This is a genomic window from Halopseudomonas sp., from assembly GCF_038130085.1.
Classification (GTDB): Bacteria; Pseudomonadota; Gammaproteobacteria; order Pseudomonadales; family Pseudomonadaceae; genus Halopseudomonas.
This window is the reverse complement of record NZ_JAYPMU010000005.1, coordinates 1-54583: the sequence shown is the minus strand read 5'-3', so window position 1 is coordinate 54583 and position 54583 is coordinate 1. Positions and strand designations below refer to the sequence as shown.

General features: G+C 61.2%; 56 protein-coding genes and 1 tRNA gene (1 of these 57 cut by a window edge). 24 read left to right on the top strand and 33 right to left on the bottom strand.

Features of this window, described 5'->3' with window-relative positions; genetic code table 11:
• A protein-coding gene (locus AAFM31_RS05530; protein ID WP_341706905.1) for a PAS domain-containing methyl-accepting chemotaxis protein crosses the window boundary here: on the bottom strand, positions 1–1288 show its 5' portion. Its footprint begins 272 nt before the window's first position; only the first 1288 of its 1560 coding nucleotides appear in the window; the start codon lies at positions 1286–1288; its stop codon lies off the left edge, out of view.
• A 296-nt stretch (positions 1289–1584) separates the two neighbouring features.
• On the opposite strand from AAFM31_RS05530, the gene acnA reads away from it, so the two are divergent.
• Positions 1585–4314, top strand: a complete 2730-nt coding sequence (gene acnA, locus AAFM31_RS05525) for an aconitate hydratase AcnA (RefSeq protein ID WP_341706904.1) — start codon at positions 1585–1587, stop codon at positions 4312–4314.
• A gap of 59 nt (positions 4315–4373) precedes the next feature.
• Here acnA and AAFM31_RS05520 read toward each other — a convergent pair.
• Together AAFM31_RS05520 and mobA are read right to left on the bottom strand one after the other, a co-directional pair.
• Positions 4374–4450: transfer RNA gene (locus AAFM31_RS05520), tRNA-Pro, on the bottom strand.
• A gap of 76 nt (positions 4451–4526) precedes the next feature.
• Positions 4527–5108 carry a molybdenum cofactor guanylyltransferase MobA gene (gene mobA / locus AAFM31_RS05515; protein ID WP_341706903.1) on the bottom strand — a complete coding sequence of 194 codons (582 nt, stop codon included), beginning with the start codon at positions 5106–5108 and terminating at the stop codon, positions 4527–4529.
• Between the two features lie 112 nt (positions 5109–5220).
• Here mobA and moaB point away from each other — a divergent pair, with 112 nt between their 5' ends.
• From moaB to efeO, 6 genes are all read left to right on the top strand, one after another.
• Entirely contained in the window at positions 5221–5760 is a 540-nt protein-coding gene (gene moaB, locus AAFM31_RS05510) for a molybdenum cofactor biosynthesis protein B (RefSeq protein ID WP_341706902.1), read from the top strand.
• A complete protein-coding gene (gene glp / locus AAFM31_RS05505) occupies positions 5757–6965 on the top strand; it encodes a gephyrin-like molybdotransferase Glp (RefSeq protein ID WP_341706901.1) in 1209 nt (402 codons plus the stop codon). Before moaB ends, glp begins: the two co-directional genes overlap by 4 nt.
• 236 nt (positions 6966–7201) lie before the next feature.
• The gene (gene efeU, locus AAFM31_RS05500) at positions 7202–8044 is read left to right on the top strand and encodes an iron uptake transporter permease EfeU (RefSeq protein WP_341706900.1); all 843 of its coding nucleotides are present in this window, start codon (positions 7202–7204) and stop codon (positions 8042–8044) included.
• Positions 8045–8087: 43 nt separating this feature from the next.
• A complete protein-coding gene (locus AAFM31_RS05495) occupies positions 8088–9215 on the top strand; it encodes a cupredoxin domain-containing protein (RefSeq protein WP_341706899.1) in 1128 nt (375 codons plus the stop codon).
• A 21-nt stretch (positions 9216–9236) separates the two neighbouring features.
• On the top strand, positions 9237–10553 hold the full coding sequence (gene efeB / locus AAFM31_RS05490; RefSeq protein WP_341706898.1) for an iron uptake transporter deferrochelatase/peroxidase subunit: 1317 nt from the start codon (positions 9237–9239) through the stop codon (positions 10551–10553).
• Positions 10554–10585: 32 nt separating this feature from the next.
• The gene (efeO, locus tag AAFM31_RS05485) at positions 10586–11419 is read left to right on the top strand and encodes an iron uptake system protein EfeO (RefSeq protein WP_341706897.1); all 834 of its coding nucleotides are present in this window, start codon (positions 10586–10588) and stop codon (positions 11417–11419) included.
• Between the two features lie 22 nt (positions 11420–11441).
• Here the strand turns inward: efeO and glpK are convergent, their stop codons facing one another.
• Both glpK and ybaK read right to left on the bottom strand, forming a co-directional pair.
• The gene (gene glpK / locus AAFM31_RS05480; protein ID WP_341706896.1) at positions 11442–12914 is read right to left on the bottom strand and encodes a glycerol kinase GlpK; all 1473 of its coding nucleotides are present in this window, start codon (positions 12912–12914) and stop codon (positions 11442–11444) included.
• A gap of 35 nt (positions 12915–12949) precedes the next feature.
• Positions 12950–13420, bottom strand: coding sequence for a Cys-tRNA(Pro) deacylase (ybaK, locus tag AAFM31_RS05475; RefSeq protein ID WP_341706895.1), 471 nt, complete (start codon positions 13418–13420; stop codon positions 12950–12952).
• 206 nt (positions 13421–13626) lie between these two features.
• On the opposite strand from ybaK, the gene glpD reads away from it, so the two are divergent.
• A complete protein-coding gene (gene glpD, locus AAFM31_RS05470; protein ID WP_341706894.1) occupies positions 13627–15177 on the top strand; it encodes a glycerol-3-phosphate dehydrogenase in 1551 nt (516 codons plus the stop codon).
• 20 nt (positions 15178–15197) lie between these two features.
• Here glpD and AAFM31_RS05465 read toward each other — a convergent pair whose 3' ends face one another.
• Complete coding sequence (locus AAFM31_RS05465) at positions 15198–16232, bottom strand: NADP-dependent oxidoreductase (protein ID WP_341706893.1); 1035 nt, start codon at positions 16230–16232, stop codon at positions 15198–15200.
• A gap of 126 nt (positions 16233–16358) precedes the next feature.
• Positions 16359–16910 carry a hypothetical protein gene (locus AAFM31_RS05460; protein ID WP_341706892.1) on the bottom strand — a complete coding sequence of 184 codons (552 nt, stop codon included), beginning with the start codon at positions 16908–16910 and terminating at the stop codon, positions 16359–16361.
• Positions 16911–17065: 155 nt separating this feature from the next.
• On the opposite strand from AAFM31_RS05460, the gene AAFM31_RS05455 reads away from it, so the two are divergent.
• Positions 17066–18868 carry a hybrid sensor histidine kinase/response regulator gene (locus tag AAFM31_RS05455; RefSeq protein WP_341706891.1) on the top strand — a complete coding sequence of 601 codons (1803 nt, stop codon included), beginning with the start codon at positions 17066–17068 and terminating at the stop codon, positions 18866–18868.
• Positions 18869–18880: 12 nt separating this feature from the next.
• On the opposite strand, the gene AAFM31_RS05450 is transcribed toward AAFM31_RS05455, so the two are convergent.
• The 13 genes from AAFM31_RS05450 to ccoN all read right to left on the bottom strand — a co-directional run bounded on the left by AAFM31_RS05450 (position 18881) and on the right by ccoN (position 30573).
• Positions 18881–19519: a response regulator transcription factor gene (locus AAFM31_RS05450; RefSeq protein WP_341706890.1), complete on the bottom strand. Its 639-nt coding sequence runs from the start codon at positions 19517–19519 to the stop codon at positions 18881–18883.
• A 120-nt stretch (positions 19520–19639) separates the two neighbouring features.
• On the bottom strand, positions 19640–20467 hold the full coding sequence (locus AAFM31_RS05445; RefSeq protein WP_341706889.1) for an ion transporter: 828 nt from the start codon (positions 20465–20467) through the stop codon (positions 19640–19642).
• A 49-nt stretch (positions 20468–20516) separates the two neighbouring features.
• Entirely contained in the window at positions 20517–21065 is a 549-nt protein-coding gene (locus AAFM31_RS05440) for an adenine phosphoribosyltransferase (RefSeq protein ID WP_341706888.1), read from the bottom strand.
• A 17-nt stretch (positions 21066–21082) separates the two neighbouring features.
• Positions 21083–21814 (bottom strand): fumarate/nitrate reduction transcriptional regulator Fnr, encoded by a 732-nt coding sequence (fnr, locus tag AAFM31_RS05435; protein WP_341706887.1) that lies wholly within the window; start codon positions 21812–21814, stop codon positions 21083–21085.
• A gap of 85 nt (positions 21815–21899) precedes the next feature.
• The gene (locus AAFM31_RS05430; RefSeq protein WP_341706886.1) at positions 21900–22628 is read right to left on the bottom strand and encodes a sulfite exporter TauE/SafE family protein; all 729 of its coding nucleotides are present in this window, start codon (positions 22626–22628) and stop codon (positions 21900–21902) included.
• The gene (gene ccoS / locus AAFM31_RS05425) at positions 22625–22837 is read right to left on the bottom strand and encodes a cbb3-type cytochrome oxidase assembly protein CcoS (protein ID WP_341706885.1); all 213 of its coding nucleotides are present in this window, start codon (positions 22835–22837) and stop codon (positions 22625–22627) included. The genes AAFM31_RS05430 and ccoS overlap by 4 nt, the downstream gene beginning before the upstream one ends.
• On the bottom strand, positions 22834–25287 hold the full coding sequence (locus AAFM31_RS05420; RefSeq protein WP_341706884.1) for a heavy metal translocating P-type ATPase: 2454 nt from the start codon (positions 25285–25287) through the stop codon (positions 22834–22836). The genes ccoS and AAFM31_RS05420 overlap by 4 nt, the downstream gene beginning before the upstream one ends.
• A 3-nt stretch (positions 25288–25290) precedes the next feature.
• Positions 25291–25809: a FixH family protein gene (locus tag AAFM31_RS05415; RefSeq protein WP_341706883.1), complete on the bottom strand. Its 519-nt coding sequence runs from the start codon at positions 25807–25809 to the stop codon at positions 25291–25293.
• A gap of 17 nt (positions 25810–25826) precedes the next feature.
• The gene (gene ccoG, locus AAFM31_RS05410; RefSeq protein WP_341706882.1) at positions 25827–27236 is read right to left on the bottom strand and encodes a cytochrome c oxidase accessory protein CcoG; all 1410 of its coding nucleotides are present in this window, start codon (positions 27234–27236) and stop codon (positions 25827–25829) included.
• Positions 27237–27439: 203 nt separating this feature from the next.
• Entirely contained in the window at positions 27440–28330 is an 891-nt protein-coding gene (gene ccoP, locus AAFM31_RS05405) for a cytochrome-c oxidase, cbb3-type subunit III (RefSeq protein WP_228247382.1), read from the bottom strand.
• Positions 28330–28518: a cbb3-type cytochrome c oxidase subunit 3 gene (locus tag AAFM31_RS05400; protein WP_228247383.1), complete on the bottom strand. Its 189-nt coding sequence runs from the start codon at positions 28516–28518 to the stop codon at positions 28330–28332. The genes ccoP and AAFM31_RS05400 overlap by 1 nt, the downstream gene beginning before the upstream one ends.
• 6 nt (positions 28519–28524) lie before the next feature.
• A complete protein-coding gene (gene ccoO / locus AAFM31_RS05395) occupies positions 28525–29133 on the bottom strand; it encodes a cytochrome-c oxidase, cbb3-type subunit II (protein WP_341706881.1) in 609 nt (202 codons plus the stop codon).
• A gap of 12 nt (positions 29134–29145) precedes the next feature.
• Entirely contained in the window at positions 29146–30573 is a 1428-nt protein-coding gene (gene ccoN, locus AAFM31_RS05390; protein WP_341706880.1) for a cytochrome-c oxidase, cbb3-type subunit I, read from the bottom strand.
• A 344-nt stretch (positions 30574–30917) separates the two neighbouring features.
• On the opposite strand from ccoN, the gene AAFM31_RS05385 reads away from it, so the two are divergent.
• Positions 30918–31535: an alpha/beta fold hydrolase gene (locus tag AAFM31_RS05385; RefSeq protein WP_341706879.1), complete on the top strand. Its 618-nt coding sequence runs from the start codon at positions 30918–30920 to the stop codon at positions 31533–31535.
• Positions 31536–31571: 36 nt separating this feature from the next.
• Here AAFM31_RS05385 and AAFM31_RS05380 read toward each other — a convergent pair whose 3' ends face one another.
• The 3 genes from AAFM31_RS05380 to AAFM31_RS05370 all read right to left on the bottom strand — a co-directional run bounded on the left by AAFM31_RS05380 (position 31572) and on the right by AAFM31_RS05370 (position 35342).
• Positions 31572–33278 (bottom strand): methyl-accepting chemotaxis protein, encoded by a 1707-nt coding sequence (locus AAFM31_RS05380; RefSeq protein WP_341706878.1) that lies wholly within the window; start codon positions 33276–33278, stop codon positions 31572–31574.
• A 169-nt stretch (positions 33279–33447) separates the two neighbouring features.
• Positions 33448–34728, bottom strand: a complete 1281-nt coding sequence (locus AAFM31_RS05375; RefSeq protein ID WP_341706877.1) for a TRAP transporter large permease — start codon at positions 34726–34728, stop codon at positions 33448–33450.
• A 20-nt stretch (positions 34729–34748) separates the two neighbouring features.
• Positions 34749–35342 (bottom strand): TRAP transporter small permease, encoded by a 594-nt coding sequence (locus tag AAFM31_RS05370; protein ID WP_341706876.1) that lies wholly within the window; start codon positions 35340–35342, stop codon positions 34749–34751.
• 236 nt (positions 35343–35578) lie between these two features.
• Between AAFM31_RS05370 and dctP the strand changes: the two genes are divergently transcribed.
• The 3 genes from dctP to dcd all read left to right on the top strand — a co-directional run bounded on the left by dctP (position 35579) and on the right by dcd (position 38602).
• The gene (gene dctP / locus AAFM31_RS05365; RefSeq protein WP_341706875.1) at positions 35579–36730 is read left to right on the top strand and encodes a TRAP transporter substrate-binding protein DctP; all 1152 of its coding nucleotides are present in this window, start codon (positions 35579–35581) and stop codon (positions 36728–36730) included.
• 136 nt (positions 36731–36866) lie between these two features.
• On the top strand, positions 36867–37958 hold the full coding sequence (gene apbC, locus AAFM31_RS05360; RefSeq protein WP_341706874.1) for an iron-sulfur cluster carrier protein ApbC: 1092 nt from the start codon (positions 36867–36869) through the stop codon (positions 37956–37958).
• Between the two features lie 77 nt (positions 37959–38035).
• Positions 38036–38602 (top strand): dCTP deaminase, encoded by a 567-nt coding sequence (gene dcd / locus AAFM31_RS05355; protein ID WP_341706873.1) that lies wholly within the window; start codon positions 38036–38038, stop codon positions 38600–38602.
• Between the two features lie 170 nt (positions 38603–38772).
• On the opposite strand, the gene AAFM31_RS05350 is transcribed toward dcd, so the two are convergent.
• From AAFM31_RS05350 to AAFM31_RS05335, 4 genes are all read right to left on the bottom strand, one after another.
• The gene (locus tag AAFM31_RS05350) at positions 38773–39489 is read right to left on the bottom strand and encodes a TorF family putative porin (RefSeq protein ID WP_341706872.1); all 717 of its coding nucleotides are present in this window, start codon (positions 39487–39489) and stop codon (positions 38773–38775) included.
• A 231-nt stretch (positions 39490–39720) separates the two neighbouring features.
• Positions 39721–40161, bottom strand: coding sequence for a GNAT family N-acetyltransferase (locus AAFM31_RS05345; RefSeq protein ID WP_341706871.1), 441 nt, complete (start codon positions 40159–40161; stop codon positions 39721–39723).
• Entirely contained in the window at positions 40158–40334 is a 177-nt protein-coding gene (locus tag AAFM31_RS05340; protein ID WP_341706870.1) for a DUF1328 domain-containing protein, read from the bottom strand. The genes AAFM31_RS05345 and AAFM31_RS05340 overlap by 4 nt, the downstream gene beginning before the upstream one ends.
• A gap of 152 nt (positions 40335–40486) precedes the next feature.
• On the bottom strand, positions 40487–40894 hold the full coding sequence (locus AAFM31_RS05335; RefSeq protein WP_341706869.1) for a BON domain-containing protein: 408 nt from the start codon (positions 40892–40894) through the stop codon (positions 40487–40489).
• Between the two features lie 244 nt (positions 40895–41138).
• On the opposite strand from AAFM31_RS05335, the gene algB reads away from it, so the two are divergent.
• Both algB and AAFM31_RS05325 read left to right on the top strand, forming a co-directional pair.
• On the top strand, positions 41139–42485 hold the full coding sequence (gene algB / locus AAFM31_RS05330; RefSeq protein WP_341706868.1) for a sigma-54-dependent response regulator transcription factor AlgB: 1347 nt from the start codon (positions 41139–41141) through the stop codon (positions 42483–42485).
• Entirely contained in the window at positions 42482–44257 is a 1776-nt protein-coding gene (locus AAFM31_RS05325; RefSeq protein WP_341706867.1) for an ATP-binding protein, read from the top strand. Before algB ends, AAFM31_RS05325 begins: the two co-directional genes overlap by 4 nt.
• Positions 44258–44263: 6 nt before the next feature.
• Here AAFM31_RS05325 and AAFM31_RS05320 read toward each other — a convergent pair whose 3' ends face one another.
• Complete coding sequence (locus tag AAFM31_RS05320) at positions 44264–44482, bottom strand: hypothetical protein (protein ID WP_341706866.1); 219 nt, start codon at positions 44480–44482, stop codon at positions 44264–44266.
• Positions 44483–44587: 105 nt separating this feature from the next.
• Between AAFM31_RS05320 and AAFM31_RS05315 the strand changes: the two genes are divergently transcribed.
• A complete protein-coding gene (locus tag AAFM31_RS05315; protein ID WP_341706865.1) occupies positions 44588–44977 on the top strand; it encodes an ORF6N domain-containing protein in 390 nt (129 codons plus the stop codon).
• Here the strand turns inward: AAFM31_RS05315 and AAFM31_RS05310 are convergent.
• The 5 genes from AAFM31_RS05310 to AAFM31_RS05290 all read right to left on the bottom strand — a co-directional run bounded on the left by AAFM31_RS05310 (position 44919) and on the right by AAFM31_RS05290 (position 48530).
• Positions 44919–45506 carry a LysE family translocator gene (locus AAFM31_RS05310; RefSeq protein ID WP_341706864.1) on the bottom strand — a complete coding sequence of 196 codons (588 nt, stop codon included), beginning with the start codon at positions 45504–45506 and terminating at the stop codon, positions 44919–44921. The two genes, AAFM31_RS05315 and AAFM31_RS05310, sit on opposite strands and share 59 nt — an antisense overlap.
• 47 nt (positions 45507–45553) lie before the next feature.
• On the bottom strand, positions 45554–46396 hold the full coding sequence (locus AAFM31_RS05305) for an AraC family transcriptional regulator (RefSeq protein ID WP_341707011.1): 843 nt from the start codon (positions 46394–46396) through the stop codon (positions 45554–45556).
• 109 nt (positions 46397–46505) lie between these two features.
• Entirely contained in the window at positions 46506–47084 is a 579-nt protein-coding gene (locus AAFM31_RS05300; RefSeq protein ID WP_341706863.1) for a TIGR00730 family Rossman fold protein, read from the bottom strand.
• Between the two features lie 107 nt (positions 47085–47191).
• The gene (locus AAFM31_RS05295; protein WP_341706862.1) at positions 47192–47920 is read right to left on the bottom strand and encodes a hypothetical protein; all 729 of its coding nucleotides are present in this window, start codon (positions 47918–47920) and stop codon (positions 47192–47194) included.
• Complete coding sequence (locus tag AAFM31_RS05290) at positions 47913–48530, bottom strand: hypothetical protein (protein ID WP_341706861.1); 618 nt, start codon at positions 48528–48530, stop codon at positions 47913–47915. Before AAFM31_RS05290 ends, AAFM31_RS05295 begins: the two co-directional genes overlap by 8 nt.
• A 305-nt stretch (positions 48531–48835) precedes the next feature.
• Here AAFM31_RS05290 and AAFM31_RS05285 point away from each other — a divergent pair, with 305 nt between their 5' ends.
• From AAFM31_RS05285 to AAFM31_RS05250, 8 genes are all read left to right on the top strand, one after another.
• Positions 48836–48970, top strand: a complete 135-nt coding sequence (locus tag AAFM31_RS05285; protein ID WP_341706860.1) for a VOC family protein — start codon at positions 48836–48838, stop codon at positions 48968–48970.
• Positions 48971–48988: 18 nt separating this feature from the next.
• The gene (locus tag AAFM31_RS05280; RefSeq protein WP_341706859.1) at positions 48989–49396 is read left to right on the top strand and encodes a GFA family protein; all 408 of its coding nucleotides are present in this window, start codon (positions 48989–48991) and stop codon (positions 49394–49396) included.
• Between the two features lie 5 nt (positions 49397–49401).
• Positions 49402–49647, top strand: a complete 246-nt coding sequence (locus AAFM31_RS05275; protein ID WP_341706858.1) for a hypothetical protein — start codon at positions 49402–49404, stop codon at positions 49645–49647.
• An 18-nt stretch (positions 49648–49665) separates the two neighbouring features.
• Positions 49666–50298, top strand: coding sequence for an FMN-binding negative transcriptional regulator (locus AAFM31_RS05270; protein WP_341706857.1), 633 nt, complete (start codon positions 49666–49668; stop codon positions 50296–50298).
• Positions 50299–50512: 214 nt separating this feature from the next.
• Positions 50513–52483, top strand: coding sequence for a methyl-accepting chemotaxis protein (locus AAFM31_RS05265; protein ID WP_341706856.1), 1971 nt, complete (start codon positions 50513–50515; stop codon positions 52481–52483).
• A 93-nt stretch (positions 52484–52576) separates the two neighbouring features.
• Positions 52577–53140, top strand: coding sequence for a hypothetical protein (locus tag AAFM31_RS05260; protein WP_341706855.1), 564 nt, complete (start codon positions 52577–52579; stop codon positions 53138–53140).
• 21 nt (positions 53141–53161) lie between these two features.
• Complete coding sequence (locus AAFM31_RS05255) at positions 53162–53647, top strand: hypothetical protein (protein ID WP_341706854.1); 486 nt, start codon at positions 53162–53164, stop codon at positions 53645–53647.
• A 127-nt stretch (positions 53648–53774) separates the two neighbouring features.
• The coding region (locus AAFM31_RS05250; protein ID WP_341706853.1) for a restriction endonuclease at positions 53775–54583 on the top strand (809 nt) is incomplete at its 3' end.

The window sequence follows — 54583 nt, the reverse complement described above, 5'->3', positions numbered from 1 at the left end:
CGGCCTGTTCGTTACCTGCTTGCATGGTATCGACCGTGGTCTGGGCGGCCTGCTGCAGGTTGGCGATCAGCTTGTGGATCTGTTCGGTTGACTCGGCGGTGCGGCTCGCCAGCGCGCGAACCTCGTCGGCAACCACCGCAAAGCCGCGGCCTTGCTCACCGGCGCGGGCGGCTTCGATGGCGGCGTTCAGGGCCAGCAAGTTGGTTTGCTCGGCGATGCCCTTGATCACGTCGACGACGGTGCCGATTTCGCGAGCATCAGATGCCAATTTGTTGGTGACGGTGCTGGCCGAGTCGACCGCACCGGACAGGTTCTCGATGGCAACGCGCGCGTTGCTGGCTAGCTTTTTGCCATGCACCGCAAGGTCGGCCGCATCGCGAGTCGCATCGGCGGTGCTTTGCACGTTGCCGGAGACCTGTAGGGTGGCAGCTGCCATCTGATTGATTGCGGTGGCGACCTGATCGGTTTCGAGGCGTTGTTTGGCCAGCCCTTCGCTGCTCAGGTGGGCAATGTTACTGGCGTCTTGGGCCTGATGCTTTAGCACCTCTGAGCTGTCAGTGATGCGAGTCAGGCAGGTTTGCAGGCTGGAGTGCTGACTGTGAATAGCCATTTCCAGCTGACCGAGAGCGCCGCGCAGCGGTGTATATAGCTGGGCGAGTACCGGGTCGGTGATGCTGTCGCCAGCAGTATGAATGATGCGGTGCAAACGGCTATCGATGGCCGCTTTGAAGGCCAGGCCCGCTGGCAGGCCAATCACTGCTGCTGCTACGGCGCCCGGCCAGCCGAACAGCGCACCAGCAGCGCCGCCGATCGCCATGGCGACGGCGGCTGGCGCCATGTACAGCATGCTGCCCGCGATATCGGATTTGACGACCTTGCCACCGCCGTTGACGCGCTTGTACAGCTCGCTGGCCCGCTCAATTTGGCCTTGGGTGGGTTTAACGCGAACGGACTCGTAACCGGTGATCTGGCCGTGCTCCCAGATCGGAGTGACATAGGCGTTGACCCAGTAATGGTCGCCATTTTTGCATCGGTTTTTGACGATGCCCATCCAGGCCTTGCCATCTTTCAGGTAGCTCCACATGTGCGCAAATATCGCTGGCGGCACGTCCGGATGGCGTACGAGATTGTGGGAGGTGCCTACCAGTTCTTCCCGGGAGAAGCCGCTGATGTCGACGAAGACATCGTTGCAGTAGGTGATCACGCCCTTTAGGTTGGTCGTGGAAATCAGTCGCTGATCCGCCGGAAAGGTGCGTTCACGCTGTGTTACGGGTTGATTGTTGCGCATCGGCGGATGTCCTTGAGCTGTTTTGCACAGACCGTTGTCTAAACTGGTGTATCGGCAGCGACTGCGATGGCTGAAGCCCTGCTCCGACTCTTTTGTGACGTTATTACCGGCGTCGTTTTTTGATCAGGGGTTGATGAATACCGTTGATCAGCGGCTTGCAACCAGGGCCGATTGCGATCCCGGCATCGCCCGGGGATCGCGCCATTGCTTCTGGCCCGCGAGAGGCCGCGCTGATTCGTGCGGCAGAGTATAGCAATCCATGCTGGCCGAGTGCTGGCGATAAGGAGGTATATCGCATGACCCTAGCCAATAGTCTAAGAACCCTTGACACGCTGGATGTCTCTGGCGAGCGCTATCAGTACCACTCGCTCAAGCGCGCGGCCGCCGAATTGAAAGGCATTGAACAACTTCCCAAGTCGCTCAAGGTGCTGCTGGAGAACCTGCTGCGTAACGAGGATGGCGAGACGGTCACGCTGGATGATATTCGGGCCATGAGCCAGTGGCTGGAACAGCGGCACTCGGACCGGGAAATTCAGTACCGTCCGGCGCGCGTGCTGATGCAGGACTTTACCGGGGTGCCTGCAGTTGTTGATCTGGCCGCCATGCGCGATGCGGTGGCGAGGGCTGGTGGGGACCCAGAGCAAATCAACCCGCTGTCGCCGGTTGATCTGGTGATCGACCACTCGGTGATGGTGGATCGGTTTGCCAGCGATTCGGCGTTTCACGATAACGTCGAGATTGAAATGCAGCGCAACGGCGAGCGCTACGCCTTTTTGCGCTGGGGACAGAAAGCCTTCCACAATTTTCGGGTGGTGCCGCCCGGCACCGGTATTTGCCATCAGGTTAACCTGGAATATCTGGCCCAGACGGTATGGGCCGCAGAGGTCGATGGTCAGCAGTGGGCCTGGCCGGACACCCTGGTTGGCACTGACTCGCACACCACGATGATCAACGGCCTGGGCGTATTGGGTTGGGGTGTCGGCGGTATCGAGGCCGAGGCGGCGATGCTCGGCCAGCCAGTGTCGATGCTCATCCCGGAAGTGATCGGTTTCAAACTGACTGGCAAGCTGCGCGAGGGAATTACCGCAACGGATCTGGTGCTGACGGTCACTCAGATGCTGCGCGGCAAGGGCGTTGTTGGCAAGTTTGTTGAGTTTTACGGCGACGGCCTCGCTGACCTGCAGCTGGCCGACCGTGCAACCATTGCCAACATGGCGCCGGAGTACGGTGCGACCTGTGGCTTCTTCCCTGTGGATGACGAAACCCTGCGTTATCTGCGCTTAAGCGGTCGCCCAGATGCGGTCGTAAAGCGCGTAGAGGCATACTGCAAGGCGCAGGGACTCTGGCGTGAGCCGGGCGATGAACCGGCCTTTACCGATAGCCTGCATTTGGATATGAGTACGGTTGAGGCGAGCCTGGCTGGCCCGCGTCGGCCTCAAGACCGGGTGGCATTGCCCGATGTGCCCGCAGCCTTTGACGAGCTGCTGGCGTTGCAAGTGACCCCGGCCGACAGTGAGCAGGCGCGACTGGAGAGCGAAGGCGGTTCGGGTACCGCCGTCGGTGGCCCGAACGCGCATGCTACGGTGATGCTGAACGGAGAGCAGCACAGCCTGGATCATGGCGCCGTAGTCATTGCGGCGATTACCTCTTGCACCAATACCTCCAATCCCAGTGTGATGATGGCCGCTGGTCTGGTGGCGAAAAAGGCAGTGGAGCGTGGGTTGCGGCGCAAGCCCTGGGTGAAGTCGTCGCTGGCTCCGGGCTCCAAGGTTGTGACTGATTATCTGGACAAGGCAGGGCTTACCGATTGCCTCGATGCGCTCGGCTTCAATCTGGTCGGCTACGGTTGCACCACCTGCATCGGTAACTCTGGTCCGCTGCCGGATGAGGTGGCCAAGGCTGTCAGTGAGCACGACCTGACCGTTTCCGCGGTGCTGTCCGGTAATCGTAACTTTGAGGGGCGGGTGCATCCGCAAGTGAAAGCCAACTGGTTGGCGTCGCCGCCGCTGGTGGTTGCCTACGCGCTGGCCGGCAGCATGCGAATCAATCTGCGCGAGGAGCCGCTGGGGCTGGACAAAGACAATCGCCCGGTGTTCCTCAAGGATATCTGGCCAAGCAATGCCGAGATCGCCGAGGCCGTTGCGCTGGTTGAGGACGAGATGTTCCGCAGCCGTTATGCCGATGTGTTTACCGGGGATGAGCACTGGCGCTCGATCAGCGTTAGTGAAGGCAAGACCTACGCCTGGGATGACGCCTCCACCTACGTGAAGAATCCGCCGTACTTTGACGCCATTGATCAACCGTTGAAGCCGTTGCAGCCAGTTAAGGGCGCACGGGTGCTGGCGGTATTCGGTGATTCCATTACCACTGACCACATCTCGCCTGCGGGCAATATCAAAGCCAGCTCACCGGCAGGCGAGTACCTGCAGTCGCTGGGAGTGCAGCCGGCTGACTTCAACTCGTACGGCTCTCGCCGCGGTAATCATGAGGTCATGATGCGTGGCACCTTCGCCAACATCCGGATCCGCAATCGGATGCTCGGTGGTGAAGAGGGCGGCGAGACGGTTCATGTACCGTCCGGCGAGCGCATGTCGATCTACGATGCAGCGATGCGTTACCAGAAAGAGGGCACACCGCTGGTGGTGCTTGCCGGCAAGGAGTACGGCACCGGGTCAAGCCGCGACTGGGCGGCGAAGGGGACCAACCTGCTCGGCGTGAAAGCGGTGTTGGCGGAGAGTTTTGAGCGGATTCATCGCTCCAATCTGGTCGGTATGGGCGTGCTGCCGTTGCAGTTTGTCGATGGGCAAGGCGTTGCTGATCTGAGTTTGACCGGTCATGAGCAGATCGAGATCACTGGCATCAGCGATGATCTCAAGCCGGGGCAGCGGTTGACGGTAGAGGCAATCACGGAAGAAGGCAGCTGCGTGCGCTTCGAGGTGCTGTGCCGGATCGACACCGTCAATGAGATTGCCTACTTCAAGGCGGGTGGCATTCTGCATCACGTGTTGCGCGAGATGCTTGAGTGACTTGATTAAACCGCTGAAAAAGAAAAACCCCTGACTCAAAGAGTCAGGGGTTTTGCTGTTGGTCGGAGCGACTGGAATCGAACCAGCGACCTTCTCGTCCCGAACGAGACGCGCTACCAGGCTGCGCTACGCTCCGTTGTGGCCGGCATTTTACCGAAAGTTTTTCATCGCACAAGAGGAAAACGAAAAAAAATCGACTGTTTTTCACAGGGTTAGTGCAACGCCTGCCAGATATTAGGGGTGTTGGCACTGGTCAGGCGCGGGTCATCGGCGGGCAGTTCAAGGCAGACACCGTGCATCGCGCGCAGCCAGCGCAGCGGACTGCGCATTCCGCTCAGCCAGGCCTCTTCCAGCGCCGGTAGCAGGCTGCAGGGGATCAGGCAGGGTAGTGGCTGTGGTTGCTCGCCAGTGCAGAAAAATAGCGGCCGGCCGGGATGGGCCTCGGCTTGTGTCAGCAATGTGAGCAGCAGCGGTTTATCGATCAGCGGCATATCGCATGGCAGCACCAGCAGCAGCTCGCCACGCGCCTGGCGCAGCCCGCTCAAGATGCCCGCCAGCGGCCCCGGGTAGTCGGTAGACGCGTCGCAGACCAGCTGATCGGCCCACTGCTCATACTGATCGGTGTTGCGGTTGCAACTGATCAGCAGTTCGTCGGCTACAGTGCGCAGCAAGGCGCTTAGATGCGCGCTAACGGGGGCGCCCTGATAGGGCAACAAACCCTTGTCTGCGCCGCCTACGCGGCGGCCTTGGCCACCGGCCAGAAGCAGGGCGCTGATGCGGGGGGATGCGGACATGGATGGTGCTCCGGTTGCGGTGGTCTGTGTTATAACACCCGGCCTGTAGCGGACGAAAGCAGCGTCCCAGTTGATCGCCGTCCGGCTTTACCCGAATGCAAGGAACTCATCCATGAGCAGCTCCCCTGATACTCCCTTTGCCGCGCTTGGCATCGCCGTACTGACTGTCAGCGATACCCGCACCCTGGACACCGATACCTCCGGTCAGTTGCTGGCTGACAGCCTCACCACTGCCGGCCACCGCCTGGCCGATCGTCAGCTGCTGCCTGATGACCGCTACCAGATGCGCGCACTGGTTTCGGCCTGGATTGCCGATCCGGCAGTCGAGGTGGTGCTGATCACCGGTGGCACCGGTTTCACCGGCCGTGACAGTACGCCAGAGGCCATTGCGCCGCTGCTCGACAAGCAGGTCGACGGCTTTGGTGAACTGTTCCGTCAGGTGTCCTATGAGGATATTGGCACTTCCACGCTGCAGTCCCGAGCGCTGGCGGGCTTGGCTAACCGCACGCTGGTGGTCTGCATGCCCGGTTCTTCGAACGCCTGCCGCACGGCCTGGACACGGATTCTCGAAGCGCAGTTGGACAGCCGCACCCGTCCGTGCAATTTCGTGCAGCATCTGGGCAACCCGGACCAGGACGGCCGCCGCGCATGAGTTTGATGCCGGTTAGCGAGGCGTTGCAGCGGTTGCTCGCCAGTGCAGCGGGGCATGCTGCCCAGCCCGGTCGGACGCTGGCGCTGACCGAGGCGCTGGGGCAGGTTCTGGCGGAGCCAGTTCGTTCCGCCATGGATGTGCCGCCATGGGATAACAGCGCGATGGATGGCTATGCGTTGGCCAGTGCGGATCTGCCTCAAGCTCTGGCCGAGGGCCTGCAGGTTTCCCAGCGCATCACTGCAGGTGTTGCACCGGCGCCCTTGTTGCCGGGTAGTTGTGCGCGGATATTTACCGGCGCGCCGATGCCTGCGGGTGCCGATATGGTGCAGATGCAGGAGAACGTCGAGCTGTTGCCGGATGGGCGCGTGCGGCTATTGCAGGCGGCAGCAGCAGGAGACAACGTGCGGCGCCGCGCGCAAGACATTGCTGTTGGCGATGTGCTGCTGGCTGCCGGTACTCGGTTGCGGGCGCAAGATCTGGGCGTAGTTGCCTCGGTTGGTATCAATCAGGCAGCGGTGCGCACACCGCTGCGAGTGGCGGTGGTATCGACCGGCGACGAATTAGTCGAGCCGGGGCAACCCTTGAATCCGGGGCAGATCTACAACAGCAATCGCTTTACCTTGATCGGTTTGCTGCAGGGGTTGGGGCAGACCGTGGTCGATGCCGGCATTCTGCCGGACGATTTGACCGCGACGCGTGAGCGCCTGCAGCAGCTGGCCGAGCAGGCCGACGTGATCATTACCTCAGGCGGGGTGTCGGTCGGCGAGGCGGACTGCCTCGGTCAGGCGTTGCGTGAGGCGGGTGAGGTCGAGCTGTGGAAGCTGGCGATCAAGCCGGGCAAGCCCTTCACGCTGGGCCACTATGCCGGTGTGCCGGTATTGGGATTACCCGGCAACCCGGCTGCGACACTGGTAACGTTTTTGCTGCTGGTGCGCCCGTACTTGCTGGCACGGCTGGGGGCGGTGGATGTGGCCGCACCGGTCTACCGACTGCCGGCCGGATTTGCCTGGCTCCGCGCGGGTGGTCGGGAGGAATATCTGCGGGCACATGTCGACAACGGCGTGGTCATGTTGTCGGGCAACCAGAGTTCGGGCGTTCTCAGCACCGCCAGCCGCGCCAGCGGCTTGCTGCGGGTGCCGGCAGGGCGCACGTTCGAGGCCGGCGAGCAGGTCGAGTTTCTGCCGTTCTCCGGCCTGCTGGGCTAAGCGGGAAGGCCGAGGTCCCCCGCGGCCTTGTGCCTGCATGATGGTCTATCGGTCGAGCGTGAGCTCGGCCCTCCCGTTGAGTGATCTGCTCACGGCCGCTTTGAGAGCGACCCCCTTGATGCGTTAGATGAAAATCAGCGTTTCCAAAATGGATACGCTGAAGTGGTGTTTTACATATTTTGTTACATGTATGATTTGGTCGTATTAAATGTCATTCTCAATTGCGACTGATTTTCATGCTTGTACCTTTCCTGATCATGTTGCGCGAAGGCCTTGAGGCCGCGCTGATTGTTGGCATCATCGCCAGCTACCTCCGCCAAACCGGTCGTGTCGCCTGGATGCCAGTCATCTGGACCGGTATTTTTCTGGCCGTAACACTTGCTCTGCTGGGCGGTGCCGCTCTGCAGTTTGTCAGTGCTGAATTTCCTCAGCGTCAGCAAGAGATGTTCGAAGCCGCGGTTGGTCTGATCGCCGTGGGTGTGTTGACCAGGATGGTGTTCTGGATGCGTCGTGCCTCCCAGTCACTGCGCAGCGAACTTACCGGCGCACTGGATCAGGCGTTCCAGACCGGGCAGGGGCAAACCTGGGCGTTGATCGGCATGGTCTTTCTCGCGGTTGCCCGCGAAGGCCTGGAGTCGGTGTTCTTTCTGCTTGCGGTATTCCAGCAGGGCCGGGGCACCGGCGCGCCGCTGGGGGCGCTGCTTGGTGTGCTTTGTTCGGTCTTGGCCGGCTGGGCCTTCTATCGCGGCAGTTTGCGCCTGAATCTCAAGCACTTCTTCCGTGGTACCGGGCTGTTCATTTTACTGGTAGCGGCGGGTCTGCTGTCTGGTGCCGTGCGTGCACTGCACGAGGCCGGTCTGTGGAACCACGCCCAACACATCGTCTTTGACCTGAGTGACTGGCTGCCACTGGACACGGCGCTGGGCAGCCTGTTTGCCGGGATCTTCGGCTATCACCCCACGCCCAGCGTCAGCGAAGTGGTGGCCTATCTCGGCTTCCTGCTGATTACCCTGATTTTTTTCTTCCGTCCTGCTGCGCCACGGCGTTCGCCGCCGTTGGCCGCGCGCGTCGGCGGCTGAGTTTTCTATCCCCCTGTCTATTACTGCCTGCGAGTGTCTGCTGATGTCTGACTCCTCTGCTTCCTCCCCATCGCCGCTGGCGTTGCGGATCGGTATGGCCGGTGCCGCCGTGTTGATGTTCGGCGCGCTGGGCCTGTTCTATCTCTCGCTTGATTCGACGCCGGCGTCGGATTCCGGCGACGCCCACAGTATCACCATCAGTCCCAGCGGCTGTGAGCCCAACGCGCTGACGGTACCGGCGGGGCCGCAGCGCTTTATCGTGGTCAACGACACCGAACGGGCGATCGAGTGGGAGATCGTCGATGGCTTCATGGTGCTTGAGGAGCGGGAAAATATTGTCCCCGGATTGAAGCAGGAGCTAACCGCCACCCTGCAACCCGGCGAGTACCAGATGACCTGCGGTCTATTGAGTAACCCTCGCGGTACCCTGACGGTGACTGCAGTGGAGGGCCAGCAGGTGGCTGAGGAGCTGTCTGCGCGCATGCTGATCGGGCCGTTGGCCGAATACCGGGTGTACCTCACGCTGGAAGGCCGCGCGCTGGCTCATGCGCTGGGTAACCTGCATCAGCAGATCGCCCACGACAACCTTGCGGCTGCGCAACAGGCCTGGTTGGAGGCACGTGAAATTGAGCAGCACATGGCGCTGGCGGTGGGCTTGTTCAGTGACCTCGATCAGCGCATGAATGCGCACGCCGACTACTTTTCTGAACGTGAGCGGGACCCGGACTTCATGGGCTTTGAGCGTCTTGCCTACGGCTTGTTCGAGCAGCAGAGCACTGCCGGAATGCTGCCGGTGGTCAAGCAGTTGAGTGCTGATGTTGGCGCGCTGCGCTCGCGCCTGAGCGCTCAAGGGGTGCCTGCCTCACAGCTGGCCAATGGTGCCGGACGCGTGTTGCAGGCCTGGCATGACCAGCAGCAAAGCAATACCACGCTGAGTGCACAGGCGCGGGTCGATCTGCAGGGGCTGCAGGCCGGAACCGCCAAGGTGGTCTCGCTGTTGACGCCGGTGCTGCAGCAGGCGCACCCGCAGGAGGCCGCTGAACTGGCTGCAGCCACCGAAGCGTTGACCGTGCAGTTGGCTGAAGCCGATGCGGCGGGGCTGCTGCAGGCCAGTCAGCAACTGGCTGAACAACTGGCCAGCGTAAACGCGCTGCTGGCCACCGCTTACTGAGTTTGAGGATTGACAGTACCCATGAGTGACCACGACGAGCTTTCTCCGGGTTGTCCGTTTTCCGGCATCAACCGTCGGCGTTTTCTGCAAGGCCTTGGCGCAGCCGGTCTCGGCGCGGCGGCCACGACCCTGGCCGGCGGCGCCCTGGCCAGCCAGCAACCGCGTACGGCAGAAGTGACTGACGCACCGTCCAGTGCGGTGACCCGCCAGTCCCACCCGTTCTACGGCACACAGCAGCAGGGCATCACTACGCCACGTCCGGCGGTAGGCATGCTGGCCAGTTTTGATGTGCTGGTTACTGATCAGGCCGGGCTGGAGCGCCTGCTGCGTACCCTGACCGAACGAATTGCGTTTCTTACCCAAGGCGGCACCTATGAACAGCGCGACCCGCGTTACCCGCCGGCAGATTCTGGCATTCTCGGCCCCAGTATTGATCCCGATGGGTTGACCATCACCCTGTCAGTCGGCGCCTCGCTGTTTGATGACCGCTTCGGGCTGGAAGGGGTCAAGCCGCGATACCTGCAGCGCATGGTTGCGTTCGCCAACGATGCGCTGGATGCCGATCGCTGCCACGGTGACATTTCCCTGCAGTTCTGCGCCAACACCGAGGGCACCACCATTCATGCCCTGCGCGACATCATCAAGAACACCCCCGGCCTGCTGATGCTGCGCTGGAAGCAGGAGGGCACGGTGCCGGTCATGGCGCCACGCTCCGATGGTTCGACCGAGAGTGCGCGTAACTACCTCGGCTTTCGTGATGGCACCGCCAACCCGCCGGCGGACAACAGCGGCCTGATGCAGAAAGTGGTGTGGGTTGATGGCAGCAATCAGGAGCCGGAGTGGGCGCACAATGGCAGCTATCAGGCGGTGCGCATTATCCGCAACTTTGTCGAGCGCTGGGACCGCACCCCGCTGCAGGAGCAGGAGGCCATTTTTGGTCGTCGCCGTGACAGCGGTGCGCCCATGCACGGCGGCATCGAGCATGACCTGCCGCGTTACGACAACGATCCTGAGGGCAAGGTGACTCCGCTGGACTCACACATTCGCCTCGCCAACCCGCGTACTCACGGCAGCGAGCGTAACCTGATCCTGCGTCGACCGTTCAACTACTCCAATGGCGTCGAGGCCAACGGGCAGCTCGATATGGGGCTGCTGTTCATCGCCTATCAAGCCGATCTGGAAGCCGGTTTCATCACTGTACAGAAGCGTCTGGATGGTGAGCCGTTGGAGGAATACATCAAGCCGGTAGGCGGTGGTTACTTCTTCACCCTGCCCGGTGTGCAAGCCGGGGACTACCTCGGCAGCAGCATGCTGGCCGCCAGCCAGCGTCATTCGTGATTGACCCTATTTGCTGATTCAGGAGCAGGACAATGTCTAACCTTCGCACCCTCATTACCGCCGCTGCCTTCGGGCTGGTTGCCATGCAGGCGCAGGCCGCTGTGGCGCCGCAGGATCTGGTCAATCCGATTACCGACTACAAGCTTTACGTGCTCGACAACCTGGAGCAGTTCAGCAGCCACACCCGTGAGTTCACCGATGCGATCAAGGCTGGCGAATTGCAGCGTGCTCAGCAGCTGTATGCCCCTACGCGCGTTTACTACGAGCGCATCGAGCCCATCGCCGAGCTGTTCGCTGATCTGGATGCCAGCATCGACGCCCGAGAGGATGATTACGAGCTGGGCGTAAAAGACCCGACCTTCACTGGTTTCCACCGCTTGGAGTATGGCTTGTTTCACGCACAGACCACCGACGGCCTGCAGACCTATGCCGAGCGTCTGATGAGCGATGTGCAGACGCTTGAGCAGAGCGTGGCAGGGCTGACGTTCCCGCCGGAAAAAGTGGTTGGCGGCGCGGCGGCGTTGATGGAGGAGGTCGCGGCAACCAAGGTGTCGGGTGAGGAAGACCGTTACAGCCACACCGACCTGTGGGACTTCCAGGGCAACCTGGATGGCTCGAAGAAAATCTTTGAACTGGTCAAACCACTGGCCGAGCAGGAAGACCCGGCGTTTGTGGTACGTGTCGAAGAGAACTTCGCCGCTATCGAACGTACGCTAGCGCATTATTATCGGACCGAGGGCGACGTCAGCAGCGGGTTCGAGTCTTACGACAAGGTCAGTGAGCGCGATCGCCGCGCGCTGGTTGGGCCGGTGACGGTGCTGGCGGAGGAACTGTCGACCTTGCGGGGATTGTTGGGGTTGAATTAAACCGCGGGCACGGTGTGTGCCCTTACTCCCGCACCCGCCGAATCGCATCCAGCCATCCCTCATACAGTGCGTCCCGCTGCGCCTCGGCCATTTCCGGGGTGAAGGTGCGTTCGCAGGCCCAGTGGCTGGCGATGTCGTCCAGGTCTTTGAAAATGCCGAGTTGCAGGCCGGCGAGGTAGGCGGCGCCGAGGGCAGTGGTTTCGGTCACCTGCGGGCGATCGACGGTGACGCCGAGGATGTTGGCCAGTTCCTGTACCACCCAGTTGTTGATCACCATACCGCCATCGACGCGCAGGGCTGCGGTGCTCTGGGCGCCGTCGGCCTGCATGGCTTCGAGCAGGTCGCGGGTCTGGAAGCAGACTGATTGCAGGCCAGCAGCGACGATCTGGGCGATGCCGGTGTCGCGGGTCAGACCGAAAATCGCCCCACGGGCGGTCGGGTCCCAGTAGGGGGCACCGAGACCGGTGAAGGCGGGAACCAGATACACGCCGGTCTGCTCGCCCGCCTGGCGCGCCAGTGCTTCGGTCTCGCCAGCATGCTGGATCAGCTTGAGGCCGTCGCGCAGCCACTGGATAGCGGCGCCGGCGACAAAAATACTGCCCTCCAGCGCGTAACTGGTTTGGCCGTTCAGGCGGTAGCCGACGGTGGTCAACAGGCGGTTCTGCGAGCGGATCGGCGTATTACCGGTGTTCATGACCATGAAACACCCCGTGCCGTAGGTGCTTTTGACCATGCCGGGCTTGAAGCAGGCCTGGCCGATCAGCGCGGCCTGCTGATCACCGGCGATGCCGCAGACCGGAATGCTGGCGCCGAGCACGGCCGGGTCGGTCTGACCAAAGTCCGCAGCGCTGTCCATCACCTCGGGCAGCAGGCTGGCGGGGATATCGAGCAACTGCAGCAGGTCTGCATCCCACTGCTGGCTGTGGATGTTGAACAGCATGGTGCGCGAGGCGTTGGTGGCGTCGGTACGGTGCACCTTGCCGCCGGACAGGCGCCAGAGCAGAAAACAGTCGACGGTGCCAAAGCGCAGCTCACCGCGCTCAGCGCGCGCGCGCGCGCCCGGCACGTTATCCAGAATCCAGCGCAGCTTGGTGGCAGAAAAGTAGGGGTCGATCAGCAGACCGGTGCGTTCGCTGATCAGTGCTTCGTGGCCGGCGGCCTTGAGTTCGGCACAGTAGCTGGCGGTCCGGCGATCCTGCCAAACGATGGCATTGTGCAGCAGTTCGCCACTGGCTGCGTCCCACACCAGCGTGGTTTCGCGCTGGTTGGTGATGCCGATGCCAGCCACCTCGGCAGCGCTGATGCCGGCTTTCCCCAGCACCTCGCGGCAGACCGCAACGGTTGAGCTCCAGATCTCTTCGCCGTCGTGTTCAACCCAGCCGTCGCCGGGGAAGTGCTGGGCGAATTCCTGTTGGGCAACGTGCTCTGGGCGGCCGTCGGCACTGAACAGAATGGCGCGGCTGCTGGTAGTGCCTTGGTCGATGGCGAGGATCATGGGTGCGGTCCTGTTATTGGTCTTGTGCAGATACGTTAGTCGCGGCACAGCTCGCAGAGCTGGGCGCTGGTCTGGTTTTGCAGGTCGGCGGCGGCGAGTTCGATTTCCAGTCCGCGGCGGCCGCCACTGATAAACATTGTGGGCCAATTGCTGGCGCTGGCATCGATAAAGGTGCGCAGGCGCTTTTTTTGCCCGAGCGGGCTAATGCCACCCACCAGATAACCGGTGCTGCGCTGGGCGGCTGCCGGGTCAGCCATGGCCGTCTTTTTTACTCCAGCGGCACTGGCCAGCGCCTTGAGATTCAATTTGTCGGATACCGGCACTACGGCGACCAGCAGCTCGCCGGTTTCGCTGGCGGCCAGCAGGGTCTTGAACACGCGGCCGTGTTCCAGACCGAGCTTGTCGGCGGCTTCGTTCCCGTAGGACTCGGCCTGAGGGTCGTGCGTGTAGCGGTGCAGCTGGTAGGCGATCTTGGCCTTGTCGAGCTGTTTGGTGGCAGGCGTCATGTTACGTCCGTGCTGTACTGGAAGAAGAGTGCTGGTTGCCTGCTAGCGGGCATCCCTTAGCGCGTACCCAAGGTTAAACCGAGCGGCGGCAACGGCCAAGGGGAAGGGCAGACTGCGCGAACGATCACACTGAGTGTCTTGTCGCTGACACAGTGCTCGTTGCACACTGGCGCGTGCTAAGGAAAACCAACAATAAAGGAGCCCCCATGCTGCCAGCCCATCCCGATGAACGTCGGACGACGTCGACGAAGAACACCAGAGTGCTGGATCTGGTCGTCATCGGTGGCGGTATCAATGGCTCCGGCATTGCTGTGGATGCGGCCGGTCGAGGCCTGTCGGTGTTGCTGTGCGAACAGCACGATCTGGCGGCGCATACGTCGTCGGCCAGCAGCAAGCTGGTGCACGGCGGGTTGCGCTACCTCGAACAGTTCGATTTTCGCCTGGTACGCGAGGCGCTCGGTGAACGCGAGGTGCTGATGGCCAAGGCCCCGCACCTGATCTGGCCGCTGCGTTTTGTGCTGCCGCACCGGCCGCACCTGCGTCCGCGCTGGATGTTGCGCGCGGGGCTGTTTCTCTACGATCACCTGCACCGGGGCATCAGCCTGCCGCGTTCCAAGGCATTGGAGCTGAATGGGCAGGGCATTCTCAATCCGGTGATCAGCCACGCCTTCGAGTACTCCGACTGCTGGGCAGATGATTCGCGGTTGGTGGCCCTCAATGCGGTGCAGGCCGCCAGTCTGGGTGCTGACATTCGCCTGCATACGCGCTGCGAATCCGCGCGCCGCCGCAACGATCTTTGGGATATCGACCTGCTTGGCCCCGATGGCAAGACCGAGCGGGTCACCGCACGCGCGCTGGTCAACGCATCCGGACCCTGGGCAGCGCGGGTAATGGAGCGCGTGGTTGATCAGCGCTCGCCGCATGGCGTACGGCTGGTCAAAGGCAGTCATATCGTTGTCCCGCAGATTCACCGCGGTAAGGAAGCCTACATCCTGCAGAACGAGGACAAGCGAATTGTCTTTGTGCTGCCCTACGAAGAGCAGTTCTCGTTGATTGGTACCACCGATGTCGATTTTCAGGGTGACCCTTCGCAGGTTGAGCCGGACGCTTCGGAGGTCGATTACCTGATCAGCGTGGTCAACGCTCACTTCAAGCGTCAGCTGCGCGCTGACGACGTGGTGTACCAGTTTTCCGGGGTGAGACCCCTGATCAGCAGCGCCACGGCCAAACCCTCTGAGGTCAGCCGCGACTACAGCCTGACGCTGGATGGCGAGATCGGTCAGGCGCCGCTGCTTGGCGTGTTTGGCGGCAAGCTGACAACCTATCGGCGGCTGGCCGAAAACGCGATGGATCAGCTGGCTCGCTGGTTCCCGGAGGCGGGTAAGGCCTGGACCGCCGAGCATGCGCTGATTGGCGGTGACTTTGAATCGCAGGCCAGCCTGCATGCGGAGTTGCGTGCCGAGTTTCGCTGGCTGGACGAGGCGCAGATCGCCCGTTATGTGCGCAGCTACGGCACCCTTTGCCGGGTATTTTTGCGCGGTATGCGCTGTGCGCCGGACATGGGCGAGGACTTTGGCGGGGGGCTCACCGAGCGCGAGGTGAAGTACCTGCGCGAGCGTGAATGGGCGCGGGATGCCGAGACACTGTTGTGGCGGCGCAGCAAGCTGGGTTTGCATCTGAGTGCGGCGCAGCGCCAGCGGGTGGCAGAGTATCTTGCCGAGCTGGAAGCGGCAGAGCAGGCTGTCTGCCCGTCCTGAGACGGGCAGAGCGCAGGGCGTCAGTCGGCGATCTTGACTACCAGCTTGCCGAAGTTCTTGCCTTCGAGCAGGCCCATGAAGGCCTCCGGCGCATTCTCCAGCCCGTCAACCCGGTCTTCCTTCACCCGTACCTTGCCTTCGGCAACCCAGGGCGTCATCGCCTTGAGGAAGTCGGGATAGCAGTGACCGTAGTTGTCGAAGATGATGAAGCCCTGCATGCGAATGCGCTGGCTGAGCATCAGGCGCATCAGTTGCGGCATACGGTCAGGGCCTTCCGGCAGCGAGGTCATGTTGTACTGGGCGATCAGGCCGCACAGCGGGATGCGCGCGTGGGCGTTGAGAAGCGGCATGACCGCGTCAAACACCTTGCCACCCACGTTCTCGAAGTAAACGTCGATACCGTTCGGACAGGCCGCGGCCAGTTTCTCGGCCAGTGCCGGATCCTTGTGGTCGATGCAGGCGTCGAAGCCCAGTTCCTTGACCGCGTATTCACACTTCTCGGCGCCGCCGGCCACGCCGACTGCACGGCATCCCATCAGTTTGGCGACCTGGCCGACGACGGTGCCAACCGGGCCGGTTGCAGCGCCAACCACCACGGTTTCGCCCGGCTTGGGTTGGCCGATGTCGGTCAACCCCATGTAGCCGGTAAAACCGGGCATACCCAGCACCCCGAGCGCCAGTGATGGCTCGGCCATGTTCGGGTCGAGGCGGAAGACCATGCTGCCGTCGGACAGGGTGTAGTCCTGCCAGCCCGAGGCAAAGCACATCACCAGGTCACCCGGTTTGTAGCCATCCAATTCGGAGGCGATGACCTCGCTGACGGTACCGCAGGTCATTACGCCGCCAACCGGAACCGGGTCAGCGTAGGACTTGGCATCGCTCATGCGCCCGCGCATGTAGGGGTCGAGCGACATCCATCGGTTGCGCAGCAGCATTTGCCCGGGGCCCGGCGTGGGAACCGGGGTTTCAACCATCTGGAAGTTGGCTTGAGTCGGGGCGCCGACGGGGCGCGAGGCGAGCAGGATCTGGCGGTTGATAGCTGCAGTCTGGGGCATTGTTGTTTTCCTTTGACCAGGTGGATGCCAAAGCCGTCGGCTGACGGCTGTGTTCGGCACAATGCCCCCGTGGTTAGGCCCGGGTCAAGCTGACCCCGACATGGCTGATGGTGCGTTATAGATGGCCTAGCGCGCCGTTTTCGAGCGGCAGGGGAAGGCTTGGCGCCAGGCATTCAGAAAGTCACTGGCATGACCACCCCGATGGGGGTAGGAGGTCTCCCAGATTCGCGCTAGGCTAGCCAGATCACAGCGCTTGGGGAGTTGCAGCTGCTGGCTCTGGTATATCAGCCAGGCTATCGCGGTGGCGTACGCCAGGTTGTAGCCGAGCTCGGCGTGCGGGTCGCGCAGAAAACAGTGCTGACTGGCAAGGCCACGAACCCGGCTCGCCAGTTCCGGTTGCAGGGCCAGGTAGTCGTCCCACAGATGGGTGTGCAGCTGAGCGCTGATGCCGTAAGGGCCGATGGCCTGATCGGCGCGCTTGGTGCCGGCCAGGCGCGCGGTGCACAGCAGTGTGCCGAGCAGTAACTGGCTGGTGCGCTGGCAGGTGACGCCGAGGTAGTCGAGGGTTGGTTGCAGAATACTGTGTTGTAACGTGGCGGTATCGGTCAGCGCCAGCAGATTGAGTGGAGCAGATTGCTCGGGCTGATGCTGGGGCTGCTGGGCTGCGATGGCGGACATCGATTTACGTCCTGTAGGTTACCGTCTTGTTTTAAAGCGTAGCTCTAGTTTGATCTTGTAATGCGTTGTTTTTAAATTATTTTGTGTTCTGCGGTTTTCCGCATATAACAAGCCGTCATAACGGTCGTACTCATAACAACAATGGGCCTTGAACCATGCAGGAATCCGCACGCGGCAGCGCGCCTCCAATTGATGAACCGGCCTTTCTGGCTGAAGAGCGGGGCTTGAAGCGGCTGCGCTTCAGCAAACCGATCGAAGACGCGTTTCAGCACTATTTGCACGTCAAGATGGCCAGTCGCGTGGTGGTGGTGGCCAGCTCTTCGATCATCTTCATGCTGCTGTTCATGTGGCTCGATCACATTTATCTGCCCCCCGAACTGGCGCAATACACCCTCAGCATCCGCCTTTTTGGCCTGGCTGTTATCTGCTTCGCGGTCTGGTATGCCAACCGGCCGGGACGGGTGCCCCCGGCGCATGCGTTTGCGATGGCAACGGTTGGCTACATTTGCACGGGCCTGATGGTCGCTATGGTCATCACCATGGCGCGCGCCGCCGAGGTGCCGATTCGGGTAACCCACGATGGCCTGTATCTGGTGCTGCTTTCCGGCATGTTCCTGCTGGCGCTGCCGATGCGCCAGGCGGTGCTGGGCTCATGGGTGATAGTGCTGGGGTATCTGCTCGCCGAGCGGTTGACTGGTGCGCCACCGTCGATGCTGATCTCCGATGGCATCTTTCTGTCCAACTTTGCGGTAATGGGCTCGCTGGGAACGTATCTGTACGAGTACATGCAGCGCCGTGCCTATCTCAACGAACAGTTGCTCGAAGCCGCCAGGCGCCGCGCCGAGCGTGAAAGCCAGAGCAAGACGCACTTTCTGGCGACTGCCAGCCATGACCTGCGCCAGCCGTTGCACGCGATGTTGCTGTTCATTCAGCACCTGCAGGAGCAGCAGCTGGATGGGGAGGCGCAGCGCACGGTGGCCCGTCTCGGCGACTCTACCCAACTGCTGCAGGCGATGCTCAATTCGCTTTTGGATATCTCGCGCCTGAGTGTGGGGATGGTTCGGCCGCAGTTGCGGTCGTTCAATCTGGCGCCTTGGCTACAGCGTCTGACCGTTAGCCTGGACGACTATGCCCAGCGCCGTGGCATTCGTCTGGAGGTCGAGTGTGCGCCGTATCTGGCGGTACGCAGTGACACGCTGTTGCTTGAACGGCTGTTGCGCAATTACCTGAACAATGCGTTGTTGCATGCCGACGCTACGTTGGTCCGCATCGAGGTTACGCGCAACGAGGATCGTCTGCGGATCGCCGTGGTGGATAACGGCTGCGGACTGGCGGAAGACGACCAGGAAAGGATCTTCGAAGAGTTCACCCAGTTGCGAAATCCGGCACGTACGCTGGATAAGGGCGTGGGCCTGGGGCTGAGTATCTGTCGGCAGATACTGCATTTGCTAGAGTACCCGTCCGGGGTCATCTCGCGCCTGGGTGAGGGCGCCCGGTTCTGGGTTGAAGTACCGGTTGGCGAGTGGCAAAAACTTCCGGACGAACCGCGTCAGGCGGCCGTGCCCAATATGCATGGTCAGGTGGCGTTGATCGAGAACGACCGGGTAAGCCGAGAGGCGATGCAGGCGCTGTTGTCGAGCTGGGGCTGCGTGGTCTGGGCATTCGCCAGCGCTGATGAGGCGTTGGCCGGGCTGGAGACGGCCAGCGTCGATGTGCTACTCAGCGACTACCGATTGGAGGGCGAGCTCAACGGTCTGGAGTTGATTCGGCAATTACGTGAGCAGGGCATCTTCGGTGGGCCTGCGGCGCTGGTGACCGCGGACACTGCAGAAGAGTTAGTCGAGGCGGCGCGCCTGGCCGACCTTCAGTTGCTCTACAAACCGGTGCTGCCGGCGCGTCTGCGCCGGGTGGTGAACGATATGCTGCAGCTTGCCAGCCGCAGCGTCTCGGGCGCCTAGCGGGCGGATGGGCTAGAAGCTGACCAGGCCGAGTTTGCGTGCATGGGTAACGCACTCGGTGCGGTTATGGCAGTTGAGCGATGAGAACAACGCCTTGAGGTGGGTTTTCACCGTATCTTCGGATAACGACAGGCGTTGGCAAATCACCTTGTTCGGCAGTCCCTCGGCGAGCAGGTCGAGAATCTCCAGTTGGCGCGGTGTGATGCCGACTTCCCGGGCGTTGCTCTGGCGGTCGACGCTAAGGGATTCGTCGCCGATGACAATCTGCGCACCGTAGAGCAGTTGGGTTACTGCATCGAGCAGGGTCTTGCCGTCGGTGGTCTTGCTGATAAAACCAGCTGCGCCCAGCTGCAGTGCAGCTTCCAGGTCACTGGCGCTGTTACTGGCGGTGAGGATGGCGATTGGAACCATAGCGTCAGCGGCGCGCAGTTTCTGCATGAGCGCCAGACCGCTGCTATCAGGTAACTGCAAATCAAGCAGGATCAGGTCGTAGGGGTGTTCGCGAACTTGTTGCAGCGCCTCGGCGGCGTTGCGGGCGTGGTCGAGCTGCACGCCCTCGCAGAGCGAACCAAGGGTCAACGTGAGCCCATCCAGATAGATCTGATGGTCGTCAATCAGCAAAAGCCGGGTATCCGGTGGCAAGCTGCTCATAGGTCTTCCTCGACTCGATTGCCACCGATGATCCGAAGACATGGCGGCTTTGTTATTGTTTGCCGCCTGATGATATGCAAAGCCCGCGGCGAGCACCACCCCGGACTTTGGCGATTTGCTTCACTCGCGCGGCGGCAACTGCTTGCGCAGCGCCTGCATCTCGTTACGCAGGGCCTGCAGCTCCGCCAGCAACGCCTGTTGATCCAGCTGCTCGACAACCGGTTCGGCGTCGCTGTTGGCTTCGCGCTGATGTTGAATAGCGTCGACGATCACGGCGATGAACAGGTTCAGCATCATGAAGGTGGCGATGAGAATGAAGGGCACGAAGTACAGCCAGGCGTACGGGAATTCTTCCATCACCGGTCGCACGATGCCCATCGACCAGCTTTCCAGCGTCATCACCTGGAACAGGGTGTAGAGGCTGGCGCCGAGGGAGCCAAACCATTCTGGAAATGCCTCGCCGAACAGCTGCGTGGCGATCACCGCGGCAACATAGAAAATCAGCCCCAGTAGCGCGACGATGCTGCCCATGCCCGGCAGCGACGAGAGCAGGGACTGTACGACTATCTTCATGCTCGGCACGATGGAGATCAGGCGCAGCACCCGTAGAACCCGCAGTGCTCGCAGAACCGCCAACGGGCCGCTGGCCGGGATCAGTGCGATGGCAACCACCAGCGTGTCGAACAGTCCCCAGGGATCGCGCAGCAGCCGCCAGCCGTGGGCAATGAAACGCAGGCTGATCTCGATGACGAAGCAGGCGAGGATGATTTGATCCAGCAGGCGCAGCAGGCTGCCCCAGCGCTGCATTACTGTCGGCGCGGTTTCCAGTCCAAGGATGACGGCGTTTACCAGAATCAGGGCGGTGATGACGAACTGGAAACGCGGACGTTCCAGCCAGGCAGCAAGGCGCTCGCGCCATGGGGCGTTGAGTTCAAGGGTGGTGTTCATGAGTGCTTCAATCAGGGCTAGTGACGGCCTGCGTTGCAGGCCGTGTATATCAGCGTTCGGTTTCGGCGAAAGCGCAGAGGGTATAGGTCGGAATGCCCGAGTCCTGCATATGGCGAGAGCCGCCCAGGTCGGGCAGGTCGATGATGGCCGCAGCTTCATAGACGTCGGCGCCGCACTGGCGAACCAGGCTGGCTGCGGCCAGGAAGGTGCCGCCGGTGGCAATCAGGTCATCCAGCAGCAGTACTTGTTCCCCACCGGACAGGGCATCGCTGTGCATCTGGATGGTCGCATCGCCGTACTCGGTGGAGTAGCTGGCGCTGATGGTGTCGGCTGGCAGCTTGCCGGCCTTGCGGAACAGCACCAGCGGACGATTCAGTTCATAGGCCAGAATCGAGCCGATCAGGAAGCCGCGTGCGTCGATGGCGCCGATGTGGGTCACCGGGCTGTCGATATAGCGCTGAATCAGGCTGTCCGCCACCATGCGCAGGCCTTTCGGCGACTGGAACAGCGGGGTGATGTCACGAAAGGTCACGCCTTCCTTGGGGAAGCCGGGCACCGGACGGATCAGGGACTTGATGGCGTACTCATCAAAAATCATCGGGAGGTCCTGAAAAATCAGTCGAGTTGACCACCGGCCAGCGCACATAGCTCGCCGTGGTTGAGAATTTCTACTTCCTTGCCGTCAGCAGCAATCAGCCCCTGCTGCTGGAAGCGGGTAAAGACCCGGGATACGGTTTCGACCGCCAGGCCGAGGTAGTTGCCGATGTCATTGCGCGACATGGCCAGACGGAACGAGCGTGCAGAGTATCCGCGCGCACGGAAACGGGCCGACAGGTTGATCAGCAGGGTGGCGATGCGTTCGTCGGCCGTTTTCTTCGACAGCAACATCATCATTTGCTGATCGTCGCGAATCTCCCTGCTCATCAGGCGCATGACCTGACGGCGCAGCGTCGGCATGCTGGCAGTGAGGTCGTCGAGGCGTTCAAAGGGAATTTCGCACACCGAAGTGGTTTCCAGCGCAACGGCGGTGACCGGCTGGCGTTCGCCGTCCATGCCGGACAGGCCGATCAGCTCACTGGCCAGATGGAAACCGGTAATCTGCTCGACACCGGCGTCGTCGACGGTGAAGGTCTTAACGGTGCCGGAGCGCAGCGCGTACAGGGAGTCGAATGAATCGCCCTGGCGGAACAGGACTTCACCCTTGCGCAGCGGCCGGCCGCGCTTGACGATGCTGTCGAGCGTGTCCAGCTCCTGATCCTGCAGCGCCAGTGGCAGGCACATGGCGGCGAGGCTGCAGTCCTTGCAGTGCGCTTCGGGAAGCGCTTTTAGTTTGATTGCATCGGTCATGACGGTGACGGCTCTGTGGGTCGATGGGCAAAGCGTACAACATGCGCGGCAGAGCTGCCACGCCCGGGAGTGTTGCAACAGGTGTTCATCCGTGCGCGTGCGGTGCTGCTTTGGGCAGGCTCAGGTGCTGTATCAGCCATTGCTGATGCGGGCCCGGCAGCGTCCAGATGCCGAACAGGATGACCATGATAGCGGCGCTGACTCGCAAGCTACGGCGGCGCAGCAGGGCAGTGAGGCGCTCGGCGGCAGCGCCAGTGGCCAGCAGTGTCGGCAAGGTGCCGAGGCCGAAAGCCAGCATCAGCAGAGCCGAGGTGCTGGCGCTGCCGTGACTGCTGCTCCAGATCAGGGTGCTGTAGACCAGACCGCAAGGCAGCCAGCCCCACAGTGTGCCGAGCAGCAGGGCCTGACTCGGGCGCTGAACTGGTAGCAGGCGGCGGGCGTGCGGTTCGATATGCCGCCACAGGCCGCGGCCAACCCGTTCGATCCGTGTCAGCCCGGACCACCAGTTAGCCAGATACAGCCCCATGGCAATCATCAGCAGGCCGGCAATGCTGCGCAGGATGACACCCAGCCCTGCGCTGTGCAGGGCCCAGCCGAGGCTGCCGACCAGCGCGCCGGCCAAGGTATAACTGAGGATGCGGCCGCTGTTATAAGCCAGCAGCAGGCGCCAGAGCGGCCAGCCGCGACGCTGCTCAGGCGGAATCGCCATGGTCAGGGCGCCCATCAGGCCGCCGCACATACCGATGCAGTGCCCGCCACCGAGCAGGCCGAGCGCCAGCGCGGTCAGGAGTTGCGCCAACAGCAGTTCACTCATTTGGCCGGATCGCTGTCGTCGTCGCGGTCGTTGTGCTCTTCGCGCTTTTGGGCTGCCAGGTGGGCTGGGTCGTCATCATCGAACAGGATGCTGTGGGCGGGGCTGTCGAGGTCGTCGTACTGACCGTTGTTGACGGCCCAGTTGAAGATCCAGATGGCGGTAATCACCAGCGCGATAGCAATGGGGACCAAAATGTAGAGAACGGTCATGCGCTTGGCTCCGGTTGAGGGCTGGCGATGTGCTTGCCGGTATTGCGCGCGACGCGTGTTAGTCGCAGGGCATTGAGCACCACCAGCAGCGAGCTGAGAGACATACCGAGGGCGGCGAGCGCCGGAGTGACGAAGCCGAACGCAGCCAGCGGCAGCACGGCGAGATTATACAGGGTAGCCCAGCCAAGGTTCTCGATCATGATTGCGCGGGTCTTGCGGGCGATGGTCATGGCCTGCAGTAGGGCGCCAAGACGGCTGCCGAGCAGCACCGCGTCCGCATTGGTTTTGGCCAGATCGGAAGCGTTGCCCATGGCAACGGAGATGTCGGCGCTGGCGAGCACCGGGACATCGTTTACGCCGTCGCCGAGCATCATCACCTTCTCACCGGCAGCCTGGCGAGCCTGGACGAAGGCCAGCTTGTCGTCCGGGCTGGCGTTGCCGATGGCTTGCTCGATGCCGAGTTCGCGGGCGATGCGATCGACAACCCGTTGATGGTCACCGGACAGCAGGACGATCTCCAGCCCGCGGGCGCGCAGCCCTTCGATCAGCTCGCCGGCATCGCTGCGCAGGCGGTCATTAAGCGCAAACCAGCATAGCGGCCCCTGTGTGCCCGCGAGCAGCAGCCATTGGCCGTCGCCAGCAGGGCGTTCGGGCTCCGGTTGGCCGGACAGCGCCATGGCGAACTCGGGTTTGCCGATCCGCAATGTGTGGCCATCGCAACTGCCTTCCAGCCCCTGGCCGGGCGCGTTGCTGCTGTTGGTTGCCTGCTCGCTGCTACGACCAAAGGCCCGGGCAATCGGGTGCTCTGAATGGCTTTCCAGCATCTGCGCCCAGCGCAGCGCCTGATCGGCGTCTACGCCGCTGAAGGGCAGGATCTGCTCCAAGGTCATGCGGCCCTCGGTCAGGGTGCCGGTCTTGTCGAGGATGACCGTCTGGATCTGCGGCAGACCTTCGAGCACGTGGCCGCGGGTGACCAGCAGCCCCAGCTTGTGCAGGCTCCCGGTGGCGGTGGTCAGCGCGGTGGGGGTGGCCAGTGACAGTGCACAGGGGCAGGTAGCCACCAGCATGGCGAGCACAATCCAGAAGGCAGTATGCAGATCGGCCGCCCACCACCAGGCGCTGCCGACTACGACCGCGGCAAGCAGGACGGTCAGCAGAAAGTACTGAGCGACGTCGTCGGCCAGGCGGCCCAGGCGCGGTTTGTCGGATTGGGCGCGCTCAAGCAGGCGGACGATTGCCGACAGGCGGGTTTCGTCGCCCAGTGCGTCGATGCGCAGGCGCAGGGGCCCTTCAACGTTGAGGGTGCCGGCGGTGACGGTATCGCCGGCGGCTTTGGCGATTGGCAGGTACTCGCCCGACAGCGCGGATTCATCGACGCTGCTCTGGCCGCTGACGATGGTGCCGTCGGCCGGGATGCTTTCGCCCGGTTTGACCTCGACCACATCACCGCAGCGCAGCTCGTCCAGCATGATGCGCTGGGCGTTGCCTGCGGCGTCGATGCGGACCGCGCTGGGCGGCAGCAGGTTAACCAGCTTGGCGGTGCTTTCCACCGTGCGTTGGCGTGCGCGCCGTTCCAGATACCGGCCGGCAAGCAGGAACAGGGCGAACATGGTTACCGAGTCGAAATAGACCTCGCCACTGCCGATCAGGGTGGCGTAAATACCGGCCAGGTAGGCGCCGCCAATGGCCAGCGAGACCGAGACATCCATACTCAGGCGGCGGTTGCGCAGGTCCCGCCAGGCGCCCTGAAAAAACGGCGCGCAGCTGTAGAACACTACTGGTGTGGTCATCAGCAGGCTGGCCCAGCGCAGCAGGTCAGCCATGCGCCCGGTAACGTCCTGATTGAATTCTTCCGACAGCGCCATGGTCGCCATCATAACCTGCATGAACAACAGGCCTGCCAGACCAAGACGGCGCAGGTAGCGGCGGTTTTCAGCAGCAATCTGCTCGGAGGCCTTGTCCGGCTCGTAGGGGTGGGCGGCGTAACCGATCTTGCGCAGCGTCTTGAGCAGCGTCGACAGTCGGGTCTGACCTTCCTGCCAGCGCAGGCTGAGGCGCTGGTTGCCCATGTTTAATGCGACGTCGCTGACGCCCGGCTGGGCGCGCAGGTGGCGCTCGATCAGCCAGCCGCAGGCAGCGCAACTGATGCCTTCGACCAGCAGCACGGCCTGCTGTTCGTCGCCCTCGCGCTGGGTGAAGCGCTGCTGCACATCGTCACGGTCGTACAGTTCCAGTTCGTCCTGCAGCGCGCGTGGCATCGCCTCCGGGTTGGCCGAGGTCTCGGTACGGTGGCGGTAGTAGGACTCAAGGCCGGCACTGCAGATGGCTTCGGCCACGGCTTGACAGCCGGGGCAGCACATCGGTTGCTGCTCGCCAAAAACGCTGACGTGCCAAGGCGCGCCGGAGGGTACCGGCTCGCCGCAGTGGTAACAGGGGGTTGGGTGGGACATGCCTTACTTCGTGGTCAGCTGGTATTGCTTGCCCTTGGCGATGTTCAGCTCTCCGGTCAGGCGCCATCCATCATCGCCTGCATTGTCCGGATCGCTCAGTTCGATGTAGCGACGCCCTTCGACACGACTTTCAAGCTGACCGGTATAGGTATCGCCCTGAATCTGTCGCAGCATGACGCTGCGGTCGCGGGAGGCATGGGTCGGGGAGATCAAGTCGAGCTTGAGCGTGCCCGGCAGTGCCTGCAGTTCACCTCCGAGCTGCAGGCTGATGTCACCGGTAAGGTCATCGATGCTGAACGCGGCCTGCATACCCAGGGTGCTGGCGTTGCGGTCCTGATCCAGATACAGGTTGATCGCCTTGCCTTCGCTGTAGTAGTTGTCGCGTACCAGACTGTCAGGGTTAAAGCTTGCGATCATCAGCAGGCCAACCCCGATCAGAACGGCAAAACCGAGGATGGCGATGATGAACCATGCCCAGAACTGCTTGTACCAGGGTGAGGCTGAGGTGTCGTGCTGCGTCATGCTTGATCCTGTATCTGTCAGCGAACCTGTGGGGCCATAAACCGGCTTTCGGCTTCGGCCTGCACATCTTCATCATCGGTTGCCGTCACGGTGAAGGTGATCGGGATGTTGGTCGCGCCGGCAAGCTCGACCGGATCCATCTGCACGTTCAATGGCAGTTCCAGTTTGCGGCTGGGTGCCACGGTCAGACGGTTATCCGGAAGCTCAAGCTGCAGGCCCGGATGCCCCTGAACCTCGACTCGATAGCTCCGCTCGGTCTGTGCCTTGTTGAAAATTTTGACAATGTACACGTTCTCGATAGCACCGGCACTGGTTTCTCGATACAGAACATTGCGGTCGCGCTCAATGTCCAGCGATACCTGGCTGAGGTTGCCCACGGTGATGATGAACAGGCAGATCATGGCCACCAGGGCGGCACCGTAGCCGATCAGACGAGGGCGCAGCCAATGGGTACTCTTGCCTTCCAGCGCGTGCTCGGTGGTATAGCGAATCAGACCGCGCGGGTATTCCATCTTGTCCATGATCTCGTCACAGGCGTCGACGCAGGCGGCGCAGCCAATGCACTCGTATTGCAGACCGTTGCGGATGTCGATGCCGGTCGGGCAGACCTGTACGCAGACGTGGCAGTCGATACAGTCGCCCTTGCCGACTTCGGCCGGGTCAACGTCCTTCTTGCGCGAGCCACGCGGTTCGCCGCGTTTGGCATCGTAGGAGACGATCAGGGTGTCGGCATCGAACATCACGCTCTGAAAGCGTGCGTAGGGGCACATGTAGATGCACACCTGCTCGCGCATCCAGCCGGCGTTGATGTAGGTCGCAGCGGTAAAGAAAAACACCCAGAACAGCGCCCAGCCGGCGATTTGCAGGGTGAAGATATCGGCAAACAGGCCACGGATAGGGGTGAAATAGCCAACAAAGGTAATTGCGGTAATCAGTGATACCGCCAGCCATATACTGTGTTTGGCCGCCTTGCGCATCAGCTTGTTGGCGCTCATCGGCTCCTTGTTGAGCCTGATGCGGGCGTTGCGCTCACCCTCGGTAACACGCTCGGCCCACATGAAGATCCAGGTCCAGACGGTTTGCGGGCAGGTGTAACCGCACCAGACGCGGCCGGCGAACACGGTGATAAAGAACAGGCCGAAGGCGCAGATAATCAGCAAAAACGAGAGCAGGAAGAAATCTTCCGGCTGGAACGTAGCGCCAAAAATGTGGAACTGGCGGGCAGGCAGATCCCAAAGCACGGCCTGACGATCACCCCAGGGCAGCCAGACGGTGCCAAAGTACATGAGAAACAGGAAGCCCACACCAATCAGACGAATGTTCTTGAACAGACCCTTGTAGGAGCGGGTCTGGATCTTGTCGCGTTTGGCGTAGAGGTCAATGGTTTCGACCTTGGGAGTTACATCTTCGAGAGGGATCTTGCTCATGGTCAGGCTAACCCTATCAGGCAGGTAGGATGGGTAGGCAGACTGGCCTCGCGTAGGGACAGACTTTGCCTTCAGTACAGAACATAGACTGCTTGGGCTATCAGAACAATGCGACCGGTAGTCGCGCGCAAGGTCTGTTGATCTGGGTCATAAAGCAAAACGGGGAGACAATGTCTCCCCGTTTTGGTCAGCTCAGGCTGCGATTACTGCGCGTCTTTGTGGGACAGGCTGTAAACGTAGGAGGCAAGCATGTGGATCTTGTCCTCGCCCAGGTGGGCCTGGCTGGGCATGTGGCCGTTACGACCGTAACGAATGGTCTGCTGCACCTGCAGGAAGCTGGAGCCGTAGAGCCAGATGTCGTCGGTCAGGTTCGGCGCACCCAGTTGCTGGTTGCCCTTGCCGTCGCCACCGTGACAGACCGCACAGGTGTTGGTGTAGGTGGTCTTGCCTGCGGCCAGATCGACGCCTTCGGTTTCCAGGCCAGACAGGCTGCGAACATAACCGGAGACGTTGCGAACACCGTCTTCACCAATAACGGCCAGCCACGCCGGCATTGCAGCCTGGCGGCCTGCACGCAGGGTGGTCTTGATGGTTTCCGGGTCACCGCCGTACAGCCAGTCGTTGTCGGTCAGATTCGGGAAACCGAACGCGCCGCGTGCGTCAGAACCGTGGCAAACCGAGCAGTTGGTGGCAAACAGACGCTGGCCGATGGCAACCGCTTCCGGCACCTTGGCAACTTCCTCAACCGGCATGGCGGTGTACTTGGCGAAGATAGGGGCGAAACGCTCTTCAGCGCGCGCTACTTCCGCTTCGTACTGGCTTTCCTGGGTCCAGTTCAGGTAGCCCGGCCATTTGCCCAGACCCGGGAACAGGAACAGATAGACCGCAGAAAACACCATGGTCAGAACGAACAGGACAAACCACCAGCGGGGCAGGGGGTTGTCGTATTCCTCAATGCCGTCAAAGCTGTGGCCCATGGTCTCGTTGGTCGGACCAGGGCGCTGGGTTTTGCGGGTGGCCAGCAGCAGCCAGAGAATCAGGCCAAGGCAGGTCAGGGTCAGAATGACAATGTACCCGCTCCAGAAATTAGTCATTACTTGTTACTCCTAGCATCTTTATGCTGCTCGTCCGAGGTCTCGTGCTCGTCTTCGTCGGCAAACGGCAGCTGAGCGGCTTCGTCGAAGTCCTTCTTCTTGTGTGAGCTGTAGGCCCAGATCACAACGCCGATGAAGGCCGCCATGGCGAAGACGGTGCCGAGACCCTGGAGAGTGCTGTTATCCATGGTGGCTTACCGATCCGACAGGACAGTGCCCAGGTGCTGCAGGTAAGCGATCAGAGCATCCATTTCGGATACGCCCTGAACGGCTTCCTTGGCACCGGCGATGTCTTCGTCGGTATAGGGAACACCCAAGCCACGCAGCACTTCCATCTTCTTTGCGGTGTACTTGCCATCAAGTACAGCGTCCTGAAGCCAAGGGAAGGCAGGCATCTTGGATTCCGGCACTACGTCCTGAGGCTTGATCAGGTGAGCACGGTGCCAGTCGTCGGAGTAACGAGCGCCAACACGAGCCAGATCCGGACCGGTACGCTTGGAACCCCACAGGAAGGGGTGTTCCCAGACGCTTTCACCGGCAACCGAGTAGTGACCGTAACGCTCGGTCTCGGCACGGAACGGACGGATCATCTGCGAGTGGCAGCCTACGCAACCTTCGCGGATGTAGATGTCACGGCCTTCCAGCTCAACCGCGGTGTAAGGGCGCAGGCCCTCAACCGGCTCGGTTGTTTCCGGCTGGAAGAACAGCGGGACGATCTGAACCAGACCGCCGAAGCTGATGGCGATGACGATCAGAACGACCATCAGACCAAGGTTTTTTTCTACTGTTTCATGCAGTTTCATTTAACGCGTCCCTCAGGCAGTCTGTGCGGCGGCTTCGAGGTCGGCCGCTTTGCTCTGGCGCACGGTACGCCATACGTTGTAGGCCATCAGCAGCATGCCGATCAGGAAGAAGGCGCCGCCGAGTGCACGGACCATAAAGCCCGGGTGGCTCGCTTCCAGTGCTTCAACGAAGGAGTAGGTCGGTGTGCCGTCGATGTTTACAGCGCGCCACATCAGGCCCTGGGTGATGCCGTTGACCCACATGGAGACGATGTACAGTACGGTACCGATAGTCGCCAGCCAGAAGTGAGCGTTGATCAGCGGAGTGCTGTACATGGCTTCACGACCGAACACTTTCGGGATCAGGTGGTACAGCGAACCGATGGAGATCATGGCAACCCAGCCCAGAGCACCGGCGTGTACGTGACCAATGGTCCAGTCGGTGTAGTGGGACAGCGCGTTGACGGTCTTGATCGCCATCATCGGGCCTTCGAAGGTCGACATGCCGTAGAACGCCAGGGACACAACCAGGAAGCGCAGGATCGGATCGGTGCGCAGTTTGTGCCAAGCGCCGGACAGGGTCATCATGCCGTTGATCATGCCGCCCCAGGAGGGTGCCAGCAGAATCAGGGACATGATCATGCCCAGAGACTGAGCCCAGTCAGGCAGGGCGGTGTAGTGCAGGTGGTGCGGGCCGGCCCAGATGTAGATGGAGATCAGCGCCCAGAAGTGGACGATGGACAGGCGATAGGAGTAGATCGGACGCTCAGCCTGCTTGGGAACGAAGTAGTACATCATGCCCAGGAAGCCGGCAGTCAGGAAGAAACCAACCGCGTTGTGGCCGTACCACCACTGGATCATCGCATCAGTCGCACCAGCGTACATGGAGTACGACTTGGTCAGGCTGACCGGAATCGCCATGCTGTTGACGATGTGCAGGACAGCAACGGTGAGGATGAAGCCACCGAAGAACCAGTTACCCACGTAGATGTGCTTCATCTTGCGCTTCATGATGGTGCCAAAGAACACCAGAGCATAGCTGACCCAGACGACAGCAATCAGGATGTCGATCGGCCATTCCAGCTCAGCGTATTCCTTGCTGGAGGTCAGACCCATCGGCAGGGTAATGGCGGCGAGCACGATGACTGCCTGCCAGCCCCAGAACGTGAAGGCAGCCAGGCCATCAGAGACCAGGCGGGCCTGCGAGGTACGCTGTACCACGTAGTAGGAAGTGGCAAACAGGGCACATCCGCCAAAGGCGAAGATGACCGCGTTAGTGTGCAACGGACGCAGGCGTCCGAAGGTAGTCCACGGCAAGCCAAAATTCAGTTCGGGCCAGACCAGTTGGGACGCAATGAAGACGCCCATGGCCATGCCCACGATACCCCAGACCACCGTCATGACGGCGAACTGGCGTACCACCTTATAGTTATAGGCTGTCGGAGTGGTAGCTGTGCTCATGCGAGATTCCACGGATAGCAGTTGGTTTATGGGTATTAAAGCGCTGGCAAGTATGAGGAAAGCCCGCGCTCATTGCAATGACATAGGTCAGTGCTACGGCGCCTTGCAGAGCCTTCTGGCTGGCCTGAGGCCGAAACAAAACGGGTTGTTTTCGGCCATTTGAAGCACAGGTGTGAGCGTTGCCCGGCGGCCTGAGCAAAGGCGTTACATCGCCCCTTCGGGCCCATGACGCTACATTTGCTCTGTTGAGCCTAGTCAGCGATCCCGACTCTGTGAAGCTGGAACCGCGGGCCCTCGTGTGACAAGGTGTCGCACTGTTTCAGTGCGGATATATAAAGGAAGACATGACTGTTTCATTTCTTGTCGACGAGCCCGCCGTGGTGCCAGTCGCTCAGTTGCTGCTCGCTCATGGCGCGGGCGCGCCGATGGACAGCCCGTTTATGGACCAGTTGGCGGCGGCATTGGCTGCGAGAGGGGTGCGGGTTTTGCGTTTCGAATTCCCCTACATGGCCGAGCGCCGTGCGACCGGACGCAAGCGGCCTCCCAATCCGATGCCGGCCTTGGAGGCGGCGTTCCGTGAACACGCCGCACAGGTGAAGGGGCCTTACTTCGTCGGGGGCAAATCCATGGGCGGGCGGGTTGCCAGTATGCTCGCTGCAGAGATCGGCGCTGAGGGCTTCGTCTGCTTTGGCTACCCGTTTCACCCGCCGGGCAAACCTGAGCGTACCCGGACCGAGCACCTTCAACAGCTCCAGTGCCGAGGGATGATTGTGCAAGGTACGCGCGACCCGTTCGGCAAGCCAGGCGAGGTTGCTGAATACGACCTGGATCAGAGGCTGCGGTTGCACTGGCTTGAAAGTGGCGAACATGACTTCAAGCCGCTCAAGTCCAGCGGCCTGACCCAGCAGGGCTTGATTGAAGAAGCGGCGTCCGTAGCCGCCACCTTCATGCAGGGACAGTGACAGGGCGAGGGCACGGCATGCCGTGCCCGAGTGAGCTTACACGCCGAGGGCCGCGGGCATCAGTGCGGCGGACATGGTCCCCCAGCGACGACCTTTGACCATCAGCGGTACATACAGCACAAAGATCACAGTGGTGCTGCCAGGCAGAACAAAGGTACCCATGTTCAGGTAGGTGCAGCTGCTCATGACCCGCAGGTCGCTTTCGTTGGTGACCGCAAAGCGTTTGTAGTTGCTGCGAGCCGCATCGACGCGTGGGTCGCCGGTCGGCGGTTGTGACGACGCGCTGCGGCTGGTTGGCAGATAGCCTTTCTCGTTAACCGCCGCCATATAGACGATGCCGTCCTTGCCGCCCTTATCCCACTCGTCGAGCAGGGGGCGAATGCGTTCGATAAAGGCATCGGCCCAGCGCACGTCATGTTTGGGCGGGTTGGTGTTCGGGATCGGTGTGTAGTTCTGATCGAACAGGTCTACGCCGGCGTCGGCAATCTGTTCAAGGCGTGCTTCTATCTCGCGACGTCGTCCCATCAGCAACTCGGTCACCGCTTCCATGTGCCCTTCACCGATACGGAAGCCAGCCAGTGAGCGCAGCGCAAGGTTGGTGTTGTCGCGCAGCGAATCGGCCTGGCGGAAACTCGACTCCATGTGTTTGGTGATGGTCAGGCTGAGGTCGCGGATCTCGCTGCCGTGCTGGAGTGTTTCGGTATTGGTGGCAGTGAGCTGTTCCAGCGCGCTGCTGACCATCAGCAGGTCGTCGTTGGCGCGCTGGAAATCCTCGACCATGGCGTCGAACTGGTCCGCGGCGCTGCTGACCGCAACCCCGGTGGACTCGGTCTGCTCGAGGATGCCCTGGGTTTGCTGGTCAGCACCGGACATGGCGCTGGTCATCTGTTCCATCAGTTGGCTGATCTGATCCGCGGCGTTGCCTACCTTGAAGGACAGGTTGCGCACCTCATCGGCGACGACGGCAAAACCGCGGCCCTGTTCGCCGGCCCGAGCCGCTTCGATTGCCGCATTGAGCGCCAGCATGTTGGTCTGGGCGGAGAAGTCCTGAACGGTGGTCAGAATCTCGCGGATACGGTTTGAGCTGGCGTTCAGCGCATTGACGTTGTCCTTGAAGCCAGTCATCGCGTCGCTGATCTGTTGCATCTTGCTGCGGGCGTCATTCATCTGCAGGCGTGATTGGCGAGCGACATCCAGGTTGCGCGAGTTGACCTCGGTAACGCCGGTGGCGCGATGGGAGATGTCCTGCAGTGCGCCGGTAGTCTGTTCGCTGGCCTGAAAGATCAGTTCGGACAGTTGTTGCTGAACCTTGGCGTCCTGGGCTGCCTGCTCCGTTAGCAGCCGGCTGTTGGCGGAGGCCAGCGCCGTGGCCAGGCTGTTCTGCTGAAGCTCCATGATGATGCCACGCAGGCGCTGGTTCAGTTTGGCGAACGATTGGCTGGCTTCGTCCTGCTCCAATCGCAGCTGGTCCGGACGCAGATCGATCTGGTTGCCGTTAATGCGGTTGAATAAGCTGCCGAATCCGCCTTGCTGGCGGGGGGCGGCGATGCTCAGTGCCGTGAATGCGAGGGTTGGGACAATCATCACCAGTGCTGCCCAGAACAGCAGGCCGCTGGTGCTGCTCAATACGGCCGCAAAGAAGAAGGCTTCGCAGGCGAGCAGACCACTGAGAGTGAGGCGTCCTTTGATAACGCCGGGTGCTGGTGTACCCGAAATGGCACCGCTTTGTTGTTCGGAAATCATGCCGCCTCCGAGGCTGCTTTGAATTATTGTTGTTGCAGCAGAGGCGTGATGGCTCTGGAATGGGCTTTTCACGCGCTTCTTCTACTGTTACTACGACAGCATATCGGCACTGTTCCACATTTTCGATAGGGCATAAGCGCCATTGTTGGCGACATATTTTTGAGCCGTGTTATCCGGCAAGCGATGGCAGCCACAGGGATAGCTGTGGAAATAGCACTAATAGAGCGGTCGCCAGCAACAAAATGAGAATGAAAGGTGGCGTTCCGCGTATCACCTCAAAGTACGGCCGACGGAAGATTGCCATCGCGGTAAAGATGTCGCAGCCGAAGGGTGGGGTGGCGGAGCCGATCGCTGCCTGCAGGGTCACGATCACGCCGACATGCACCGGATCAAGCCCCGATGCTTCGACGGCTGGTTTGAACAGCGGCGTCAGAATCAGGATGACGACGATCGGATCGACAAACATGCAGCCGATGAAAAAGGAAATTGCGATCAGGCCGAGTACCAGCGTCGGATTGTCGCCGATGCTGGCGATCACCGGTTCCAGCAGCGCTTGCGGGATGCCCGCAAACGAAATCGCATAGGTGAAGGCATTGCCAGCGGCGACGAGGATAAACACCACGGCGGTGATCAGCCCGGTAGACAGGGCAACATCCCATAGCTCGCTGAGCTTGACCGCGCGCAGAATCACGACTTCCAGCACCAGCGCGTAGAGCACGGCGATCGCGGCTGCTTCGGTCGGGCTGAAGATACCGCCGTAAATCCCGCCAACAACCACGAGAGGGAAACCCAGCGGCAGCAGCGCTTTTTTCAGGGCTGTGAGTCTAACGCTCCAGCTGCTGCGCGGCTCCGGCTCGATACCCATGCGTACGGAGGCAATCCAGCAATACACCGAGAACATCAACAGGATCAGCAGCCCGGGAATGATCCCGGCGATGAACAGGTCGCCGATTGATGATCCCGAGATTACGCCGTAGATGATCATGCCAATGCTCGGCGGGATCAGCAGGGCGATATCGCTCGCGTTGATGATCAGTGCCAGCGTGAAGTTGTCCGAGTAGCCCTTTTCCAGCAGCTTGGGCCGCATCGGGCCGCCCATGGCAACGACAGTCGCCTGGGTCGAGCCGGATACTGCACCGAACAGCGTGCAACTGGCTGCGGTAGTAATCGGCAGCCCGCCGCGCAAGTGGCCGACGAAGCTCTGCACCAGATCCAGCAGCCGGTTTGCCGTGTGACCGCGGGTCATCAGGTCTGCGGCAAAGATAAATAGTGGTACGGCGGCCAGTGCCCAGGATTGCACGCCGCTGATCATTTGCCCCATCAGCAGCTCGACGTTGCCCATACCAATGACCAGAAACAGCAGCATCAGGGCGGCCACCAGCAGTGGCACCATCATCGGGAAGCCCAAGGCCAGCAGGGTGATCATGGTTATCAGCGTAAGGGTCAGCATGGGCGGTCCGTGTCGGGCGTTTAGAGGGCGCTGTCTTCAGGGGCGTCCAGGTACTCGTCCTTCTCGGTGAAGGACCGGTACGTTTCTCGGGAGGTGAGGTTGCGAATGGCGGTCAGCCAGAACTGGATTCCGGCAAGCGCCAGGCCGATGGGCGCGGCCAGATAGGGAATCCACAGCGGAATCTGCAGCGCTGAAGAGGTGCGGCCGCGTTCGGCCATGGTTGCCACGTAGTCTGCCGCGTACCAGGCCAGATAAAACATCAGCGCGCCGGTACCAAGGCTGATGACGACCAGCAGGGCTTTGCGTGGCAGGCCACTGAGCTGATCCGAAAACGCCGACATGCTGATATGCCGGGCGTGCCGAACAGCGTAGCCGACGCCGGCGAAGGTCATGATCACCAGACTCATCTGGGTCAGCTCGACCTGGCCGGTAACGCCTTGGCCGAACAGTTGACGGCCGAGCACATGGGTGATGAGCAGGCCTGCCAGAAACAGCACGCTGAGCCCAAGAACGCTCTTCTCCAGCCATTCGGTGAATCGGTCTACGGCTTCGAGCAGGCGCAGTATGAGGGACGTGGGGCGACGATTTGCCGAGCTGTCGGCAGGTCGGGACATCTGTCTGTTCCTGTACGCGGCGCACATGGTCGAGACCTGACCAATGGGGAATCTCTTGGAGATTCATGCCGTCTTCTGTCTTCAAATGGACGTATTGGTCACATTCGATTCAGAGGGTGAATTTGTACTCCTTTTTTGACCTTAACCCATATCAATCGTCTTTGCACGACGTGAACATGTGCGTTTGCTGTGTTAGGGTCTGGTAGGAATCCAGAACAATTGAAAAGGAGTGTTCCATGAATTTGCGTAATGGATGTCTTGCCGCGGCAGCGGTGGTGCTGGCTGCATGCGGTTCCGAGGAAGAACCTGTCGCGTCGAGTTCAGGCGCCGCGGCCCCGGAACAGAGCATTGTTGCCCAAGTGGAAGAAGTGGAAACCGAGACCTGGGGTTTTGCCCTGGAAGAGATTGAAGGCAGTGTGCAGTACGAGTACGGCGCCAAGTTTGCCGACTTGATCAAGCAGAAAACCGATGGTGCCGTTGAGGTCAAGCTCTACACCTACGGGCAGCTTGGTGGTCTCACTGACATCTATGATCAGGTACAGTCCGGCGCAGTCCAGTTTGCCTTCGGCTCCGGCTTTCTTGGCGGCACCGTGCCTGAGTCCCAGTTGTTCAGCTTGAACTTCGTGCTGACCGACGACGAGAAGACCAATACCGAAATTCTCAACGCCCCCGAGTTCCGTAAAAACGACGATTTGGTCGCCTCCTACCGTGATCGTGGTTTGCAGCCGCTGGCGATTGTGCCTGAGGGCTGGCAGGTCTGGAGCGCCAACAAGGCGGTCAAGTCGCCGGCCGATTTTGACGGCATGGCGATTCGTACCATGGACAACCGCCTGCTGCGTGAAACCTACAGCGCTTACGGCGCCGATCCGACCACCATGGAATATGGTGAGCTGTTCAGCGGCATGCAGCTGGGGCAGCTCGATGGCAATATCCAGCCGGTGTTTGCCCACCAGGAGATGGACTTCTACAAGGTGCAGGATTATCTGATCTTCGCCAACCAAGCCCAGTTCATCGCCACCTTTATGGCCAACAGCGACTGGTACGACGCTCTGAGCGATGAACGCAAGACGATCATCGATGACGTGGTGGTTGAACTGGTGCCGTGGATTCATGAGGTGCAGACGCGCCTGAACACCGAACGGCTGGACATCATCACCGAGAACAGCGACATCGAGCTGGTGTACCTGACGCCCGAGCAGCGCGAGGTGTTCCGCGAGCGCAGCCTGCCGGTACGTGACGTATTTGCCGAGATGGTCGGCGAGCGTGGTACTCGTCTGATGAACACCCTGATTGAGCAGGTTGAGGCGGCGTCTGCAGCCGAGCCCGCAGACGAGTCTGCCCAGACCGAGTCCGAGACGGCGCAGGAGCCGCTGAAAGACGCGGCCTGATTCCTCCCGTTCGGCAGACGGCCCGCCCGGTGTACACCGGGCGGGCCGTTTTGCGTTTGTCCCTGCACCCTTTCATCGCGGTGGATGAGCCAGTAGCATAGCGACCTGTTTCTTTCAGTCCGTCCGGGATATCACCATGACTACGCTTGATCGTGCCGCCGTTGAGCAGGCGCTTGCTCAATATCAGGACCCTTACCTTCGCACTGACTTGCTGAGCGCGGGCTGTTTGCGCCGCCTGGACATTGATGGTGGGCGCGTCGAGGCCGAGCTGGTCCTTGGGTATGCTGCCGGCAGTCTGGTTGGCGGTATCGCTCAGATGATGCAGATGGCGGTCGAGAATCTGGATGGCGTGACCGCGGCGAAGGTCAGCGTGCGCTGCGAGATTCAGGCCGGTAACGTGCAGGGTCAGGTTCCGGCGCTGGAAAAGGTAAAGAACATCATTGCAGTGGCGTCCGGTAAGGGCGGGGTGGGCAAGTCCACCACTGCAGCCAACCTGGCGCTGGCGCTCGCGCGTGAAGGCGCCAAGGTCGGCGTGCTGGATGCCGACATTTATGGCCCGAGCATGGGGCTGATGCTGGGCCTGCCGGAAGGTACCCGGCCGCAGGTCAGTGATGGCAAGTGGTTTGTGCCGCCGCGTGCGCACGGCCTGCAGGTCATGTCGATGGCGTTTCTGGTTGACGACAATACGCCGGTTGTCTGGCGCGGGCCGATGGTCTCGGGCGCGTTGATGCAACTGCTGACCCAGACTGCCTGGGATGAACTGGACTATCTGGTGGTCGATATGCCGCCGGGCACGGGTGATATCCAGCTGACCCTGGCGCAGAAGGTCCCGGTGACCGGCGCGGTGATCGTCACCACCCCGCAGGATCTGGCACTGCTGGATGCGCGCAAGGGCATCGGCATGTTCGAGAAGGTCAATATCCAGGTGCTGGGCGTGGTCGAGAACATGGCGATCCACATCTGTTCCAACTGCGGCCATGCCGAGCATCTGTTCGGTGAGGGCGGTGGTGAACGTCTGGCAGCAGGTTATGGTGTCGAGCTGCTCGGTTCCATGCCGCTGTCGATGATGATTCGTGAACAGGCCGATGGCGGCAAACCGACCGTTATTGCTGAACCCGAATGCCAGATCAGCATGGTCTACCAGGACATGGCGCGCCATGCAGCAGCGCGGATCGTCGAGTTGGCGAATGCCGCACAGATGCCGGAAATCAGTATCAGCGACGACTGATTCCGGACTTTTGTCAGCCGGTATAACCCGGTAACATGCAGAGTCTTTTTTTCGCACCGCCTATTTCAGGACACGCCATGAGCATCAAATCCGACCGTTGGATCCGTACCATGTCCCAGGAGCACGGGATGATCGAGCCCTTTGTCGAGCGCCAGATTCGCGGTGCGGAAGGTGATCGGGTGATTTCATACGGTGTTTCGAGCTACGGCTATGACGTGCGCTGCGCCGACGAGTTCAAGGTGTTTACCAACATCCACTCGGCGGTAGTCGATCCGAAGAACTTTGATGAAAAGAGCTTCGTCGACATCCAGAGTGATGTTTGCATCATCCCGCCGAACTCCTTCGCACTGGCGCGTACTGTCGAGTACTTCCGCATTCCGCGCAACGTGCTGACCATCTGTCTGGGCAAGAGCACTTACGCACGCTGCGGCATCATCGTTAACGTCACGCCGCTGGAGCCAGAGTGGGAAGGCCATGTGACGCTGGAGTTCTCTAACACTACAAACCTCCCGGCGAAGATCTACGCCAATGAAGGTGTGGCGCAGATGCTGTTCTTTGAATCTGACGAATCCTGTGAAGTGTCCTACCGCGATCGCGGTGGCAAGTATCAGGGCCAACGCGGCGTCACCCTGCCGCGAGCCTGATAGTCAGGAAGTAAAAAAAACCGGCCAATGGCCGGTTTTTTCATGCCTGCGATTCAGGCAAAAAAGAGCCGATTTGCATGCCTGCCGTGGAACAGGGCGCAAACCGGCGCAAGGTACTGCATTAGCTGACGGGAACCCCGGAGCAGGGCGCCCGTTTTCAGATGGTGCTCTTACAGCGACTTGGAAACGGACAGAGTCACGTTCGCGTCGCAGGAATCCTGGTCGGAGTAGGCGCAGTCGCTACCCAGATCGGTGTCGCTGTACATGACAGCCCAGTCCAGACCCAGCATGGTCTTGCCCAGGGTAACGGCCCAGTCAGCGTACTTCTCGTCACCATCAACACCGTCCAGCGGGTCTTTGGTATCGGTCAGACCGTAGTGCAGGCCCAGACCGATGTCGTACGGCAGGGAGAAGTCATAGCCGACGTAGGTGTACAGGGAGCTGGAAGGATCGTAAGCGTACTTGGCGCCAACGGTGAAGCCGTACAGGCTCAGGCTGGCCAGTGCTTCTTCAACGTCGATGGAGCTGTTCTTCGGGTAAGTGTAAGTAGTCCAGGACAGGTCGTAGCTGATGTCGTCGGTGATGCTTCCGCCGTAACCGGCGTAGTAGTCGATTTCAACGCTGGAGCCGCCGAAGTCTTCGGAGTCAATGTTGGATGCCCAGGCGCCGATGTACAGGCCGCTTTCGTGAGCGAAGTCCAGGCTGCCTTGGATTGCGCCAGCGCCGTCAGTTTGAGACTGACCGCGCCAGATGTAGTCGGTGGCCAGGGTGACGGTCATGCTGGAGTCAACCTTACCGATAAAAGTGTCGAACTCTTCAGCGTGAGTCATGTTGGCAAAAGACAGTGTGCTGGCGGTAGCAACGGCAACTGCAAGTTTCTTCATCATCACGTATTACCCCGTAGGTTTTTGATTTAAGTGCGTTGGCACAGGTCATATAGCATTTTGCTTGCCAACATTTTTTTTATTATTTAAATCAAATGGATATGTGTTTTTTGTTGGAATTTTGATCAGCTTGAAATAGGGGGTAATGAGTCCGTTGCTCGATCTTGGTGCGCAGTTGCGAGGGGTGTGTCGCATTCTGTGGCAGAGCTGTGCAGCGCGGCGCAGGCGGTGGCCTCATCGGCTGGAATTCACCATCGCGATCAGTGACTTGGTGCGCTGATAGCGCCGCAGACGGTCGGCCAGGGCGGGTGGCGGAAGGGCGCTTTGGCAATAGCCGTTAGCCCTGTACAGGGGTTCGAGCTCTGGTGCGCAGAACAACCAGATGCTGCCCTCATAGTGCTGGCGTACCTGCTGAAGAAGAGCGCTGGCCCTGCCGTTACCGCGAGCCCCCGGGGCCACCAGCAGGGAGGTAAGCCACCAGCAGTGCTCAACGTTGCGCAGGCACAGGCTGGCAACGATCTCCGGGTCGCGGGTAACCCAGACCTGCTGTTCAGTGCTGGCTTTCATGCCGCGCTGATGCTGCCGGTAGAACTTGTTTGCCAGTGGCAGCTGCTCGGTTGTCAGCTGGCTGATGGTTGCACTCTTGGTGTGCGCAGTGGCGTCTGTATTGGTCACAGGTGTTCGTGCCGCCGGTTGCGCCTGCCTAGCAGCGCGCAGCAACCAGAGAGGATCAGAAAACAGGGAGCCAGCAACTTGCCGGCGCTGGCGTACTGGGCCCCGAATCCGCCAAAGGCGAACACGCTGGCAGACAGTGCAATGATGAGAAAGGTGATAGCCCAGTTGTACATGGGGGATCTCCCTGGTCTTTCTTTACTGATGGTTTGCGGCGGCGTGGTGCCCAGTGCGCCAGCCTGCGTTGTCTCGATTATATGAAAACAGATTGCGGCTTTGGGTCCTGTTGTCATCCGGATGTCCTTGTTCCAGCTAGGTGAGTGGGCTTTTACAGACTAAGTCGGTTGGTGTCTGGCAGGGTGTTGGATGTCGGCCTGCTCAGGTTGACCGGACGGCTGTTGGCGATCATCAGGGCACTGTTGTCGACTCGTGTGACGCCGGGTGTATGGCGTGCGGTCTCGGTAGCCACGCGGACGTCGCTCGGGTTGAGCACTGTTCCGCTGAGGCGCGCTACGCCGTTACGTACCTTTACCCGGATCTGAATGCCTTGCGTGTTACCCTGCCACGCCAGTCTGTGCTGGAGTGCTCGGGTAACGCGGCTGTCGTCGTTTGATTGAACTATCACGCCGAGGTTCTGCTCCATGAGGTATGAGCCGGTGCCGGGAGCACTGAAGGCCATACAGGCAATCAGGCTGGTGGACAGGGCAAGCAAGGCTTGGGGTAGGGCGCTGTGCATGTCATCTATCTCCGCTGAATATCCTTATCAGATGTCGCTTGTGGCGCATCGCTCGGTGCAGCGGTATTGACAGGAGCAAGCACCGTGCCGCTTCTGTGTTTAAAATTAAATTCAATAAATTCAGATGGTTACGGTTTTAAATTGATGTGGGCGCAATGCGAAATGCACGATTTCGGCAGAGGCATCATGCAATTTGCACGAGGCTCTGCAGGCTGGCGCGGCCGTAACTGAAGCAGGGAGCAATATGGACACAAATCAGGGCATAGGCCGTATCTTGCTGGTTGATGACGAGCCAGCGATCCTGCGCACGTTTCGCTACTGTCTTGAAGATGAGGGATATCACGTTGCTACCGCCAGCAGCGGGACGCAGGCCGAGGCCGTATTGCAGGCTCAGGTGTTCGACCTGTGTTTTCTCGATCTGCGTCTGGGCGAGGAAAACGGCCTGGATGTCATGGCGCGCATGCGCGTGCAAGCGCCGTGGATGCGGGTGGTCATCGTAACGGCGCACTCGGCGGTTGATACGGCCGTGGATGCAATGCAGGCCGGCGCGTCGGATTATCTGGTCAAGCCTTGTAGTCCGGACCAGTTGCGTATGGCCGCGGCCAAGCAACTTGAAGTGCGGCAGATGGAAGCGCGGCTGGAGAATCTGGAGCAGGCTGTCGAGCAGACCCGCGTGGCGCCCGAGTCGCGCAGCCCGGCGATGATGGCCGTGCTGGAAACCGCGCGCCAGGTAGCAGGCACCGATGCCAATATTCTGATTCTCGGGGAATCGGGTACTGGCAAGGGCGAGCTGGCGCGGCTGATTCACGGCTGGAGTGGGCGCAGCAAGCGAGAGTGCGTCACCATCAACTGTCCATCGCTGACAACCGAGTTGATGGAGAGCGAACTGTTTGGCCATAGCAAGGGAGCATTCACGGGTGCCAGCGAAAGTACGCTTGGACGGGTGAGCCAGGCAGATGGCGGTACGCTGTTTCTCGATGAGATTGGCGACTTCCCGCTGCCGCTGCAGCCGAAATTACTCCGCTTTATTCAGGACAAGGAATACGAGCGCGTCGGTGATCCGGTCACCCGCAAGGCGGATGTCCGCATTCTCGCCGCCACCAACCTCGATCTGGCCGAGATGGCCCGGCAGGGGCAGTTCCGTGAGGATCTGCTCTATCGTCTGAACGTTATAACCCTGACCCTGCCGCCGCTGCGCGAGCGCCCGGACGACATCCTTGACCTGGCCGAGCGCTTTTTGGCCCGCTTCGTAAACGAATATGCCCGACCGGCCCGCGGCTTCAGCGAAGAGGCCAGAGCGGCGCTGCTGAACCATGACTGGCCCGGCAACATTCGCGAGCTGCGCAACGTCATTGAACGCGTCAGCATCATCTGTGCCGACGAGCTGGTCGCCGCCAGTCATCTTGGGCTGGGGGAGCCGGAGGCAGACAGCAGCGCTCCGAGGGTCGGGGCCAACCTTAGCTTGAGCGAACTGGAACGTGCGCATATCGCCGCGGTCCTGGCGTCCAGTGCGACCCTTGATCAGGCAGCCCGCACGCTGGGCATTGATGCCTCTACCTTGTATCGCAAGCGCAAGCAGCTCGGCCTATGAAGTTGCGGACCCAGCTGTTTCTCAGCAGCAGTGCCTTGCTCACCGTTGCGCTGGTCGGCTTGCTGGTTGGCCTGTTCGGTGTGCTCAGTTTGACGCAGTCGCAGACCTACAGCGTCGGCAGCAATATCGGCATTCTCAAGGCCTCGCTGGGGATGCGTCAGGAGATCGGTCGACAGGTGACCCTGCTGCTGTCAGAGCAGCTTGATCGCGAGGCGCTGAGTGCATCGGACGAGCGCTTCAAGGAGTGGCTGGCCGAGGCCGGTGAGCAGGCCCGGACCGATGAGGACCGTCAGGCTGTTGCTGAAATTGGTCGCGCCTACGGGGTCTATGACGATGTGCTCTACCGGCCGCGTACCTTGCGCCGGGATCTGCTCTCGGATGACACGTTCAGCCTTAGCGTTGCGGCCATGCGTGATCGCATCAACGAAGTGCAATATCGCTATCTGGCGTATGTCGAGGCGGCGGAGGCAACCATCCACCAGCGCGCCTGGTTGATTGTCGGTCTGCTGGGGCTGATCGGCGCGGCGGTGCTGCTGCTGGGGTTGCTGACGGCGCACAGCATAGCGCAGCGCTTCGGCCGCCCGATCGAAGCACTGGCTGGCGCGGCCGACAAGATCGGCCAGGGCGACTTCAACGTCACCCTGCCGCTGTCACCGGTCAATGAAATCAGTGCACTCAGCCGCCGCTTTGGCGCGATGGCCGAGGCGTTGCGTGAGTTCAAGAACAGCGATCTGGAGGCACTGCAGGCCGAACAGCGGCGACTGCAGGCGGTGCTGGACAGTATTGATGACGGCCTGCTGATTCTCGATCAACAGGGCGATGTTGATCACTTTAATCCGGTGGCGCGGCGGCAACTTAACTGGGACTCACGCGAGTTGGGGCAGACGCTGGGCCAGGCGATGGGCCATCCCGAGCTGGATGATCAAGTGCGCGAGATTCTCGCTGGCAATGCCTCTGGCAGCGAGCAGGAAGACCTGGCCGTCGACGTGGCCGGGGAGACGCGCTTGCTTGATTACAGCCTGACTCCGGTCGTGCGAACCGACAACTGGGTACAGGGCGCCGTGATGGTGTTGCGCGACGTGACCGAGCAGCGCGCGTTTGAACGGGTTCGGCGCGAGTTTGTCCTGCGGGCATCACACGAGCTGCGCACGCCAGTCACTGGCATGCACATGGCGTTTGGCCTGTTGCAGGAACGTTTGCAGGTTGCCGAGGGCAGTCGCGAGCGCGATCTGCTCGATACGGTGGACGAGGAAATGCGTCGGTTAGTCGACCTGATCAATGACCTGCTCAATTTTTCGCGCTATCAGAACGGCCTGCAGAAATTAGAATTGGAGCCCTGCAACCCGGTCGAGCTGGCCGCGTCTGCGGTGACGCGCTTTCAGGCGCAGGCTGAGGAGCGAGGCATCGCGCTGACGCTGGAGGCGGGGGATGATGTGCCGCACGCACGGCTCGATCGGCTGCAGATCGAGCGGGTGCTGGATAACCTGATCGGCAATGCCCTGCGCCACAGCAATAGCGGAGGCAGCGTGACGGTGCATGCACAGCGTCAGGGCGAACGTGTTTTGTTCGACGTGGCGGACGACGGCGAGGGCATTGCTTACAGTCAGCAGGTGCGAGTGTTTGAACCCTTTGTGCAGGTTGGCAGCAAAAAGGGCGGCGCCGGGTTGGGCCTGGCGTTATGTAAGGAGGTTGTGCAGTTGCACGGCGGTAACATCGGCGTGCAGTCTCGCCCGGGCGCGGGCGCGCGTTTCTACTTCACTCTGCCGCTGTAATCCGGACTAGCGCTTACCCATCGAGCGGCGGGTGCCACGCGGCGGCATGTGGACACGCTTGGTGTGCGGGTCGAAGCCGGCTTTGCCCTGCTTTGGCTGTGCGGCCTTGCCAGCTTGCTTGCTGGCGGCGGCGAAGAGTGCGCCAAGGCCAGAACGCGGCGCGCTGGTATCTGCCTGTTCCGCGGTGGCGGTATCGTGCTGACAGTTGTCGTTGTGCTCGGTCATGGCGCGCTCGGTTGAGTAAATGGGGCGGCGAGTATAACTGGCCAGCGTCAGCTGATACAGGCGCTTTCGTCGCTCCAGCTTTCGTCGCCCAAGGGGCGGACGTGCATGGCGAAATTCGTTACCCTGCAGCGCCAAACCGGCGCGTATGCGTACTTTCAACAGGTCATCTTCAATACTATGCAGCCCATCCGCTTCGCCGATACCGACACCCTCAGCCTGCGTCAGCTCGATGAGCTCAATAACGTACCGAAGGGCACCAGTTTTCGCGTTTTTCGCCGCAGTGAGGCGCAGTTGGAAGAGGGGCGCGACTTCTTCTATCTGGCTGCCGATGAGCACAAGGTGCTGATCGACAGCCTGAAGACCAGCGGGCAGATTTACGCGACCACGGTCAATCTGGTGTTGCTGACCCGTTCTGGTTATGAACGCATGACGACGCTCAGCCGAGCAGACCAAACCAGCCAGACCCCGCCAGAAGCGCCCCCATCAGGAGGTTAAAGCGACGCATCGCTGGGGCTGAATGCAGCCAGTGCCGGGCTTTCTGCCCCAGCCAGGCCCAAAGCAGCATGCAGGGAATGGCCATAAGCAGGAACAGCAGAGCCAGTAGCCAAGCGGGCGCGCCGGACGTGCTCATGAAGACGCCGACGACCGCCAGCGCTACGGTCCAGGGTTTGGGGTTGACGACCTGCATCAGCGCCGCTGCGCCAGCGCCCAGCGGTCTGTCCGTCGCCGCATCAGCCTCCAGTGCGACCTCGGCGCTGGCGATTTTCCAGCCTAGCCAGCTTAGCCATAGCGCACCGGCCCAGCCGAGTAGCGCTGCGATCGCCGGCTGATTAAGCACGGTTGCACCGGCTCCCAGACCGACCGCCAATACCAGGCCCGCCGATGCCACGCAGCCGCCGAGCACAATCGGCAGGCTGGCGCGCATTCCGAAGCGCGCGCTGCTGCTCATCGCCAGGAGGTTGGTGGGGCCGGGGGTGATGGACGCAACGAAAGCAAATACCAGAAAGGGCAGTAAAGTGGTCAAGACAGATTCTCCCGAAGGTGGATTCGGGACTCAGTTTGCTGATTGTCTCAGCGGCGGTCTGGAAGGCCTGTGCAGCGCTGCTGATAGTGGGCGGGAGTCAGGCCGTAGGCGCGCTTGAACCAGCGGCCAAGGTGGCTTTGGTCGGCAAAACCCAGCCCTGCAGCAACCTCGGCCGGGGCCTTGCCTGCGGCTAGTTGTCTGCGGGCCTGAGCCAGGCGCAGTTGTACGAGATAGGCGTGGGGCGCTATTCCGAAGGCCGCCTTGAAGGCGCGGTTCAGGCGGAAGCGGTCAACACCGGTCACCGCCGTCAGCTCATTCAGGCCCACATCGTCGTGCACATGGGCGTGCAGATAGTCGCGTGCCCGCAGTGCTACCTGTGGCATGCGCGGGTCAGCCTCCGTGCGTTTGCGCCAGTGGGTGTGGGCGGACAGCTGGCTGAGCAGGTAGTCCAGCGCGGTCTGTCGGACGATGCGCAATTCTTGCTGATGCAGGGTCTGAAAGGTACTGGCGATGGCAAAAATCAGCTCTGGTGACTGCGCTACCGTCATGCTCATGCCGGGCACACAGTGCTCCGGCGCATCGCCAAACAGCCCGCGGAGTTCGCGCTCCATCCAGCCTGGATCGAGATACAGCATGGAATAGGTAAAGCCGTCTTCGGTTGGCGCCTCCCCATCATGTACCTCACCAGGCTCGATCAGGATTACCTTGCCTGGCACGCTGTCATAACGCTGCCGCCCGCAGTGAAAGCGCTGCACGCCCTGCTCGGTGAAGCCGACCAGATAGCTGTCGTGCCAGTGTGGGTCGTAGGCGTGGCCTTCGAAATGGGCACGAATCGTCTCGATGCCGGTGTCGGCATCTTGCTTGAGATCGAGCCAGTTGCTGCCGTTCATGCGTAGCGCTTCGGTTGTGGGGTCTTGGCGCAGCATAGCGCAGTCGCTGGAGCTGTCTGGAAGATTTGTGCACAGCAGCCCATGACGTTTGGGCGCTGTGCAAAGAGGGCTAGCGTTCCTCCGCTTTCACCCACTTGGACACACTCGGTGGCGCGTAGGCGCGGACCTTGTCGAGCAGGGCGTTGGCCTCGGTATCGACGATCAGCATGTCGCGGTAGGGCTGGCGCATGAAGCCTTCGGTCAGGGCGTGGTCCAGGAAGGCGATCAGTTGATCGTAGTAGCCGGCGGCGTTGAGCAGCGCGCACGGCTTCTGGTGGTGACCCAGCTGGCCCCAGGTCCAGACTTCGAACAGTTCCTCAAAGGTGCCGACGCCGCCGGGCAGGGCGATAAAACCGTCGGACAGATCGGCCATCATCGCTTTGCGTTCGTGCATGGAGCTGACTTCGTGCAGGGTGGTCAGACCTTCGTGGGCCAGCTCGCGTTCAACCAGATGACGCGGGATCACGCCAATCACTTCACCGCCGGCGGCCAGTGCCGCGTCGGCGACCGCGCCCATCAGGCCGACCTGCGCACCGCCGTAGACCAGGCCAATACCGGCCTTGGCCAGCGCCGTGCCGAGCTGCTGTGCAGCGGCGAGGTATTCGGGTTTGTTGCCGGGGCTGGAACCGCAGAAAACACACAGACGCATGAGTACTCCTGATGAGCTGAGAGGGGAGGCGTGACGCGCTGGACGTCGGCGAAGGGAGTATGACTTTACCCTTGCAAGGCTAATTTTTCCAGATTAGCGCAGGTCGGCTAGGCACCCAGCAGGGCTCTGGCGACCAATCCGGTAGCGATGCTGAAGCCGAAGCTCAGCAGGGTACCCAACAACACGTACTCGGACACCGGCCGCTTGGCCGTGCGGGTATCGTTGAAGCGCATGATGCTTTTGGCCGCCAGCAGAAAGCCGATGGCCGACCACTGGCCCATCACCACAAAGGCGAAGATCAGCAGGCGCTCAAGAAAGCCGATCAGCCGTCCGGCCTGTTTCAGCGATTGCTCGTCCTGCAGGTCGCGGTGATTGAGCCAAGGCGTCAGGATCTGCGCAATCAGAGTCGAGGCTGGGTGCAGCAAAAACAGGGCCGCCAGCGCCAGGATCAATGTGTCTTGCTGCAACAGGCGCGCAAACACAGCAGCGAGCTGCGGCCAGTTGCTCGTCGCGGCGCACCACAACCCGACCAGGATAAGCACCGGCAGCAGTTGGCTGAGCAGCGCCGTGGTGACAAACGTCTGCGGCCTGGTCAGCCGCTGGTGTTCCAGCAGCAGTTGGCTGTACAGCACCAGGATAAACGCCAGCAGGGCGGTGGTCAGGCTCTGAGACAGTAGCAACGCGCCCATGGCGACCGCCAGCGGCAGCGCCTTGAGGATCAGCCAGGCTCGTTGCTGCATGCGGTTGGCCTCTGCAGGAAGCGGCCGAGCGCTGGCCCACAGGCTGCTGAGCATGTGCAGAAGCAGCATAAGCAAGAGCAGGACAGTATCAGTCATGGCTGAGCTCCTGAATCCATTCACTGCTGCGGGCCAGATAGCGATCCATCAGCGGTGCCTCGGCCCGTTGCAGGGCCTTGTGGACGGTCACCTGTGACTTGTCCAGATGCTCGGCGAGCGCCTTCTGGCTGACCTGAAGGGTGGTGTGTAGCCACCAGGTCTGCGCCTCGACACGCGTCCATTGCTCGATGACGCGCGCCGCAAACGCGGTCGGCAACTCAAGGCGGTCAAACAAGGCGGCGTTGTGGGTGAACAGGCCGAGGCTGTCCTTCTTCATGCTGTCGAGCCCACGCCCTGACAGAACGAAGGCCTCGCCGTAACGGTTATCCGCTGGTGCCTGGCCTATCCCGATGGCAATGCGGGCGTCGTATCGCTCGTGTTCCGGGCTGGCGGCAATCAGCGCGGCCCGTAGCAGCACCGCGCACCGCACTGCATCTGCTGCAGACTCCAGCGTTAGCTGAAAGCCGTCGCCGCGATACAGTTCATATTGGAACGAGCAGACGGCCTGCAACTGCTGTAGCGCTTCACGTAGCTGCTTGATGTAATCCTGCGTATCCTCGACACCTTGAGAATCGATCAGGTCGCCGGTCAATACGGCTGCAATGGTCATAAGCGTGTCCCTGTGCAATCTGCATTGACGTTAGCCGTAATACGCTAATTTTTCAATATTAGCTTTTAGGAGCTATATTTTGGTCGGGCAGCGACCGCCTAGAGAGGCAGGAAGCATGACTCCGCGGATCTCCGTCATTACCCTGAGCGTGACCAATTTGCAGCGCTCGCTGACGTTTTACCGTGACGGTCTTGGCTTCCCGACTGACGGTATTGTTGGCAGTGAGTTTGAATATGGCGCAGTGGTGTTCATAGACCTGCACAACGGCTTGAAGTTGGCGCTCTGGCCGCGTAGCAGTCTCGCCCATGACAGCGGCCGGGGGAGTCTTGGTCAAGCCCGCACAGGACACCTTCTGGGGTGGCTACGCGGGTTACTTTGCCGACCCGGACGGTCATCTCTGGGACGTGGTCTGGAATCCACAGCTATTACCCGATGGTTGAACAGGAAAAGGAGTTTGTATGGTTACCGGAAGCTGCCTGTGCGGCGGTATTCGCTTCGAGATTGATCAACCGTTGGCGCCGATTCAGGTGTGTCACTGCGGCCAGTGCCGCAAGGCGCAGGGCACTGCGTTCGCGACCAATATTCCGGTAGGCAAGGCGCAATTTCGGCTGTTGGCAGGCGGCGAGCTGTTGAGCAGTTTTAGCTCTTCGCCCGGCAAACAGCGCTGTTTCTGCAGCCGTTGCGGCTCGCCAATCTACAGCTCTAATGAGCGGGTGCCGGGCGTTCTGCGGGTGCGTGCCGGCATCCTCGATGGCGAACTGGATGCCCACTTTCAGGCGCACTTCTTTACCGCCCATAAGGCCAACTGGTTTGAGATCACTGATGGGCTGCCGTGCTTTGCCGAGTACGCGCCCAGCGTGGAGTAACCCGGATGCTTGAGTTGCTTGAAGCATTAGCCCGCGGGGTGTTGCTGCTGGGCCGTCTGATCCTCGAGGCGGGAGTCGTCCTGGACCTCAGTCTGCGGATTCCAGGCCGCTGGTTGTTACGCAGCCTGTGGCCGCTGCACTGGCTGCGACGGCACACCTACAGCGCTTGGCTGGAGACAACGGCTGGTGTGCTGTTCTGGCTGCTGTTTGCGTTTGCGCTGTATTCGCTTGATCAATATTTTGCCGTCTGACTTGCCACGGAATACCTCATGTATTTGCCCGCACATTTTGCCGAACCCCGCACCACCGAACTGCATGCCCTGATCTGCGCCAACCCCCTGGGGGCGCTGGTAACCTCGGGCGCCGATGGCCTGGACGCCAACCACATCCCGTTCGAGCTGCTGGCCGAGCAGGGCGCACACGGCACCTTGCAGGCGCACTTGGCGCGCGCCAACCCGCTGGTCGAGCAGATTGTGGACGGCATGAACGTATTGGTGATCTTCCAGGGCCCGCAGGCCTACATCTCGCCCAATTGGTACCCGAGCAAGCACGAAACCCACCGCCAGGTGCCAACCTGGAACTATCAGGTCGTGCATGCCCACGGACGTATCCGACTGCGCGACGACGAGCGCTTTGTTCGTGGTCTGGTTGCACGTTTGACCCGCGAGCACGAAGCGCAGAGTGGGCAGGCGCGTCCCTGGAAAATGACAGACTCCAGTCCGGACTACATCAGCCAGATGCTTGCCGCGATTGTCGGCATCGAGATTGAGATTGAGCGCTTGGTCGGCAAGTTCAAGCTGAGTCAGAACAAGTCTGCTGAAGATATTTCCGGTGCTGCTCAGGCGCTGGAAGGCTCTGGCAAGGCGGCGCTGGCGCAGGCGATGGCGGCTCCCAGACCTTGACGATGGTGCGTCAGGGATCCAGTTAGCGAACCCTTTTTGGGCGCATACGTACTGCCCCGGCCCTGAACTGGTGCGCGTAGTCAGGGCTTTCGCCGCGCACGCGCCATTGCTGGGTGGCCGAGTGATGGCACTGTTCTTGCTGAGTCGACCTGTCCATTCAGTCAGGTTTTTCTCAGAGTTCACCATCATGCTGTCCTTGCTTCGAAATCTTTCCATGCGCGGCAAACTGCTGCTGCTCATTCTGCCCGCGCTGGCAGGCACGCTTTATTTCTCCGGTTCAACTAGTGCCGATCGTTACGCGCATCTGCAGAGCACCGAGTCTTCTCAGGCGCTGTTCGACCTGGTGCTCACCGCTGACCCCGCCCTGGAGAATCTGCAGAAGGAGCGGGGTTTGACCGCGCTGTATATCGCCAGCGGTGGCGCCGACGGCCGCGTCGTCGAGCGACTGGAAGGCCAGCGTGCCGCGACCGACGTCAGCCTGGCAGCGCTGCGTGACAGCATCGCGCAGCTGCAGGGACGTGAGCGGGTGGTGATCGCCGCCGAGCTTGGGCGGATCAACGACGCGCTCGACACCCTGGCGCCGCTGCGTGACCGGGTGATCAGGGAAGATGTGGATTCGACCCTTGCCTACCAGACCTACACCGCAGCTGTGGAACAGATGATCGGACTGATTCCGACCATCCTGATGCAAGCCAGCGAACCACTACTGACGCGCATGATGGGCGGATTTCTGGCCCTGACCGAAGCGACCGAATGGGGCGCGCGCGAGATGGCTGCCGGTGCTCAGGTGCTGAGCGAAGGCGGCCTGTCGCTGGCGCTGGCCGCGGAGGTTAGCGCCGCGGGGGCTCGTACTCAGGCGCTGCTCAATTCCGCCGGCGACCTGCTTGGTGTTTCGCTGCAGGGGCAGCTGCAGACGTTGCAGCAACGGCCGGAAAACCTCGCGTTCAACACCCTGCGTGACCGGCTGATCGGTTCCGAATACGGCTTCCTGGGGATGGCCAATATTGAATGGTTCGACAGCGCCAGTTTGGCCATCGACGGCGTCTATCAGCTCAAGCAGCAGTTGGCTGAGGATATGAAGAAGGGCACCGAGCGAGTGCTGGCTGGCGCGCGTGCGGAACTGCGGGGTGCAGCGATCATCGGCGTTGTGGTGATCGCGGCAGTGCTGCTACTGGCACTGCTGATCATCATGGGCGTGTCCAGTCAGGTGAATCAGCTGCTGGGTGATTTTCGTCAGGTCATGGAGCGCAAGGATCTATCGATCCGCACCCGCGTTTGTTCCAAGGATGAAATGGGCTTGATCGGCAGCGCGCTGAACGGTCTGATCGAAACCTTCTCCGGCGCCTTGAGCCAGATAGATGAAACCAGCGTGCGGCTGGCCTCGGCCTCGGAGCAAACACGTGCCACAGCCAGTCAGAACTCCGATCAGGTCGGCCAGCAGCAGGCGCTGGTGGATCAGGTCGCCGCTGCTGCAGAAGAGATGTCCAGCACCTCGGAAGAAATCTCGCGCAATACCCAGCAAGTGGCCGAGGCCGCGCAGCACGCGTCCGCGCGCAATGAAGCAGGGCGTAGAGTCGTGCAGGAAAGTGTGGGCCGCATTCGTCATCTGGCGGGCGCCATCGAACAGGTAAATGGTCAGATGGAGCGCCTGCAGGCGAGCAGTGAGTCCATCACCCGAGTCATCGATGTGATCAAGGCAGTGGCCGATCAGACCAACCTGCTGGCGCTCAACGCAGCAATCGAAGCGGCGCGCGCCGGGGAGCACGGCCGCGGCTTCGCGGTCGTGGCAGACGAAGTGCGCAATTTGGCGCGCCAGACCCACGACTCCACGGTTGAAATCGAAACCATGATCAGTGGCTTCCGCGAGATCACCGATGGCGTTCGCGGCGCAGTAACCGACAGCCACCGGCTGGCCAACCTCAGCGCCGATGAAGCCGAGAAGCTGGAAGACACGCTTGCCGCCATCCTAAAAGATGTCGACCGCATCTCCGGCATGTCGTCGCAGATTGCCGCTGCTGCCGAGCAACAGGTGGCGGTCACACGTGACATCTCCCGCAGCATGAGTTCGGTGCGCGAAACCTCGCTGCAGACGCTCAACGGCTCGCGTGAAATCTCACAGGTGACTGACAGCCAGGCGCAGTTGGCTGGCGAGCTACAGGCCTTAGCGCAGGGGTTTCGGGTCTAGTCGTCAGCCTGCCAGCGTTGCCCCGCGCGGGAAACTGCGCTAAACCGGTAAGCAAGCACGGTCCAGTGGGGTGTGCTGCTAGCGGAGGCGAACATGCGCAAAGAGTGGCTGTTGTTCCTGAGTGCGACGTTACACGGCTGCGTGTTCAACAGTGGCAGTGAGTTCGTCTCTGATGCGGCGCCCATCGGCGATCTGGCTGCCATTGCCGGTTGCTATCAGAATGCCGGCGAAACCGAGGAGGCAGGTCGAGCCCGTTATTTGAGTCAGCTATTTTGGGTGCAGCCCGTTGCAGAGCACGCTGCTATCGCCGTCATCGAGGTGCAGGTGCCCGAGGCCGATCGAGTGCGGGTGCTGGCGAACAGCAGCGAAGGCGCGACGCTGCAGGCCGACTATCGGCAGGGCGAGCACTTCACCTTTGATGGCGAGAAGATCAGCCTGCCCGGGCGTTGGGATAGCTCATTCGCCGCACCGGCAGACAACCCCTTTATTGGTTTGGCGCACAGCAGCGTTACCCTCAGGCTGGATCGCAGCGGCAACGGCGTATTGACCGAGGGCTCCAGTATCGCGGGCACGGCGTTCCTGATCGTCCCGGTGGCCGGCAGCACCAGCGATAGCATTCGCTTCAACCGCCTCGGCGATCACTGCCCTGATCGCTGACATTGCATTGCAGAGACCAGCATGAAACGACTGACACCCCTGATCTGCGCCGCAGTACTGCTCAACGGCTGTGCCAGCAGCTACTGGAGTGAGCCGCTGCCGGAGCGCCTGAGCGAGAACATCTATCTCACCTCAAGTAACGCAGGCTCAGGCCTGATCGGTTTTTTACTGCGCAACGACGGCAAGCGCGTTGAAGTGGATACCTACCTCGATGCCAGCATGGCGCGCAGCGAAAATCAGACCGTGCAGGAACAGTGCGCAGTCGATATCGACGCCCTCATCGACGGCAGCGCCGTTGGCAAACCGCTGGCGCTGCCGACCTACGAAAGCCTCGCACGGCTCGACTGCGACCAGTATCGCCTGGTGCTGGAAACCGGCCCGGATACGCTTTATCAGTACAGTTCAGGCGGGACAGGTATTGTCGTTGTCCATCTGCGCGGCAGCTTTACCGTCGTGCGAAAGAAAACCGAACACGGCATCGACTTTTATCTGCACGCTGAGCACTAGCCAGCCACCTTGCAGCGCGGGGCGGATCACGGCGCAGACAGGAAGAATTAGCGCTTTACCTCGTTAGCGTGTCGGGCTACTTTTCGGATATGGCAAGAAGCCACTGTTTCCAGTCAGGAGCCCATGGATGGCGCGCAGACGTAGCTCAACCATTGAAGACTTCATCGTCGTCTTGTCTCGCCTGCCCTGGTGGGTGAGTATGCTGATTGCACTGGTCAGTTGGCTGGTTCTTCATCCCATCGCTACGGCGCCTGTCACACCGCCCACTGCGCTCAAGCCCGGCGATATGGGTGGTGTTATCGCGGGGCAGCTGTGGCGTACCTTCGCCATGTTTGGCCAGTACCTGATTCCCTTCTGTTGCCTGCTTGGCGCCATCGGCTCAATCGCCGGCCGCCACAAACGTAAACAACTGCTCAACAGCGTCAAATCCGCTACTCAACCGGCCAGAACCATCGACGGCCTGAGCTGGCAGCAATTTGAACAACTCATCGGCGAAGCCTTCCGTCGGCAGGGCTATAGCATCACCGAAACCGGCGGCAGCGGCCCGGACGGCGGTGTAGACCTCATCCTGCGCAAGAACAACGAAAAGTACCTGGTGCAGTGCAAACACTGGCGTTCATTGAAAGTGGGCGTGCCGATAGTGCGCGAGTTCTTCGGCGCCATGGCCGCAGAAGGGGCGGTCGGCGGCTATGTGGTTACCTCCGGCCAATTCACCCACGAAGCCAAAACCTTCGCTCGGGGCCGCAATATCCAACTGATCGACGGCGCAGGTCTCAAACGCCTGATGTATCGCAGCCAACCAAGCACGCCTGTAACTCAGCCAACCCCAAACTCTGCTCCTACCGCTGCGTCAGCTGCGCGGCAAGCCACAAAGCCGCTTTGTGAATCGTACCGGGTTTTATGGAGGCCATTTCGTTTAAGTCAGGCCGCCATGGT

What these genes read in the sequence shown, in the direction of transcription:
- acnA (WP_341706904.1), top strand. Translation starts at nt 1,585, where the DNA reads ATGACCCTAGCCAATAGTCTAAGAACCCTTGACACGCTGGATGTCTCT.
- mobA (WP_341706903.1), bottom strand. Translation starts at nt 5,108, where the DNA reads ATGTCCGCATCCCCCCGCATCAGCGCCCTGCTTCTGGCCGGTGGCCAA.
- moaB (WP_341706902.1), top strand. Translation starts at nt 5,221, where the DNA reads ATGAGCAGCTCCCCTGATACTCCCTTTGCCGCGCTTGGCATCGCCGTA.
- glp (WP_341706901.1), top strand. Translation starts at nt 5,757, where the DNA reads ATGAGTTTGATGCCGGTTAGCGAGGCGTTGCAGCGGTTGCTCGCCAGT.
- efeU (WP_341706900.1), top strand. Translation starts at nt 7,202, where the DNA reads ATGCTTGTACCTTTCCTGATCATGTTGCGCGAAGGCCTTGAGGCCGCG.
- AAFM31_RS05495 (WP_341706899.1), top strand. Translation starts at nt 8,088, where the DNA reads ATGTCTGACTCCTCTGCTTCCTCCCCATCGCCGCTGGCGTTGCGGATC.
- efeB (WP_341706898.1), top strand. Translation starts at nt 9,237, where the DNA reads ATGAGTGACCACGACGAGCTTTCTCCGGGTTGTCCGTTTTCCGGCATC.
- efeO (WP_341706897.1), top strand. Translation starts at nt 10,586, where the DNA reads ATGTCTAACCTTCGCACCCTCATTACCGCCGCTGCCTTCGGGCTGGTT.
- glpK (WP_341706896.1), bottom strand. Translation starts at nt 12,914, where the DNA reads ATGATCCTCGCCATCGACCAAGGCACTACCAGCAGCCGCGCCATTCTG.
- ybaK (WP_341706895.1), bottom strand. Translation starts at nt 13,420, where the DNA reads ATGACGCCTGCCACCAAACAGCTCGACAAGGCCAAGATCGCCTACCAG.
- glpD (WP_341706894.1), top strand. Translation starts at nt 13,627, where the DNA reads ATGCTGCCAGCCCATCCCGATGAACGTCGGACGACGTCGACGAAGAAC.
- AAFM31_RS05465 (WP_341706893.1), bottom strand. Translation starts at nt 16,232, where the DNA reads ATGCCCCAGACTGCAGCTATCAACCGCCAGATCCTGCTCGCCTCGCGC.
- AAFM31_RS05460 (WP_341706892.1), bottom strand. Translation starts at nt 16,910, where the DNA reads ATGTCCGCCATCGCAGCCCAGCAGCCCCAGCATCAGCCCGAGCAATCT.
- AAFM31_RS05455 (WP_341706891.1), top strand. Translation starts at nt 17,066, where the DNA reads ATGCAGGAATCCGCACGCGGCAGCGCGCCTCCAATTGATGAACCGGCC.
- AAFM31_RS05450 (WP_341706890.1), bottom strand. Translation starts at nt 19,519, where the DNA reads ATGAGCAGCTTGCCACCGGATACCCGGCTTTTGCTGATTGACGACCAT.
- AAFM31_RS05445 (WP_341706889.1), bottom strand. Translation starts at nt 20,467, where the DNA reads ATGAACACCACCCTTGAACTCAACGCCCCATGGCGCGAGCGCCTTGCT.
- AAFM31_RS05440 (WP_341706888.1), bottom strand. Translation starts at nt 21,065, where the DNA reads ATGATTTTTGATGAGTACGCCATCAAGTCCCTGATCCGTCCGGTGCCC.
- fnr (WP_341706887.1), bottom strand. Translation starts at nt 21,814, where the DNA reads ATGACCGATGCAATCAAACTAAAAGCGCTTCCCGAAGCGCACTGCAAG.
- AAFM31_RS05430 (WP_341706886.1), bottom strand. Translation starts at nt 22,628, where the DNA reads ATGAGTGAACTGCTGTTGGCGCAACTCCTGACCGCGCTGGCGCTCGGC.
- ccoS (WP_341706885.1), bottom strand. Translation starts at nt 22,837, where the DNA reads ATGACCGTTCTCTACATTTTGGTCCCCATTGCTATCGCGCTGGTGATT.
- AAFM31_RS05420 (WP_341706884.1), bottom strand. Translation starts at nt 25,287, where the DNA reads ATGTCCCACCCAACCCCCTGTTACCACTGCGGCGAGCCGGTACCCTCC.
- AAFM31_RS05415 (WP_341706883.1), bottom strand. Translation starts at nt 25,809, where the DNA reads ATGACGCAGCACGACACCTCAGCCTCACCCTGGTACAAGCAGTTCTGG.
- ccoG (WP_341706882.1), bottom strand. Translation starts at nt 27,236, where the DNA reads ATGAGCAAGATCCCTCTCGAAGATGTAACTCCCAAGGTCGAAACCATT.
- ccoP (WP_228247382.1), bottom strand. Translation starts at nt 28,330, where the DNA reads ATGACTAATTTCTGGAGCGGGTACATTGTCATTCTGACCCTGACCTGC.
- AAFM31_RS05400 (WP_228247383.1), bottom strand. Translation starts at nt 28,518, where the DNA reads ATGGATAACAGCACTCTCCAGGGTCTCGGCACCGTCTTCGCCATGGCG.
- ccoO (WP_341706881.1), bottom strand. Translation starts at nt 29,133, where the DNA reads ATGAAACTGCATGAAACAGTAGAAAAAAACCTTGGTCTGATGGTCGTT.
- ccoN (WP_341706880.1), bottom strand. Translation starts at nt 30,573, where the DNA reads ATGAGCACAGCTACCACTCCGACAGCCTATAACTATAAGGTGGTACGC.
- AAFM31_RS05385 (WP_341706879.1), top strand. Translation starts at nt 30,918, where the DNA reads ATGACTGTTTCATTTCTTGTCGACGAGCCCGCCGTGGTGCCAGTCGCT.
- AAFM31_RS05380 (WP_341706878.1), bottom strand. Translation starts at nt 33,278, where the DNA reads ATGATTTCCGAACAACAAAGCGGTGCCATTTCGGGTACACCAGCACCC.
- AAFM31_RS05375 (WP_341706877.1), bottom strand. Translation starts at nt 34,728, where the DNA reads ATGCTGACCCTTACGCTGATAACCATGATCACCCTGCTGGCCTTGGGC.
- AAFM31_RS05370 (WP_341706876.1), bottom strand. Translation starts at nt 35,342, where the DNA reads ATGTCCCGACCTGCCGACAGCTCGGCAAATCGTCGCCCCACGTCCCTC.
- dctP (WP_341706875.1), top strand. Translation starts at nt 35,579, where the DNA reads ATGAATTTGCGTAATGGATGTCTTGCCGCGGCAGCGGTGGTGCTGGCT.
- apbC (WP_341706874.1), top strand. Translation starts at nt 36,867, where the DNA reads ATGACTACGCTTGATCGTGCCGCCGTTGAGCAGGCGCTTGCTCAATAT.
- dcd (WP_341706873.1), top strand. Translation starts at nt 38,036, where the DNA reads ATGAGCATCAAATCCGACCGTTGGATCCGTACCATGTCCCAGGAGCAC.
- AAFM31_RS05350 (WP_341706872.1), bottom strand. Translation starts at nt 39,489, where the DNA reads ATGATGAAGAAACTTGCAGTTGCCGTTGCTACCGCCAGCACACTGTCT.
- AAFM31_RS05340 (WP_341706870.1), bottom strand. Translation starts at nt 40,334, where the DNA reads ATGTACAACTGGGCTATCACCTTTCTCATCATTGCACTGTCTGCCAGC.
- AAFM31_RS05335 (WP_341706869.1), bottom strand. Translation starts at nt 40,894, where the DNA reads ATGCACAGCGCCCTACCCCAAGCCTTGCTTGCCCTGTCCACCAGCCTG.
- algB (WP_341706868.1), top strand. Translation starts at nt 41,139, where the DNA reads ATGGACACAAATCAGGGCATAGGCCGTATCTTGCTGGTTGATGACGAG.
- AAFM31_RS05325 (WP_341706867.1), top strand. Translation starts at nt 42,482, where the DNA reads ATGAAGTTGCGGACCCAGCTGTTTCTCAGCAGCAGTGCCTTGCTCACC.
- AAFM31_RS05320 (WP_341706866.1), bottom strand. Translation starts at nt 44,482, where the DNA reads ATGACCGAGCACAACGACAACTGTCAGCACGATACCGCCACCGCGGAA.
- AAFM31_RS05315 (WP_341706865.1), top strand. Translation starts at nt 44,588, where the DNA reads ATGGCGAAATTCGTTACCCTGCAGCGCCAAACCGGCGCGTATGCGTAC.
- AAFM31_RS05305 (WP_341707011.1), bottom strand. Translation starts at nt 46,396, where the DNA reads ATGAACGGCAGCAACTGGCTCGATCTCAAGCAAGATGCCGACACCGGC.
- AAFM31_RS05300 (WP_341706863.1), bottom strand. Translation starts at nt 47,084, where the DNA reads ATGCGTCTGTGTGTTTTCTGCGGTTCCAGCCCCGGCAACAAACCCGAA.
- AAFM31_RS05295 (WP_341706862.1), bottom strand. Translation starts at nt 47,920, where the DNA reads ATGACTGATACTGTCCTGCTCTTGCTTATGCTGCTTCTGCACATGCTC.
- AAFM31_RS05290 (WP_341706861.1), bottom strand. Translation starts at nt 48,530, where the DNA reads ATGACCATTGCAGCCGTATTGACCGGCGACCTGATCGATTCTCAAGGT.
- AAFM31_RS05285 (WP_341706860.1), top strand. Translation starts at nt 48,836, where the DNA reads ATGACAGCGGCCGGGGGAGTCTTGGTCAAGCCCGCACAGGACACCTTC.
- AAFM31_RS05280 (WP_341706859.1), top strand. Translation starts at nt 48,989, where the DNA reads ATGGTTACCGGAAGCTGCCTGTGCGGCGGTATTCGCTTCGAGATTGAT.
- AAFM31_RS05275 (WP_341706858.1), top strand. Translation starts at nt 49,402, where the DNA reads ATGCTTGAGTTGCTTGAAGCATTAGCCCGCGGGGTGTTGCTGCTGGGC.
- AAFM31_RS05270 (WP_341706857.1), top strand. Translation starts at nt 49,666, where the DNA reads ATGTATTTGCCCGCACATTTTGCCGAACCCCGCACCACCGAACTGCAT.
- AAFM31_RS05265 (WP_341706856.1), top strand. Translation starts at nt 50,513, where the DNA reads ATGCGCGGCAAACTGCTGCTGCTCATTCTGCCCGCGCTGGCAGGCACG.
- AAFM31_RS05260 (WP_341706855.1), top strand. Translation starts at nt 52,577, where the DNA reads ATGCGCAAAGAGTGGCTGTTGTTCCTGAGTGCGACGTTACACGGCTGC.
- AAFM31_RS05255 (WP_341706854.1), top strand. Translation starts at nt 53,162, where the DNA reads ATGAAACGACTGACACCCCTGATCTGCGCCGCAGTACTGCTCAACGGC.